Raw genomic sequence first — 45,887 nt, forward strand, 5'->3', positions numbered from 1 at the left:
GAATACCGGCCTGTCACGCCGGGGGTCGCGGGTTCGAGTCCCGTCCGCTCCGCCACTAAATAGAAGGCCTTCCCGATCGGGAAGGCCTTTTTGCTATGGGCGATTTGCACGTTGGCCACAGCGTTGCATGCAAGAATAAACACAAAAGCCCGGTCTGATGACCGAGCTTTTTCATTTTCAGCATCCAGACGCCACTGAACAGTGGCTCTTGCCTGAGGGAGGGGCACTGGCAGGCCCGTTATCCCCTCCTTTGGGTGTGTAATCGTGGTCATTTTTCGGTGATTAACAACCCTTGGTACTGGATTACTCGCGGCCACCCATCCCCATCCCCATCACCGGACACCAGTCCCACAGGGAAGGGCCATATTGACCACCCCCTCCTCCATCTGGACATCAATGGTAAAGCCGAGTCGCCTGGCGAGGGTTACCATGCCGCGATTGCTCGGCATGGTCATGCCGGAGAGCTGGCCAATCCCCTGCTCGCAGGCATAGCGGATGATCTTCTCCATCATCAGCTTGCCGAGCCCCAGTCCTTTCAGGTCGGAACGAACCAGAATGGCAAATTCGGCATCGCTGAGATCCGGCGTCGAGATGGCGCGCACCACCCCGAGAATCTGATCTTTGCGCTCCCCATCCTGCCCTACGGCGACAAAGGCCATTTCGCGGTCGTAATCGATCTGGGTCATGCGGGCCAACTCTTCGTGACCCAGCTCACCCACGTCGGCGAAGAAGCGTTTGTACCTGTCCTCATCGGAAACCTGCAGCACGAATTGTTTGTGAGCCGGTTCATCTTCCGGGCGAATGGGGCGCAGCAGAACATGACTCTGATCCTTGAGCCAGGCCCCTTCCTCCAGCTCGGTCGGGTAGGGGCGGATAGCCAGCTGACTGGCGGGTGGAAGTGCTGGGTCGGCCAGCGTGACGCTGGCATCCAGCACTACCATCTCGGTGCCACAGGCTTGCAGCGGATGAAGATCCAGCTCCTGTATTTGCGGGAAGGCGAGCAGCAGTTCGGATAGCTGGCAGAGCACCTGACCGAGGGCATCGATATCCAGCCGATCAGGAGTGGCATGTTCACGGATCTTGCGACTCTTGAGCGCACCGATGATCTGGTAACGGGCCAGAGCCTGATTGAGCGGCGGCAGCGCTGCAACCATCTCCTGTGGCTCCGCGCCCGATTCACCGAGCAGGATGACGGGGCCAAAGATGGCATCTTGCTGGATACGAACCCGCAGCTCCAGACCGCCACTGCGCCGCGCCATGCGCTGTACCAGCAACCCTTCAATGCGGGCGCCGGGATCGTGCTGTTTCACCCTGTCCAGAATGGCATCGGCAGCTTGCGCCACCTCGGCCGAGGTACGCAGATTGAGCACCACACCGTGCACGGCAGATTTGTGCAGGATATCGGGCGAACGGAGTTTGACTGCTACCGGGTAGCCGATTTGCTCGGCAGTCAGGGTTGCCTCGATGGCGTCGGTGACGATCCAGGTGGGCAGGGTCGCGAGCCCGGCTGCCTGCAAGATGGGGTGGGCGAGATGGGTATCCAGCCTCAGCTGTTTGCGCTCCTGCGCCTGGCGGATCAGCTGTTGGCAGAGCTCGATATTGAGCTGGTTGCCGTGCAGGGAGGCGGGGGTCTCCATCAGCTGCTTCTGGTTGCGGCGGTACTCCACCATATGCATGAAGGCGGCCATGGCGCTTTCCGGGGTTCGGTAGGTCGGGATGCCCGCTTCGGTAAAGAGTTTGCGCCCCTCCTGCGCCGAGTACTCGCCTGCCCAGTTGGTAAGAATATTGAAACGGCGAGCTTTGGGGTGCTGTTTCAGGTGGGCGATAAGATGGCTGGCCAGCGGTGCGCTGGGGGCTGTAAGCGAGGGGGCATGAATGATCAGGATGGCATCGATCCCCTCTTCCCCGAGCAGGTTGTCCAGCGCCTCCTGATAGGTGGCGATGGTGGCATCGCTACCGATATCGAGCGGTGGGCGCGCCAGTTTACCGCCTCGTTCCAGCAGCACATCCACCGCCATATTGGCCAACCCGCGGCCGTTGGAGATGATGGCGAGCCGCTCCCCCTTGAGGGTCATGGAGTGGCTGAGGGTTTCCACTGCGGCAAACAGTTCGTGGGTATCCCGCACCCGCAACATGCCGGCGCGGCGGATGGCGGCGTCATAGACGTTGTCGAGTCCGTGAGCCGGATCGTGGCGTCCGCTTTTCAGTACCAGGATCGGCTTGTTGCGCGAGGCGGCTCGCGCCGCCGAGAGAAAATGGCGGGCATCGTGCAGCTTGTCCATATAGAGCAGGATGGCGCGGGTCACGCTGTCGCGGGAGAGTTGATCCAGCAGCTGGCCAAAGTCGATGTCGCAGTGATCGCCAAGGGAGATGAAGGCAGAGAATCCCAGCTCATGCTGCTTGGCCCAGTCGAGAATGGTGGTGCTGACCGCGGCAGACTGGGAGAGAAAGGCGACCTGCCCAGGCTTGGCGGCAATCGGTGAAAAGCTGGCATTGAGCCCCTGACCGGGCAGCAGCATCCCCATGCTGTTGGGGCCGAGCAGGCGGATACCGTATTGTTTGCAGAGCCGTTTCAGCTCTTGCCGCTCATCTTGTGAAAAATCGGCGGCGAGGATGATGGCTGCGCCCGCTCCCTTCTGGCCAAGCGCCTCCAGCAGGGGGATGACCCGCTCCCGGCGAGTGCAGATGATGGCGAGATCAGGAGCCAGTGGCAGGCTGGCAATGTCGGGATAGGCCAGCACGCCGGCCACCGCCTTGCTGCGCGGGGTGACTGGCAGGATGGGCCCTTTGAAGTGACCCGCCAGCAGGTGGCGGACGATGACATGGCCCGCTTTGTGCGGATCGGTCGAGGCGCCGATGATGGCGATTGATTGGGGTTTGAACAGCCGATCCAGACCGCTTGCGTTCATGGGCACTCCCGTCGAAAGGGGGAAGATACCAGTCTAATACCTCTTTGTTGCAGGTTCTGTGACCGGCTCCCGATCACCGTTTGTTGAGGGCGTTGGCGCGCAGGTAAAAGCGCAGCTCCCCCTGTACCCGGCGGATGGCACCGAGGTGACGCTCCTGCAGATAGATCTCCTGCTCCCTGTCCAGCAAGGTGCTGGGCAGACCCATGCTCTGCAAATACTCCTCAAACAGGGTTGATCCCTTGATCTCGACCAGATGCTGTTTCATGGTGCTCCTCCCTGATGTGGCTCGATGATGGCGAATATTCAGTCTGCGATCCCTTGCCCGGTTTGCCTATTGTCACTTCTGACATGAGACGGGACCGGAGAAGGTTCACACATCTGGCAGCGAGCGCCGCATCAGGCCCTTGGCTGGCGTTATAGTATGACCAGAGCATGGCGCTTGGATGGTGCTGGGAATGAAGAGAGTCGGGTTGTGGTGCATAGTGTTGTGGCTGTGGGCGGCGGATACGTCGGCTGCCGTGCAGTCGATCCGCACCTGGAATCTGCTGCTGGAGCATCCCAACCCGGCAGTGGTGCAGTTGCTGCGGCTCTCCCTTGATCTGACGGTGCCTGAATATGGCCCCTACCAGCTGGTCTCCAGCCCGCCGATGGAACAGGGGCGGACGGTGAAAGAGCTGCACAGCGGCGAGCTGGTTCAGGTCGGAGTGTTTGCCCCCGATGAGGAGCGGGAAAGGGATCTGCTGGCGGTACACATTCCATTGGCCAAAGGGCTGCTCGGCTGGCGGGTTTGTCTGATCCGGCAGGGGGATGAGGGGCGCTTTGCAGCCATTCATTCGCTGGCCGACTGGCGCCGCTCCGGGCTCATCATCGGCCAGCACAGATCCTGGCCTGACACCCAGTTGCTGAGGGGCAACGGCCTCAATGTGATGGCGGGCAACCTCTACGAAGCGCTGTTCAACATGTTGCGCAAGCAGCGTTTCGACTGCTTTTTGCGCTCCGTCATCGAGGTCGAGGATGAGCTGAAACAGCACCCGGATCTGGCCATCGAGCCCCATCTGGTGTTTCGCTATCCGCTGGCGCTGCTCTTCTTTGTTTCGCCCAAATATCCGGAGCTGGCGCAGCGCATCGAGCTTGGCCTGCAGCGGGCGCGGCAAACCGGGGATTTTGACCGGATCTTCGAGGAGGGGTTTGGCAGCACCATCCGCCGTTTGCAGCTCGACCAGCGGCAGCGCCTCGAGCTGAACAATCCTGATCTGCCGTTGTCGAGTCGCAAGATGATGGTCGACCCGACGCTCATCTACCAGCCCGTCTCAACGCAGTGAGTTCTGGTTCTGCGCCGTATCCCAGAAGGCGCGGATCAGCGGCTCTTCCAGTCGCTTCTTGAGCACCCCGATCCCCACATCAAATGGCTTGAAGGCGGGCTTGAGGTCGATGATCCGCACCTTGTCGCCGAGCGGGCTGTGGTCGATCACCGCCGCCGGCACCAGCCCCACGCCACAACCGAGCGCCACCATTGCGACGATCCCCTCGTTACCCGCCACTTCGGCGTAGATGTTGGGGGCGATCCCCTTGTTGCGAAACCACTGATCGCTGCGTTTGCGGGCCAAGCCCTGCTCGGAGAGGATGACTGGCAGCTGCTCCCAGTCCGGTTCTCCCTGACGGAACCACTGGTTCAGTTGCGGGGCGTTGCGCGGCGCGATAAAAACCAGCGGCACCTGCTGCAGGCTGGCGAACTCCAGCTTGGCGGGCAGAGCATCGGGGCGGGCGGCGATGGCGAGATCGGCCTCATCGGCCAGGATCTTGTCCACCGCCAGCGCCGGGTCGCCGGTCTCCAGCTTGATCTCCAGCTGGGGGTAGCGGCGGCGAAAGCGCTCCAGTACCTCGGGCAGCAGAAAGTAACTGGCGGTGACCGAGCAGAAGACCCGCAGCCGCCCCTGCAGCGGTTCATCGCTGCGTTTGAGCTCCTGCTTGAGCTGACGCCACTCCTGCAACAGGCCGCCGCCAAACTCCCGCAGCTTCTCGCCGGCAGGGGTGAGCCGCACCGAGCGGTTGTCCCGCTCGAACAGGACGCAGCCGGTCTCCTGCTCCAGCCGCTGGATGGCGCGACTCAGGGTGGAGGGGCTGACCGCCATGGCATCGGCGCTCTTGCCGAAGTGGAGGGAGTCGGCGAGGTGGAGAAACAGCTCGAGATTGCGAAGGTCCATCTTTCAGCTCCTGGCGCGGCATGTGTGCCCGATATCCAGCGGTTGGCGGCTTGTTTCTGCCATCTCGCGGTACATTCAGCAGGCGATTATGAAGGGTTAACGTTTCAATTATTGCAATGTACTGTTTCGAATATATCAGTTCAGGCAATAAGTGTCCCGCGCTATAGTGGTTCAGACAACGCCGCCATCCGGCATGGAATCAATCGAACGGAGCAATCACCATGGCTAACTATTTCAACACCTTGAACCTGCGTCAGCAGTTGGCCCAACTGGGCAAGTGTCGTTTCATGCAGCGCGAAGAGTTCGCGGACGGCTGCAACGTGCTGAAGGGCAAGAAGGTGGTGATTGTGGGCTGTGGTGCCCAGGGTCTGAACCAGGGTCTGAACATGCGCGACTCCGGGCTGGATATCTCCTACGCCCTGCGCAAGGCCGCCATCACCGAGAAGCGCGCCTCATGGCAGAAAGCCACCGACAACGGCTTCGCGGTCGGCACCTATGAAGAGCTGATCCCGACCGCCGATCTGGTGCTCAACCTGACTCCGGACAAACAGCACTCCGATGTCGTGAAAACCGTGATGCCGCTGATGAAGCAGGGCGCCGCATTGGGCTACTCCCACGGCTTCAACGTGGTGGAAGAGGGTCAGCAGATCCGCTCCGACATCACCGTCGTGATGGTTGCGCCCAAGTGCCCGGGTACCGAAGTGCGTGAAGAGTACAAGCGCGGCTTCGGCGTACCGACCCTGATCGCCGTTCACCCGGAAAATGACCCGAAAGGCGAAGGCATGGCCATCGCCAAGGCATGGGCCTCTGCCACCGGTGGCGACCGTGCCGGCGTGCTGGAGTCCTCCTTCGTAGCGGAAGTGAAATCTGACCTGATGGGCGAGCAGACCATCCTCTGCGGCATGCTGCAGGCCGGTTCCCTGCTCTGCTACGACAAGCTGGTTGCCGAAGGCACAGACCCGGCCTACGCCGGCAAGCTGATCCAGTTCGGCTGGGAGACCATCACCGAAGCCCTGAAACAGGGTGGCATCAGCCTGATGATGGATCGCCTTTCCAACCCGGCCAAGCTGCGTGCCTTCGAGCTCTCCGAGCAGCTCAAGACCCTGATGCGCCCGCTGTTCGAGAAGCACATGGACGACATTATCGCCGGTGAGTTCTCTCGCGGCATGATGGCTGACTGGGCCGAGGATGACGTCAAACTGTTTACCTGGCGCGAAGAGACCGGCAAGTCTGCCTTCGAAAACGCCCCGGCGTTTGCAGGCAAGATTGCCGAACAGGAGTACTTCGACAATGGCGTGGTGATGGTGGCCATGGTCAAGGCGGGTGTCGAGCTGGCGTTCGAGACCATGGTAGCTTCCGGTATCTACGAGGAGTCTGCCTACTACGAATCCCTGCACGAGCTGCCGCTGATCGCCAACACAGTTGCTCGCAAGCGTCTGTACGAGATGAACGTGGTTATCTCCGATACTGCCGAGTACGGCAACTACCTGTTCGCCAACGCTGCCGTGCCGTTGCTGCGTGAGCACTTCATGCCGACCTTGAAAGCGGGTGACCTGGGTGCCAGCAAGGCAGAAGGGCAGAGCGTGGATAACCTGGCGCTGCTGGCGGCCAACGAAGCGACTCGCAACCACCCGATCGAGAAGATCGGTCAGGTACTGCGTGGCTACATGAAAGACATGAAGCGCATCGCCGTCGGCGGTTAAGCCTGCATCGGGCTGGATGATGAAGGGGCGGGGATGACGATCCCCGTCGCCGGTCGGACTGGACACCCGACCGGCCAGCCAGAAAAATCAGCCTGACAGTCATAAAAAAGCCCCGCTCATCGAGCGGGGCTTTTGCATTCAGAAAGGCTGGATAAATCAGGCTTTCCACGCTTTCCAGGTGTTGATCAGACCGTTGGTAGAGCAGTCGTGGCTGGTGACAGCCTCGTTGTTGCCCAGCTCCGGCAGGATCTTGTTGGCCAGCTGTTTGCCCAGCTCCACGCCCCACTGGTCGAAGGAGAAGATGTTCCAGATTGCGCCCTGTACGAAGATCTTGTGTTCATACATGGCGATCAGGGCACCCAGGGTTTTCGGGGTCAGGCTCTTGAACAGAATGGAGTTGGTCGGGCGGTTGCCTTCGAACACCTTGAACGGCACCAGATCCTTGACCTGCTCCAGGGTTTTGCCAGCAGCCAGGAACTCGGCTTCAACCTCTTCCTTGCTCTTGCCGAAGGCCAGCGCCTCGGTCTGGGCGAAGAAGTTGGCCAGCAGTTTCGGGTGGTGGTCACCGATCGGGTTGTGGCTGATGGCCGGCGCCAGGAAGTCACAGGGGATCAGCTTGGTGCCCTGATGGATCAGCTGGTAGAAAGCGTGCTGGCCGTTGGTGCCCGGCTCACCCCAGATGATGGGGCCAGTCTGGTAGTCAACCGGCTTGCCGTTGCGATCCACGTACTTGCCGTTGGACTCCATGTTGCCCTGCTGGAAGTAGGCAGGGAAGCGGTGCATGTACTGATCATACGGCAGAATGGCTTCGGATTCGGCACCGTAGAAGTTGTTGTACCACAGGCCAATCAGTGCCAGCAGCACCGGCACGTTCTGCTCGTAGGAGGCAGTGGCGAAGTGCATGTCCATCTCGAAAGCGCCTTGCAGCAGGGCTTCGAAGTTCTCGAAACCGACAGAGAGGGCGATGGGCATGCCGATGGCAGACCAGGAGGAGTAGCGGCCGCCAACCCAGTCCCAGAACTCGAACATGTTGTTGGTATCGATACCGAACTCGGCCACGGCCTTGCCGTTGGTGGAGAGGGCAGCGAAGTGCTTGGCAACGTGGGCCTTGTCACCGGCGATCTTGATGAACCAGTCGCGAGCGGTCAGGGCGTTGGTCATGGTCTCCTGAGTGGTGAAGGTCTTGGAGGCCACCAGGAACAGGGTGGTTTCCGGATCGATCTTCTTCAGGGTCTCGGCGATATGGGTGCCATCGACGTTGGAGACGAAGTGCATCTGCAGGTGGTTTTTGTAAGGGCGCAGTGCCTCGGTGATCATCACCGGGCCCAGATCGGAGCCACCGATACCGATGTTGACCACGTGCTGGATCGCCTTGCCGGTGTAGCCTTTCCACTCGCCGGAGATGATCTTCTCGCAGAAGCCCTTCATCTTGGCCAGTACGGCGTTCACTTCCGGCATCACGTCCTTGCCGTCGCACTCGATGGGGCGGTCGGAGCGGTTGCGCAGGGCCACGTGCAGTACGGAGCGCCCTTCGGTCATGTTGATCTTGTCGCCATTGAACATGGCATCGATCGCGCTGCGAAGATCGGTCTCTTTGGCCAGATCAACCAGCAACTTGAGGGTTTCTTCGGTGATCAGGTTCTTCGAGTAATCAACCAGGATGTCGCCGCCGAAGGTAAGGGAAAACTTGTCAAAGCGCTTCGGGTCCTGCGCGAACAGATCCTTGAGTCGGGTCTCTTTGTTTGCTGCAAAGTGGGCTTCCAGTGCCTGCCAGGCCTGGGTTTGGGTTGGATTGATGTTTTTCATAGGATTCCTGAAATGCCAAGTTGTGTTTGAACCTTGCAGGCAAGGTCCCGCCAAACCTTATTATCCGAGCATTATAGCGAGCCGGCCGGGCGGCCCGTGTAACAGAGTTTTACCGATTGTCTTTTACCGCAATGGGGCAACCGTCGGGAGTATACAACCAGAACATCGGGATTATGAGTCACGAAAGCAAGGGGGATCTTGCGCTCGCTCATGATTGGGGCTGGCCCGCAGCTCTGAAATTGTTTTCATTCCGCCGGCCTGATTATGCAGCGGATGGCGCGCCAGAAATGACAATGCCAGCCCGAAGGCTGGCATTGTGGGTTGCTGCTTTACCGCGATCACGCCTGCGGTTTTTGCATGTGCATCACCATCTGCGGGAAGGGAATTTCGATCCCTTCGGCATCAAAGGTGAGTTTCACCTTCTCGTGGAAGTCGAACCAGACACCCCAGTAGTCGCCGGTCTTGACCCACGGGCGCACCACGATATTGACCGAGGAGTCGGCCAGCGCGGCGACGGCGATGGTGGCAGCCGGATCTTTCAGGATGCGCGGCTCTTCGTTCACCAGACGCTCAAGGATCTGCTTGGCCTTGCGCAGGTCGGAGCCGTAGCCGATACCAAAGGTCATATCGACGCGGCGGGTATCCATGCGCGAGTAGTTGACGATGGTGCCGTTAAGGATGGCGGAGTTCGGTACTACCACCATCTTGTTGTCACCGGAGGTGAGGGTGGTGGTGAACAGCTGAACGGATTGCACCACGCCAGACGTGCCTGCCACTTCGATAAACTCGCCCGCCTTGATGGGGCGGAAGATGATCAGCAGGAAGCCGGCGGCAAAGTTGGAGAGCGAGCCTTGCAGCGCCAGACCGATGGCCAGACCGGCGGCACCGATGATGGCGACGAAGGAGGCGGTCTGCACCCCGACCCGGCCCAGCGCGGCGATCACCACGAACACCAGAATGGCGTATTTGAGGATGCTGCCAACGAAGTGGGTGACGGTGGTGTCGAGCTTGCGCGCCTGCATCACTTTTACCACGCCACCGCTGAGCAGATTGGCTGCGATATAGCCGACCAGCAGGGTGAGCAGGGCGGCCGCGATGTTGACGGCATACTCGATCAGCAGGCCCTGGTTATTGACCAGCCAGGTCTGCGCTTCGGTAATGATTTCGGGTTCCATAGGATGTCCTTTCGGGTGCTAAAGGTTTATGGCGCATGAATCTAACATCGCAGCGCGACAGTCCGGGTCGCATCTGGTGCTTATTTTACTGCCATAAAAAGCTGCCACAAAAAAGAAGGGAGGCCAAGGCCTCCCTTCTTCATGCTCGGTGAAAAGCGCTGCCGCTCAGCTCTGCAGCAGCTGGCTGCGGATAAACTGCCACTGATCCTCGAAGCCGGCGGTAGGCTTGAGTTTGAACTCGGAGCGGACAAACTGGCTGATGCGGCCCTCGGTATAGGCCAGCAGCAGATTGGCCAGCATGGTCTCATCGAGCTGGAAGCCCTGCCCCTCGCGCAGTCGTTTCTCGCGCAGTACCTGCTTGATCTGGGTCTCCAGCTTGTCAAACAGGATGCTGATGCGATCCCGCAGCCGGTCGTGCTCGCCCAGCAGGGCATCGCCGTTGAGGATGCGGGTGATGCCGGGATTGCGCTCGGCGAACACCAGCAGTAGCTGCAGGATGTGGTGGCAGCGCGCCATGGTGTCTTTCTCTTCCGCCATGATCAGATTGACCCGTGACAGCAGGGAATCCTCGATAAAGTCGATCAGCCCTTCGAACATCCGCGCCTTGCTTGGAAAGTGTCGATAGAGGGCTGCTTCAGAGACGCCGACCTCGGCCGCCAGACGGGCCGTGGTGATGCGCTGGCCGGGACTGGTTTCCAGCATATGGGCGAGCGCCTGCAGGATCTGATCGCGCCGACTCTGTTTCTGATTACTGCTTGCCATGGATTCCCCTAAAAAAAAACAATGGCTTGATTCTGTTATTAGGCACCGCCCATCAGGCTGGTGTGGTCTGTTATTGGCGACCAGAAGAACCAAAACCGCCTTCACCCCGTTCGCTCTGGTTGAACTCATCGACCAGTTGGAAGCTGGCCTGAACTACCGGCATGATCACCAGCTGGGCGATGCGCTCGCCGGGTTGCATGGTGAACTCATCCTTGCCGCGGTTCCAGACCGAGACCATCAGCTGACCCTGATAGTCGGAATCGATGAGACCGACCAGGTTGCCCAGCACGATACCGTGCTTATGGCCGAGACCGGAGCGGGGCAGAATGGTGGCACACAGACCCGGATCCTGGATGTGGATGGCCAGACCGGTCGGTACCAGAGTGGTATCGCCCGGAGCCAGAGTCAGCGGTGCATCCAGCAGAGCGCGCAGGTCCATGCCGGCAGAGCCGGGAGTAGCGTAGGCGGGCAGCGGGTACTCGGTACCGATACGGGCATCCAGAATCTTCAGTTCAATTTGTGTTGTCATGAATCGCTTTTTCAGTTGGATCTTGTGTTGGCGCCCCTCTTGGCAAGGCGGGGCGCCGTGAGTCTTGTTCTTTCGGGACGCTTAGCGCCGATAGTGACACGCAATCAGGGCAACCAGATGACGGGCCAGCGTCAGCTTGTCGGCCAGCGGCAGAGGCGCCTGGCCCCCTTGCCAGAACACGGTCAGGGCGTTGTCATCGGCGTTGAAGCCTTGCCCCTCGCGGGATACATCGTTGGCGGCGATCATGTCCAACCGCTTTCGCTGCAATTTATCGAGGGCGTATTGTTCCACATCCACGGTTTCGGCGGCAAATCCGACAGTGAAGGGTTTGTCTGAAAGGGCGCCGACGGCTGCGATGATGTCGGGGTTTTTCACCAGCTTCACCACCATCTGATCGTTGTCACTGCTCTTCTTGATCTTCTGGCTGGCGACCTGCTCGGGGCGGTAGTCGGCAACCGCGGCACAACCGATGAAGAGGTCGCATTCGCCCACCCGGCTCATCACCGCCTGATGCATTTGTTCCGCGCTCTCCACATCGACACGGGTAACCCCTGCCGGCGTAGCCAGCGTTACCGGGCCGCTCACCAGCGTCACCTCGGCGCCTGCTTCACGAGCGGCGCGGGCGATGGCGTAGCCCATCTTGCCGGAGCTGTGGTTGCTGATGTAGCGCACCGGATCGAGCGCCTCGCGGGTCGGGCCGGCGGTCAGCAGCAGCTTGACGCCCGCCAGCAACGGCTCGGCGGCCAGCTGCTGGCAGCAGCGCTCCACCAGTTCGAGGGGATCCAGCATCCGGCCCGGGCCCACATCGCCACAGGCCTGGCTGCCGGAGTCCGGCCCCCACAGCAGGACGCCGCGGCTGGCCAGGGTCTTGAGGTTGGCCTGGGTGGCTGCGTTGAGGTACATCTGCTGGTTCATGGCGGGCGCCAGGGCGACCGGTGCCGGGGTTGCCAGACAGAGGGTGGTGAGCAGTTCGTCGGCCATGCCGGCGGCCATACGGGCCATCAGGTTGGCGCTGGCGGGGGCGATCAGTACCAGATCGGCCCACTTGGCCAGCTCGATATGGCCCATGCCCGCTTCCGCTGCCGGATCCAGCAGGCTGTCCGCCACCGGATGGCCGGAGACCGCCTGCAGGGTCAGCGGCGTGATGAACTCCTTGGCGGAGCGGGTCATCACCACCCGCACCTCGGCACCCTGGTCTTTCAGACGGCGTACCAGCTCGGCACTCTTGTAGGCGGCGATCCCGCCGCTGACACCCAACAGGATGCGTTTATCGGCCAATCTCATCTGCTGTTTCTCTATCCGGCTCACTTTGACTGGTCGGCTAAGATACCACAGGCAGGGGATGACGACAGGGGTTGGCATCAAGGGGTTGTGGCGGGGAACACGCAAATATTTGCTATGTTTTTCCTCAACAGGGAGAGAGGAGAGACAAATGAGCATCAAGGAGTGGCCGGAAGATGAACGTCCCAGAGAGAAGCTGCTGCGACAGGGGCCGACGGTGCTCAGCGATGCCGAGCTGCTAGCCATCTTCCTGCGCACCGGCGTCAATGGCCTGAGTGCGGTCGATCTCTCCCGTAACCTGTTGAATCAGTTCGGATCGCTGCGCAATCTGCTGGGCGCGGATCAGCGCGCTTTCTGCGAGGCCCACGGCCTTGGCCCGGCCAAATATGCCCAGTTGCAGGCGGTGCTGGAGATGGCCAAACGCCATCTGGCGCAGCAGTTGCAACGGGGTGATGCCCTCACCTCGCCCCAGCTGACCCGCGACTATCTGCAAGCCCAGCTGCGGGATCGGCCGCGCGAGGTGTTTGCCCTGCTGCTGCTCGACAATCAGCACAGAGTCATTCAATTTGTTGAGCTTTTTTACGGCACTATCGACTCGGCGAGCGTCTGGCCAAGAGAAATCGTGCAGATCGCGCTCAAACATAATGCAGCCGCGGTGATTCTGGCGCATAATCACCCGTCCGGCGTCGCCGAGCCCAGTAGGGCCGACCGCCAGATCACGGATCGGATCACGGCCGCTTTGGCCCTGATCGATATCAGAGTGCTGGATCACTTGGTGATCGGTGATGGCATCACGGTTTCTTTTGCCGAGCGCGGTTGGCTATAACTGTGCTCTGGCACCGTATTAGTTGATCTTTGATCACGGATGCTGTATAAAATGCCGCCTTCTGTTTGCCCCGCAATCGAAGGCCAGCGGGGCAGATATTTGCTCGAGCAATGAAGTAAGATTTGGAGAGACTGACATGTCTAGAGTATGCCAAGTAACCGGCAAGCGCCCGGCAGTTGGTAACAACCGTTCGCACGCTAACAACGCTACCAAGCGTCGTTTCCTGCCGAACCTGCACACTCACCGTTTCTGGGTTGAGAGTGAAAAACGCTTCGTAAGCCTGCGCGTATCCGCAAAAGGCATGCGTATCATCGACAAGCGTGGCGTTGAAGTGGTTCTGGCTGAACTGCGCGCCAGCGGTGTTAAGGTATAAGGAATTAGATCATGGCTAAAGGTATTCGCGAGAAAATTCGCCTGAACTCCAGCGCCGGTACTGGTCACTTCTATACCACTACCAAAAACAAGCGCACCATGCCCGAAAAAATGGAAATCAAGAAGTTTGATCCCGTTGTTCGTCAGCATGTGATCTACAAGGAAGGCAAAATCAAGTAATTACTTGATGCTGCATTCCCAAAAACCCGGCCTTGTGCCGGGTTTTTTTATGCGCCGAATTCAGTACACTGCCGGTTCAAAGGGAGGCTTGCCATGTTCAAACTGAGCCGCAAAGGCTGGAACAACGTGATCATCGTGGTGGTACTGATCGTGATCACCCTGCTGCACCGGCTGGAGCTGGCCCAGCAGGAGAACAGCGCCAAACGCGCGCGTCCGCTGCTGCCGGAGGATGCGGTAGTGCTCACCTGGCAGGGGCCAAGCTGGCAGATTGAGCGGATCGGCCATGGCTGGCGCAGCGGGCCGGATCTGGGGCTCGACAGCAATCAGCTGGCGGCCCATATCGAGCGCTGGCAGGGCTGGCTGCTGCCACCCGGCGAAGCGGTACGCGGTGCCCCCGTTACCCTCAGGGTGTGGATTGCCGGGCAAAATGACCCGCAGACGATCGCCCTCTATCAGAACAGTGGCCAGTATGGTGCCCAGCTCCCCTCCGGCCTCTGGCTCTCCCTCACTGCCGAGCAGTATCGCGATCTGATGCGTCCTGCCCCCTGATTGTTCACCAGTCGACTCTGTGTGCGAGGTACCAATGCCTGAATTGCCAGAAGTAGAAGTCAGCCGGCAGGGGATCTCTCCCTGGCTTACCGGCACCAAGGTCACCCGAGTGGTGGTGCGCGATGGCCGCCTGCGCTGGCCGGTGCCGGGCGAAATTCAGGAGCTGGTGGATCTGGTGATCCATCGGGTGCGCCGCCGCGCCAAGTATCTGCTGCTGGAGACCGATTTCGGCACTGCCATCCTCCATCTGGGGATGTCCGGCAGCCTGCGGGTACTGGATATCGGCACCCCGGCCGAGAAGCACGACCACGTGGATATCGAGCTGGAGAATGGCAAGCTGCTGCGGCTCAACGATCCGCGCCGCTTTGGCGCCCTGCTCTGGACCCGCGATCCGGCCGAGGCGCATACCCTGCTGGCCAAGCTGGGGCCGGAGCCGCTCACCGATGCCTTCAATGGCGAGTACCTGCGTGAGCGCGCCAAGGGGCGCAGCACGGCCATCAAGCAGTTCCTGATGGACAATCAGGTGGTGGTCGGGGTGGGCAACATCTACGCCAACGAGGCGCTCTTTGCGGCGGGGATCCACCCCAAACGGGCGGCGGGCAATATCAGTGGCGAGCGGCTGGAGAAGCTGGTGGCCGAGATCAAACGGGTGCTGGCCGAAGCCATCAGACAGGGCGGTACCACCCTCAAGGATTTCACCAGTGCCGACGGCAAGCCGGGCTATTTTGTGCAGCAGCTGCAGGTTTACGGTCGTGGCGGCCAGCCCTGTTTCCACTGCCAGACTCTGTTGAGTGAAGTGAAAATAGGCCAGAGAACCACGGTATTTTGCTCCCATTGCCAGCGTTAAGGGCACTTTTTCACCGAATTTGCGGAAAGTTGTAACAGCGTATTTCCCGGCTGTTGAAGATTTGCACAGTTGTCTCTAGTATCTCGATCGTTCAGGCGGTTTGAGAAATAAAAATGACTGTTAAATCAATAGACTGGGAATATTTATCCCGGCTGGAGCGCTATTGCGCAAAATCCATGGCCTGTTACCTCTATCCGGAGGGAAGCGATCGCCAGACCTTCAATCGCGGCAAGTTCGTGCTGCGCAGCCTGCTTTACCGCGAGCAGCTGACCCGTGTTTTTACCCTGTTTCAGGCCGAGCCGCTCAAGGCGTTGCCGGCCCGCTATCCCGAGCTGCTCGACAAGCCGATGCGTCCCTATCGCTTCGCCAGTGCCAGTGCCCGTCAACGGGCCGAGATGCTGGAAAACCACTATCAGCTGCAGCTGAGTTGCTATCCGGAGCTGGTCGAGCCGCTCTATCTGGCGGGCGGTATCGAGCTGGGGCGTTATCCACAGAGCGGCTGTCGTATCGTGCTGCGCCATGACGGCACCTTCCGCCGCGAGGCCGAGCTGGCCCTCTCCATCATCGATAGCGAGGGGTTGCGTCTCTACAGCTGCGCCTTCTCGCTGGCTGGCAGCGCCGAGCAGCTGCATCTGGTGATCGGCTCCATGCAGGGGCCGGAACCCGGAGTGGCCAACGGGCAGGATAAGGTGCGCGAGCTGACCAAGGAGGGCCAGGGGCTACGGCCCAAATCCCTGCTGGTGCAACTGGTGCAGCAGCTGGCGCTGGCGATGGGCAGCGGCGAGGTGCTGGCGGTGCGCAAACGGGCTCACGTGTTTCAGGCCAAGCGTTACAGCAGCAAGCAGAAGGCCAATCTACAGGCCGATTACGACGAGTTGTGGCAGGAGTTTGGCGCGCAGGATGTGGATGCCAACTTTGTCGCCCTGCAGCTGCAGCCGCGCAAGCCGCTGGAGGAGATCGCCTCCAAGAAGCGGGCTATGTACCGGCGCCGTTACGAGTGGCTCGATCAGCTGGAGCTGGCGATCCGCGAGCAGTTTGCCCGCCGCTAGGCGTGCAGTGCATTGATGCAACAAGGGCTACCCGCAGGTAGCCCTTGTTTGTTTCTGCCAATCAGGAGGGGATTAGCGCTGCTGCTGTTTGGCGGCGATGGCCTGGGCCACCACGGGGTCGACAAACTGGCGGATGTCGCCACCGTGCAGCGCCACCTCTTTCACCAGAGTGGAGGAGATAAAGGAGTTCTCCTCGGCCGGGGTGAGGAAGACGCTCTCCAGCTCCGGCATCAGGCGGCGGTTCATGTTGGCCAGCTGGAACTCGTACTCGAAGTCGGAGACGGCGCGCAGGCCGCGGATCAGCACGTTGGCCTGATGCTCTTTGGCAAAATCGACCAGCAGCCCGGAGAAGCCGACCACCTTGACGTTGGGAAGCTGGCTGGTCACTTGCTGGACAAGCTGGACACGTTCCGCCAGATCGAACAGCGGGCGCTTGCTCGGGCTGTTGGCGACACCGACGATCACCTCGTCAAACAGCTTGGCGGCGCGGCCGATCAGGTCGGCGTGGCCATTGGTAACGGGATCAAATGTCCCGGGATAGATCACCCTGGTAGTCATCTTTGCGGTCCTGCAACCTGGAAATTTGGTCGCATTATAAGGTCGTCGCTTGAGAATAGCAGTGCATCAGGCAAGAATACGCCATCGCGCATCAAGCCTCCCTGCATTGGTGACAGGGAGCAAAGGGATTTTTTATGAAACGTATTCTGGTCGTTCGCAATGACAAGATTGGTGACTTCATGCTGGCGTGGCCGAGCTTCGCCATGCTCAAAGGCTCCATGGAGTGTCATGTGACTGCCCTGGTTCCGGCCTACACGGCCCCGCTGGCCCGGCTCTGCCCCTGGATTGACGAGGTGATCATCGATCCGGGCGTGCGTGCCGACAAGGAGCAACAGCGGGCACTGCTGGCCCGGATCAAGGCGGCGGCGTTCGACGCGTCCATCTGCCTCTTCTCCAACTCCCGCAACGCCATGCTGGTGTGGAAGGCACACATCCCTTACCGGTTGGCGCCGGCGACCAAGCTGGCGCAGGTGCTCTACAACCAGCGTCTGGTGCAGCGCCGCTCCCGCTCCCAGAAGCCGGAGTCCGAATACAATCTGGAGCTGATCCGTCGCTTCCTGACCGATCATCAGGTTGCCGTGGTGGAGCCCAAGACTCCCTTCCTCAGTTTCGATGAGGCGAGCCTGCAGCAGGTGCGCGAGCAGTTGGCGGCCAAGCTCAAGCTCGATGCCAGCCGCCCCTGGCTGATGGTACACGCCGGCAGCGGTGGCTCGGCCAACAACCTCTCCATCGAGCAGTACGCCCGCATCATCATCAAGCTGAACCAGGCCTGCCCCGAGCTGCAGTGCGTGCTGACCGCAGGCCCGGGCGAGGAGAAGATGGCCGAACAGCTGGCGGCCGAGCTGCTGGCCCACGGCGGCAACGGCTGGATCTACCGCTCCAGCGACGGTCTGCCGATGTTCTGTCAGGTGCTGGCCAACGCCGCTTTGTTTATCGCCGGCAGTACCGGCCCGCTCCATATCGCCGGGGCGCTCGACGTGCCGACCATTGGCTTCTTCCCGATGCGCCGCTCCGCCACCCCGCTGCGCTGGAAGCCCCTCAACAGCGAAGGACGCCACCTCGCCTTCAGCCCGCCCGAGGACAGCGACCACCCGGAGGATATGAGCCAGCTCGATCCCAAGGCCATGGTGCCGGAGATGGCCCGCTGGGCGGCGCCCTTCTGGCGCAAGTAACCCATGCAGCAATGCAGACAGGGCCCCGCGGGGCCCTGTTCTGTATGGTGATGATCGCCGCAGACAGGCCTGCAGATCGGACATTGCCCCCGACAGCCCTTTTACGCCCCTCTTAGCACCCCGCTGACACGGTTCCTGCCGGTATAAGCTGGAGTTGGGTCATTTAAGCAAAACCCATAAATTCAGCTTATAGCGATCGAGTTAACCTCTGTCGCCTCCGTCATGGCCATTGCGCGCCCTGCAAGGGCTCCGCCCGATCTGCCACCATGCAATTCGCCCCTTGTTCCGCTGGAACAAGGGGCGAATTGACGAACTTGCGGTGGGGTAGGCGTTATTCCGGCTGCTGCGGTTGCTGGCGCACCCAGAGGTCGGCGTATTTGACGAAGGTGGAGTGGGCGGAGAGGATCGCCAGCAGCAACCCCTGCTTGCCATCGAGGAAGCCCGCCTTGAGCAGGTACATCTTGATGAAGCAGCCGACGGCATGCATCAGCCCCTGACTGAGGGAGCCCTTCTTGCCGCGAGCGGTGCGCTGATCGGCCCAGGCGCGGGCATAACCGGCGGATTTGACCAGATAGTGCTCCAGATCCCGATAGGTAAAGTGGTGCAGGTCGCCGTAGAGGTTGACGATCTTCATGTTGGCGCGCACTTCCACCTTCTCGTGCACCAGCGCCTCGTTGTAGCTGGTGAGTGCCTTGGGATAGAGGCGCAGCACCCGATCCGGATACCAGCCGCTGTGGCGGATAAAGCGGCCAAAGACCCAGGAGAGGCGCGGCAGCGAGTAGATGGTGTCGCTGGCCGGATTGGCCATCACGTTGGCGATGGCGGTTTTCAGCTCGGGGGTGAGCCGCTCGTCGGCATCCAGCCACAGCACCCAGTCGGACTGCACATGAGACTGGGCCAGTCGGCGCTGTTTGCCAAAGCCGGGCCACTTGGCGTTGACGAAGAAACGGGCCCCAAATTCGGCGGCGATGGCCGGGGTCTCGTCCTGACTGCCTGAGTCCAGAATGACGATCTCGTCCACCAGTCCGTCGAGGGAGGCGAGGCACTTGCGCAGGTTGTCGGCTTCATTCTTGACGATCAGAACGGCAGCCAGAGTCGGTTTTTTCACGAAATGGGGCTCTCGGTTGTTGCCCGTCTGGCGGGACATGCTCGAATTGGCGCCCATTCTAGCCTAAAAGCGTGGCCGGGGCATGACCCGGGTGGCGGCTGGTCTCCCCTGTCAGAGCGGGTAGGTAAGGATCTTCTGTTATTTATCCGACCATTCTTGGGGCATAATCTCGCCCAGTGATGATTAACCGCCGGGCCAGACCCGAGAGAAGACGCGTAATGAAAATATTGGTGATCGGCCCCTCCTGGGTCGGCGACATGGTGATGTCCCAGAGTCTCTACAAGGCGATCAAGGCCAACCATCCCGAGAGCGAGCTGCACGTGATGGCCCCCGCCTGGTGCTGCGCCCTGCTGGAGCGGATGCCGGAGGTGGACAAGGCGATCACCATGCCCCTTGGCCACGGTGACTTCAAGCTGGTGGCGCGCCGCCGCCTCGGCAAGCAGCTGGCGGCCGAGAAGTACGATCAGGCCATCGTCCAGCCCAACTCCATGAAGTCGGCGCTGATCCCCTGGTTTGCCCGCATTCCGGTGCGTACCGGCTGGAAAGGGGAGCACCGCTTCGGCCTGCTCAACGATATGCGCAGCAACAAGTCCGCCTTCCCGCTGATGGTGGAGGGCTATCTGGCGCTCGCCTATCCCAAGGAGCAGATGAAGAGCCGGGCCGATATTCCGACCATTCCCCACCCTTCTCTGCACGTCGATCTGGTCAACCAGAGCAAGGGGCTGGAGCGACTGGGACTGGATCGCGCCCGCCCGGTGCTGGTGCTCTGCCCCGGTGCCGAGTTTGGCCCGGCCAAGCGCTGGCCTGAAGGGCACTATGCCGTGGTGGCCCAGCAGCATCTGGACGAAGGGTGGCAGGTGTGGATCTTCGGCTCCAACAAGGATGTGCCGGTAGCCAATACCATCCGGGATCGGGTCAACCTGCTGACCCGCCCCAACTGCCACGTGCTGGCGGGCAAGACCAGCCTGCACGAGGCGATCGATCTGATGGCGCTGGCCAGCCGGGTCATCTCCAACGACTCCGGCCTGATGCACATCGCCGCCGCCCTCAACCGGCCGCTGGTGGGCGTCTATGGCTCCACCTCACCGCTCTACACCCCGCCGCTGGCGGATCGGGTCGAGATCGTTCACACCGACATCGAGTGTCGCCCCTGCTTCAAGCGCACCTGCAAGTTCGGCCATCTCAAGTGCCTGATCGACCTGGCGCCGGAGCAGGTGGTCGATGCCTGCAAGAAGCTGGAGCAGAGTCAGTAAGATGCCCTACCGTCTGCTCTACAACCTGCTGATCCATCTGGGATTGCCGCTGGCGCTGCTGGCCCTCTACAAGCCGAAGAAAGGCAAGCCCGGCTTTGGCAAGCGCTGGGCCGAGCATCTCGGGCGGCTGCCCGCCACCGGACAGGAGGCGCCGCTCTGGATCCATGCGGTGAGCGTGGGGGAGACGCTGGCCATCACGCCGTTCATTCGCGCCCTCAAGGCGGAGCGGCCCGATCTGCCGATCCTGCTCACCACCACCACCCGCACCGGTGCCGATCAGGCTGCCAAGCTGGGGGATCTGGTGATCCATCGCTACGCGCCGCTCGACTACCCCTGGGCCATTGCCGCCTTTCTCGACACCTTCAAGCCGCGCGCGCTCTGGGTGATGGAGACCGAGCTGTGGCCGAACTGGCTGGCCGCCTGCGAGGCGCGCCACCTGCCGGTGACCATCATCAACGCCCGCCTCTCCGAGCGATCCTGCCAGCGTTATGCCCGCTTCCACGGCGCTTTCGACGCCCTGAGCCGGCCGTTGACCCATCTGCTCTGTCAGCATCAGGATGACGCCGACCGCTTCGCCCGCCTCGGCATCGAGCGTTCGCGGCTGGCGGTGACCGGCTCCATCAAGTTCGATATCCAGTTTGGTGACGAGGTGCAGGCCAAAGGTCGCGCCCTGCGCCAGCAGCTGGGGACGGATCGGCCGGTCTGGATCGCCGCCAGCACCCATCTGGGTGAGGACGAGCAGGTGCTGGCCGCCTTCGATCTGCTGCTCAAACGCCATCCCGACGCGCTGCTCATTCTGGTGCCGCGCCACCCCGAGCGGTTCGACCGGGTGGCCGAGCTGTGTGCCCCTTACGGCTGTGTGCGGCGCACGGATGGTGCTGCGGTGAGTGCGGAGGATAAGGTCTATCTTGGCGATACCATGGGCGAGCTGCCGCTGATGCTGGCTGCGGCCGATGTGGCCTTCGTCGGCGGCAGTCTGGTGAAGATTGGCGGTCACAACCTGCTGGAGCCGGCGGCCCTCGGCAAGCCCTGCCTGACGGGTCCCGCCTATTTCAACTTCAGCGATATCACCCGCCAGCTGGTGGCTCAGGGTGGCGCCGCCATCGTGGCCGATGCCGCTGAGCTGGGCGAGCGGGTGAGCCAGCTGTTTGCCGACGGCAACGCCCGCCGCGAGATGGGCGAGCAGGCCCGCGCCGTGGTGTTGCGCAATCAGGGTGCGCTGGCGCGCACTCTCTCGCACTGCCTCACTGCGCTGGAGAACGACTGAGTTTCAGCCTTCTCATACATCTCAGCCATAAAAAAAACGGAGCGCGATGCGCTCCGTTTTGTTTTTGGCGGTTGCCGGAATTAGCGAACGATCAGCCCCAGCAGGATGCCGACCACACCGAAGTCGGAGTCGCTGAAGGTGGTGTTGGCGAAGCCGAGGTCGCCCAGTACCGGCAGCAGGAACACCGGTAGAATGGTGAGCAGCAGCAGGCCGTTGGCGAAGGAGCCCAGAATGGCGCCACGACGACCACCGGTGGCGTTGCCGAAGACCCCGGCAGCGGCGCCGACGAAGAAGTGCGGTACCACGCCCGGGATGATGACGGTCAGACCCATGGCGTAGAGCAGCGCCATCCCCACCAGACCGGCGGCAAAGCTCGACAGGAAGCCGATCAGCACGGCGTTGGGGGCGTAGGGGAAGACGATCGGGCAGTCGAGTGCCGGCTTGGCGTTCGGTACCAGCTTGTCGGAGATCCCCTTGAAGGCCGGTACGATCTCGGCGATGACCATCCGCACACCCTGCAGGATGACGTAGACACCGGCGGCGAAGGTGATGGACTGCATCAGGGAGAACATGAACCAGTGCTTGCCCTTGGCGACGCTGGAGACAAACTCGGGGCCGGCGAAGGCGGAGGTCACCAGGAAGATGATGCCCATGGTGAAGGAAATGGCCACCGGGGTATCGCGCAGGAACAGCAGGCTCTTGGGCACCTGCACATCTTCGCAGCTGTGGGCCTTGTTGCCGAACTTGGCGCCGATCAGGGCGGAGAGCACGTAGGAGCAGGTGGAGAAGTGGCCCAGCGCCACGTCATCGGAGCCGGTGATCTGCTTCATGAAGGGGTGGGCGATGGCTGGGAAGAAGACCATGGCGACGCCGACCACCAGACTGCCGACCGCGATCAGCGGCACGCCGCTCATACCGCCGGCAGAGAGGATCACCGCCACCATCATCGACATGAACAGGGTGTGGTGACCGGTCAGGAAGATGAATTTCCACGGAGTCAGCCGGGCGATCAGGATGTTCACCAGCATGGCGAAGAACATGATCATCGCCATCTCCTTGCCAAACGAGGTCTGGGCGATGGAGACGATGGCTTCGTTGTTGGGGACGACCCCCTTGATGCCGAAGGCGTGCTGGAAGATAACGGCGAAGTCACCCAGCGAGTTGATCACCAGGGTGGCACCGGCCCCCAGAATGACGAAACCCATGATGGTCTTGACCGTGCCCTTGATGCACTCGGTCACCGGTTTCTTCTGGGCAATCAGGCCGATAAGCGCGATCAGGCCGACCAGCACGGCGGGCTCGGACAGCACGTCAAACATCAGAAAGTTGAAAAATTCCATGGTCAGCTCCTGGCAATGGAAGATGCGGCCCGCAGGCCGCATGGAGGATCCTTAGAGGGCGCCCAGTTCGCGCAGGGCGGTGGCGAGCTTCTCTTTCATCGCGGCCTTGTCGACCATGTTGTCGAGGGCCACCAGACGGCCGTTGACCCCCATGGATTGCAGCTGCTCGGCGATGTCGCGGGTGGCGACAAAGATCTCGGCGGTTTCACTGCCGGCGGAGGCCAGATCGCGGTGATCCACCTCGGCGGTGACCGCCAGCTCTTTCAGGATGCTCTTGATGCTCATCTCCATCATCAGGCTGGTGCCCAGACCGTGACCGCATACAACCAGAATTTTCATTGTCTCTTCCTCTGTCAGGTGCGCCGTGGCGCAGATCAGTAGCGCGCCAGAATGCGCAGGATGTCGTCTTTGGTATCGGCCGCAATGATGGCCGCCACGTCCTCTTCATTCATAAACAGCTCGGCCAGCTGGGCGATGGTCTCCACGTGGGAGTTGCTGTCGCTGGCGGCCAGGGTGATCAGCAGCCGGATCGGGTCGTTGCCCTCGGAGTCGAAGTTGACCCCCTGCTTGATGACGGTCAGCCCCAGACCCAGCCGGTTGACTCCGTCCTCGGGGCGAGCGTGGGGCATCGCCAGACCGGGGCCCAGTACGTAGTAGGGGCCGAGCTCCTCATGAGAGCGAAACAGCGCCGCCACGTAGGAGGGTTCGATGATGCCATTGGCCAGCAGGGGCGCCGTGGCCAGCTCGATGGCATGGCGCCAGTCGCGGGCTGCGGGTTCGATGCGGATGACATCCTCGGTCAGCAGTTGAGTCAGCATGGTGGTGATCCGGCTAGTTAAGATGGCGCCAATCTATCGATCTTGCGGTGGTGAAACTGTGAGGGTGATCGCGAAAGTTAGCGCTATCAGATAGCGCTAACATGAAACTGTGATAGCGCTATCACTTCACCCATTAACGGGAGCCATCCTGCCCCTGCGGTAGGGGAAAGAGAGTAGAATCGGCCCTGAGCAAATAGTCAGTGGCGCTCTTTTGCCTTAAAGTGAGCAGCCGCAAGCCGAGGAAGGGATGGATGTCAGAAGCGAAAAAGCGCCGTAGCACGGGTCGGGTGACCCTCAACGATGTGGCCCAGCTGGCCGGAGTGGGGGCCATGACGGTCTCCCGTGCCCTGCGCACTCCCGAACTGGTCTCCGACAAGATGCGCGAGCGTATCGAAGCTGCGGTGGAAGAGCTCGGCTATATCCCCAATCGTGCCGCCGGTGCGCTGGCGTCGGGTACTTCCCATGTGATTCTGGTGATAGTGCCGAGCCTGCTTGATCGCGCCAGTGCCGAATTGATGGCCGGGTTGCAACCCATCTTGATGAAGGCCGGTTATCAGCTGGTACTGGGTGACGCCCAGCATCTGCGCCAGCAGAGCGAACATCTGGAGCAGTTGTTGCAATACAACCCCGCCGCCGTGATCGTGCTGGGTTGCCTTGAGTCGCCAGATGACAAGGCGCTATTGCGTAACAGTCGTCTGCCTGTGGTTGAGGTGGGGGCTTTGGTGCCCCATCCCATGGATCTCTGTGTCGGCGGCTCCAATCAGGAGGCCGGTTATCGCCTGACCCGTCACCTCATCGAGCGGGGTTACCGCAATATCGGTTTTCTCTGTGCCCGTCAGGAGCAGTGGATGCTGCAGCAGCGCATGCGTGGCTGGCAGCAGGCGATGCTGGAGCACTATCTCTCGCCCGATATGGTGATCAATACCTCGGAGGCGCCCAGTTTCAGCACCGGTGCTGCTATGTTGGGGGAGTTTCTGCTGCGTTGGCCAGAGCTCGATGCACTTATCTGCGTCAACGATGAGCTGGCCGCCGGCGTGCTGTTCGAGTGCCAACGACGGCACCTGAGCGTGCCCGGTAAGCTGGCTATCGCCGGTTTTGATGATTCCGATGTGGCGAAGAGTTGTTATCCTGCCCTCACATCGGTTCAGGTTCCCTATCGCAAAATGGGCAGCATGGCTGCCGAGATGATCCTGCACAAGCTGGCTGGCGACGAGGTGCAAGAGGCGACCCGGATCCTCGAGTTCGAATTGCAAAAGCGCCAAAGCAGCTAACCGTTCCGTTTCAATCCCCATCAAAGAGGCAACCATGTTCAAGGCTCTGTTACTGGAAAACCAAGACGGCAAGACCATTCCGACCCTGACCCGACTGACCGAAAGCCAGTTGCCGGAGGGTGAGGTGCGGGTAGCGGTGAGCTACAGCTCCATCAACTACAAGGACGGGCTGGCCATCACCGGCAAGGGCAAGATAGTGCGTCAGTGGCCGCTGGTGCCCGGCATCGACTTCGCCGGTACCGTGCTCGAATCCGCCGACAGCCGCTATCAGCCGGGAGACAAGGTGGTGCTGACCGGTTGGGGCGTGGGCGAAGGGCACTGGGGCGGCATGGCCGAACAGGCGCGGGTCAAGGGCGACTGGCTGGTGCCGCTGCCCGCCGGGCTCGATGAGCGGCAGGCCATGTGCATCGGCACCGCCGGCCTCACCGCCATGCTCTGCGTGCTGGCGCTGGAAGAGGCGGGCATTACCCCGGCAAGCGGTGAGGTGCTGGTCACCGGCGCTGCGGGTGGCGTGGGCTCCGCCTCGGTCGCCCTGCTGGCGGCCCTTGGCTATCAGGTAGCGGCGCTGACCGGCCGTCCCGAAGAGCAGGGGGCCATGTTGACTGCGCTCGGTGCCAGCCGCATCGTGCCGCGCAGTGAACTGCTGGTGCCTGCCAAACCGCTGGAGAAACAGTTGTGGGCCGGTGCCATCGATACCGTCGGCAGTCAGGTACTGGCCAAACTGCTGGCCCAGATGAACTACGGCGGCGCCGTGGCAGCCTGCGGGCTGGCGGGGGGCTTCGATCTGCCGACCAGCGTGATGCCCTTTATTCTGCGCAATGTGCGGCTGCAGGGGGTCGATTCGGTGATGTGCCCGCTGGCACGTCGTCAACTGGCTTGGCAGCGACTGGCACGGGATCTGCCTACCAGCTTCTTTGCTCAGGCGGTTACCGAGATCGGGCTGGAGCAGGTGGTCGAGGCTGCCGAGGCCATCACGCTGGGTCAAATCGCGGGGCGCACTCTGGTCAAACTTTGAACTCTGACGACTGGCGAGCCCGACATTTCCGGATAGAATTGGATTGCGGGTGAACTATCCAAGGAGAGTGAAGATGGGTGGACACAAGCCGGATTACGACTCGTCAGACGATGATTGGGAGCCGGAATCCTGGGAAGAGGAGCTGGATCAGTGGGAAGATGAAAGCTGGCAGGATGATGACCCTTTCGATGACCAGTGAACCACAGCATTGAATGAACAGGCGGGCATTGTGCCCGCCTGATTTTTTTGCGGCGCTCACAGGGCTGGCTTGTGCCTCTTGTGGTCACCGGATGGCTGGATAAGAATGAACTGCTCAAACGACACTCAAGGATGACTATGCGACTCACCATCATACTGCTGGCAGCTCTGCTGGGTGGCTGCGCCTCCAACAACGATCCCTGCGAGAAGGTGTGGAGCGATGTCGGGGAGGCCGATGGCAAGCTGGGGTTCACCGCCGAGCGGGTCGAGTTCCATCAGGCCCAGTGCGGCAATAAGGTGGATAGCGAACTGTGGGAGCAGGGACGCCAGAAAGGGCTGGCCTGGTATTGCCGCCCGGAGCACCTCTATCTGGCCGGTCGCTCCGGTGGCGAGTATCGCGGCGTCTGCCCGAACGACATGCAGGCCCGCCGGCTGTTCGAACAGGGACGGCAGGGGTGGACGGATCAATAACGTCCTGACGGGGGAGGCGTTACTCCTCTTTCAGCCGCAGCGGCTGGCAGAGGTAGCCTTTCTCGTTGGCGCTGCGGGCACATTTGCCGCAGACGAATTTGGGTTTGCGGATTATCTTGCGCAGCGCTTTGAGATCAGTGGGGATTTCGTGGCGGCGCCACTCACACAGGGTCTTGCTGCCCATAACGATTACCTCTACGACTCGACGGACGTATTGTAATCAATTTTCATTTCGAATAAACGACAAACCCGCCAGCCGGGGAGAATCCCTGCTGGCGGGTTTGCGAATGAAACGTTACTGGTAGAGGAATTTGGTGAAGATGAGCTCGCGCACCGCTTTCTTGCCGGTCTCTTTCACCAGCAGCTCGTTTGCCTTGGCTTCGCACTCCTTGCGCAGCTCTTCGCGGCTGACCAGAGACTTGATCTGGTCAGCACTCTTGCTGCCCATCAAGCGAATGATGGCGTCTCGGATCAGCGGATCATGCTGCTCCAGCAGTTTGAGGTCGCCCTCGTTGGCCGCCATCAACTCTACCGTCACCCGGACGTAGCCGAGGGTTTTGCCATCGCTCAGGTAGTTGGTGATGATGTCCGGATCGAGCAGGTGGTAGTAGAAGCCGGGTTTGGGAGCGGCGGCCGCCTCTCCCTCTGCGGGTGGCTCCTCTCCTCCGGAGGCATAGACCTGAAGTGCACCGCAGCTCAGCAACAACACCAGCAGAAATTTGAATAGCTTCATATGGATGGCTCATCAGCAAGAGATACCCCATTTTTGATGCTGCCATCGGGGCCGTCAAGCACGGATGTTCTTACATTTCGCGATTGATTTACGGATAATAAACCGGATTTTAACCTGAACACGGAAATCTCTGGATGGTGATGCTGTGAAGTCCGAGTTGACTGTTCCCCTCACGCTCTCGGGTAGCTGGCTGGCTCCGGAAAGTTGTGAATTGCCAGCCTCGCTGCGCCCCTGGTTGCTGGAGCCGGGCTCAATGACCCGGCGGCTGCGCCAGCACAATAGCCACTTTTCGGTGGAGTGGCTTGGCAATCATCAGGTCTCTCTCACTGCCGATGAGCAGTGGCTGGTGGATGCGCCCACTCCGGCCGGGATCTGCCGCGAGGTGATCCTGCACGGCGATCGGGGGCCGGCGGTTCTGGGCTGGACCCTGTTTGCCGATGTGGCGCTGGAGGGAAGCGGGCTGGCCGATCTTGGCGAGCAGCCGCTCGGCGAGCGGATATTCGGCCACGAGCCGGCGCGGCGCGATCATCTGCAAGTGGCGCGCTTCGAGATCGCCACCAATCCCCGCTGTCCGGCAGCCGTGGTCTGGGGGCGCCGCTCCCGCCTGTTTCTGGGGCCGTGGCCACTGCTGGTGCACGAGCTGTTTCTGCCTTCTCTCGTTTGTAACAAGGAGCTGGAGTGAATCTGTTGACCAAGGAGCGAGGGCTGGCCTATATGCAGTTGGCTCGCATCGACAAACCCATCGGTACCCTGCTGCTGCTGTGGCCCACCCTCTGGGCGCTCTGGCTGGCGGCAGGTGGTGTCCCCAATCTCTGGAACCTCATCGTTTTTGCCGTGGGCGTTTTTCTGATGCGCTCGGCAGGTTGCGTCATCAACGACTATGCGGATCGCGACTTCGATGGCCATGTCAAACGCACCTCCGGGCGCCCGCTGCCGACCGGCAGGGTTGATCCGCGCGAGGCGCTGGCGCTCTTCTTCGTGCTGGCGCTCATCTCGTTTGCCCTGGTGCTGACCATGAACCCGCTCACCATCAGCCTGTCGTTTATCGGCCTGTTGCTGGCGGTCTGCTACCCCTTCATGAAGCGGCTCATCTCCAACCCGCAGTTTGTGCTCGGGCTGGCCTTCTCCTGGTCGATCCCCATGGCTTATGCGGCGCAGGCCAATGCTCTGCCCCTCGTTGCCTGGCTGCTCTTCCTGGCCAACCTGCTCTGGACCATCGCCTATGACACCCAGTACGCCATGGTGGATCGGGACGATGACCTCAAGCTCGGTCTCAAATCGAGCGCCATCCTGTTTGGCCGCAACGACAAGCGGATCATCGGGGCGCTGCAACTGGGCACCCTGCTGATCATGCTGGTGGTTGGCCAGCTGATGGCGCTGGGGGGCTGGTATTACTGGGGATTGCTGGGGGCTGGCGTGCTCTTCGTCTACCAGCAGCGGTTGATCCGCGAGCGCGAACGCGAAGCCTGCTTCAAGGCGTTTCTCAACAACAACTATGTGGGGGCGCTGATCTTCATCGGCGTGGTGCTCGATTACCTGCTGGCGTGACCTGTTCCCGCGCAAACTCCGATAAAAAAAGGCCGCATCATGCGGCCTTCTTTGTTTGCGTTGCAGATCAGAGCTGGTTGCCCGCCTGAATGGTGCGGCGGATCTTGTTGCTCAGCAGCGGCACTATGTTGTCGGCCAGTGCCTGGAAGCGGCCGAGATCCGGCTTGCAGTCGGAGGAGAAGTAACCCTCCTTGCGCAGGGTGTGGATCAGGGTGCTGAACAGCTTCTGGTCGAAGAACTCGGGGGCGTTGATGCCGTGCAAAGTGCCGAGGCGCTCTGCCATCATCAGGCCGTCCGCTTCCAGCTGCTCCGCCTCGATATGGGGCTGGGCCAGCACCCGGGTCAGCACGATGGCGTAGCGCTGCAGGGTCTCCTGAATGCTCTCCGCCAGCAGCAGCAGGCGCATCTGGTTGGCCGGGTTGACCCAGTAGCCGCCATCGCGCGCTTCGATCAGTTGCTGGCGCTGCAGTTCGGCCAGCAGGGCATCGACCAGCTCCGGCAGCTCATCCTCTTCGTAGCGCAGGAACAGCTCGGTCTTGAGCAGCGGATAGATGTCGATGCAGCGGGCCAGCAGCTCGCTGTGGGAGATCCCTTCGCAGCGCTCGATCAGGGCTGCTACCAGCGAGGGCATGGCGAACAGGTGGAGGATGTTGTTGCGGTAGTAGGTCAGCAGGATCGCCTGATAGCGGTCGAGACTGATGATCTGGCCCAGCTTGTCCTCGCTCACCTCGAACTTGTTGAGCTCCATCGCCTGATCCAGCAGGGTGGCGGCATCTTCGGCCGGCATGGTGCTGTGCGGGCTATAGGGCACCTGCTTGAGCAGATCCAGATAGGTGTTGAGCTGGGCCTGCAGTTCGTCGCGGGTCAGGGCGTGACGCTCGGCGGCCAGCAGTGCCAGCGCGCTCAGGGTCAGGCCATTGACCGCGGCAGCGCCGTTGATGCGAGTCATCAGCAGCTCGGCCAGCTCGTTGACGGTGCCCGCCATCCACTCCGGACGCTCCTCTTCCCCGATGTGCTGTTTCCAGTCGGGAATATGCTCGCTCAGGTAGCTGTTGAGGGTCAGCGGTTCGCCGAAGTTGACGAAGCCACGGCCGTAGTTGCGCAGCTTGCGCAGGATGCCGAGCACCTGCAGGAAGCTCTCTTTCTCCTTGCGGCTGCCCTTGAGCTCGTTGTGGTAGGTGTTCACCTCCATCACGTGCTCGTAACCGAGATAGACGGGCACCAGAGTGACCGGTCTGTCCAGCCCGCGCATCATCGCCTGCAGGGTCATCGCCAGCATGCCGGTCTTGGGCGGCAGCAGGCGACCGGTACGAGAGCGGCCACCCTCGGTGAAGAACTCCACCGAGTAACCCTTGGCAAACAGCAGGTTGAGGTATTCACGAAATACCGTGCTGTAGAGCGGATTGCCCTTGAAGGTGCGACGAATGAAGAAGGCGCCGCCGTGGCGGAAAATCGGGCCCGCCGGCCAGAAGTTGAGGTTGATGCCCGCCGCGATATGGGGCGGCACCATCCCCTGGTGATAGATGACGTAGGAGAGCAGCAGGTAATCCATGTGGCTGCGGTGGCAGGGGACATAGACGATCTCGTGCCCCTCCTGTGCCAGCTGGCGTACCTTCTCTGCGCCGTTGACGGAGAGCCCGCGGTAGAGCTTGTTCCACAGCCAGCCGAGGAAACTCTCCCCAAGGCGGATCAGCCGGTAGGAGAAGTCGGAGGCGATCTCGTCCATATAGCCGTGAGCCCGCTTCTTGGCTTTCTCGAGGCTGATCCCCTCGCGCTGGGCCTCCTCTTCAATCGCCTGCTGGATCACTTCGGAGTCGAGCAGCTGTTTGAACAGCAGGTGGCGGTTCGGCAGTTTCGGGCCGGTGGCAGCGAGCTGCTGGCGGCTGAAGTGGGTGCGAGCCACCCGCGCCAGTTTGTGGGCGATCCCTTCGTCGGTGCCATGTTTGTCCGCCATATAGCGCAGGGAGAGCGGCGGCGAGAAGCGCACCAGATTCTCGCGACCCTTGAGGATCACGATGAGCGCCTTCTTCAGCCGGTTCGGCGCCAGACTGCTGATGATGTTCCAGCCGGAAGCCTCTTCGCCTTCCCGACCCGGGGCGCGGCCCCAGAACAGGGTGACGGGCACCACCTGGATATCGAGTTCGGGATCCTGCTTGTGCAGATCCAGCAGCTGGTGGAACTCCTGCAGGAAGGGGAGCGGTTTGCTGCGTTTACCAAACAGGGGAGGCGGACGATCCAGACAGACATAGCGCGGCAGCAGCTGGCCGTTAAGTTCCAGCGGGGTGAAGGGGCCGGGCAGACCGAGATCCTCGCAGCACTGCTGCAGGGTCATCAGGTCAGTGATCGAACTGGTCTTCAGGGCGTAGACGATGGGTCTGGCCGGATCCAGATTGAGTTCTGTGATGGGATTTTCCGGCAGGCTCTTGTGATTGACCAAGCCGCTGACCGGCCATTGCAAGATGGCTCTGGAAATCTTCTGTCCTAGGGACATGTGCGTCTGCTCTCCAAAAAAATGCGGCGTGAGCATAGCAAATCGGCGGCCCCTTGTCGCCGAGAGGTACGATGAGTCAGCTGCGCAGGATCAAAACAGCGATAAATGAGCGGTTTGTCGCGACAAATGTCAGCTCTGCCTTGCCTTGGTCACTGCACTGTATATACTGCCAGTGTGCTGTATAAAAAGACAGGTGCCCATTCTATGAAACCCCTTACTCCCCGCCAGGCCGAAGTGCTGGAGTTGATCAAGGCGAATATGAGCGAAACCGGCATGCCGCCGACTCGCGCCGAGATTGCCCAGAAGCTTGGTTTCAAGTCGGCCAATGCGGCCGAAGAACATCTGAAGGCCCTGGCCAAAAAAGGGGTCATCGAGATCATGCCGGGCACGTCCCGCGGCATCCGCCTGCTGCTTGAAGAGGAGGAAGAGGTGCTGGAAGAGAGCGGCCTGCCTCTGATTGGCAAGGTCGCTGCCGGTGAACCTATCCTGGCGCAGGAGCATATCGAGAGCCACTACCAGGTGGATCCCGCCCTGTTCCATCCGCGGGCAGATTTTCTGCTACGGGTGCAGGGGATGAGCATGAAGAACATCGGCATCCTGGATGGCGACCTGCTGGCTGTGCACAAGACTCAGGAGGTGCGCAACGGTCAGGTGGTGGTGGCTCGTCTCGATGAGGATGTCACCGTCAAGCGCTTCCAGCGCAAGGGTAGCCAGGTGTGGCTGCTGCCGGAAAACGAAGAGCTCTCCCCCATCGAGGTGGATCTCTCCAGCCAGCACCTTACCATCGAAGGTCTGGCCGTCGGCGTGATCCGCAACGCCGACTGGATGTAATTTCCCCTTTGCCATGAGACGGCCTCCTGCGGGAGGCCGTTTTGTTTTTTGCGCCTTTCCTGTTGGCCTGGCCGCTAGCCCATTGCTGCGAGACTCAACAGGCGTTCGACGAAGGGAGTGGCTGCCAATCATTCATTTCGGATATATGCTCAAATCAGGGTCTCGCCAATAAAGAGACTTCTTGCCATGCGTTGCCGGCTTGTGGCGGGTAATCGGGGCAAAGTCAGAACAAGCGTGGACAATGCACCTTCACGGGATATGAAGGGAGAGGGGGCGCCCCTGCCATGGGGCGTCACTCGTGGTATGGCAAGTCGCCGTGCTGCCGGCAGAGTCGGGCAGGCGAAACAGCATAACTTGTCGGTCAGGGAGGACTGGTTATGGCATCGAGATCTCCATGGGATACAGAGGTGAGGGAACTGGCACCGGTATCCTCCATCACCCGTTTTTTCAGAGGCAGCCGGTTGACCTGGTTCTATGGGCTCTGGCTGCACCACAAGGGCTCGCACTGGACGCTCTGGCTGGGTTGCCCGAAAGAGAAGGTGGTACAGCTGGTGCTGCTGTTCAAGCGGAGCCATGGTGTTGCCAAGTCGCAGGAAAACTGGTTGGCACCAGTGATCCCCATCAGTGCCAGAGCGCTCGGCAAAATGCTGCAGCAGAGGCGCATTCACCGCCCGTGAAGGGGATGGATGGCGCCAGAGACCCACAAAACCGGCTCGCACACGAGCCGGTTTTTGTTTTTGCGGTTGCTGCTTAATTGAACCAAACGGTCTGTTCCTGACAGAGCCGTGTACAAGGAGTCTCCAGTTCATGCCCTGCTGAGGTACAATCCCCCACCTGTCTGGCTATCGATGCTGTGTGTACTGAACCGAAAGGGTCTCTTGTTATGATGAAGCTTCGCTATCCCCTGCTGTTTCTGCTGCTGACAGGCTGCCTGATCCTTGCCTTCTACCTCACCCAGCCAAAACGGCCTGAGCATGCTGACTACTATCCGGTCGGGCGGGACATCAACAACTTCCAGCTGATCGATGCCGACAACAAACCATTCACCCCAGCCAACTTGCTGGGCCACTGGACCTTTCTCTTCGTCGGTTACACCTTCTGCCCCGATATTTGCCCCACTACGCTGGCGGATATACGCTCCGTCTACGATCAGCTGAAGAAGCTGGCACCGACCACTCAGGTGGTCTTTGTATCGGCGGATCCCCAGCGCGATGATCCTGCCCGTCTCAAAACCTATACCGCCTTCTTCAACCCCGAGTTCAAGGCGGCGACGGCACCACACGACAAGCTGTTCCCGTTCGTGCGCAATCTGGGGCTGGTCTACTCCATCGCCAAGGAGGGGGAGAAGGATTACCTGATCGATCATTCCGCCTCCATCGTCCTCATCAACCCCAAGGGCAAGTTGCAGGGGGTATTTCGGCCCAAGGTGGAGCGCGGCCAGGTACCGCTGGTGCAGATGGATAGCATGCTCTCCGACTTCTCCCGCATCCTGAAGCTGACAGGTCACTGAGAGTGACGCACCCAGTTGCGCCTTGGTGGCGAGATCCCTCTCGCCACCGCGCCGTCTTTGCCCTCGCCCTGCCGATGGTCTTCTCCAATATCACCACCCCCCTGCTGGGGCTGGTGGATACCTGGGTGATCGGTCATCTCGGGCAGGCCTGGTTTCTCGGGGGCGTCTCGGTCGGGGCGACCCTCATCAACCTCATCTTCTGGCTGCTCGGTTTTCTGCGAATGTCCACCACCGGACTGACGGCGCAGGCACACGGTGCTGCTGACGGGCGGGCCCAGCTCGATACCCTGCTGCGCGGGTTGGGGCTGGCCGTTGCCCTCGGGCTGGCTCTGCTTCTGCTGCTGTTTCCCCTGCTGCCACGGCTGATTGCCCTGAGCGGTGGCTCGCCCGAGGTGCAGCTCTATGCTGGCCAGTACGTGGCGGTGCGGATCTGGAGCGCTCCGGCGGCGCTCTGCAATCTGGTGATCATGGGTTGGCTGCTGGGGATGCAGGATGCCCGCAGTCCCATGGCGATGCTGATCCTCACCAATCTGGTCAACATGGCGCTCGATGCCCTGTTTGTGCTGGGGCTCGGCTGGCAGGTGCGCGGCGTGGCGGCGGCCTCGGTGCTGGCCGATTACTGCGCGCTGGGGGTCGGCATCTGGCTGGTATCTCGTCAGCTGCGGCAATTGGCGCCAACGGTGTGGCAGGATGGCTGGCAGCGCTGGCGCCAGCTTGCTCCCATGGTGCGGCTGCTCGGTCTCAACCGCGATATCTTCCTGCGCTCCTTATCCCTGCAGCTCTGCTTTGCCTTTATGACTCTGCAAGGTGCGCGGCTGGGCGACGTGGCGGTGGCGGCCAATGCGGTACTGCTCAACTTCCTGATGCTTATCTCCTACGGGCTCGATGGCTTCGCCTATGCCGTCGAGGCCATGGTCGGGCGAGCCATCGGCTTGCGGGATCGGCACCGGCTGCGGGAGGCTATCCTGCTCAATCTGGGCTGGGCGGCACTCATCGCCAGCGGTTTTACCCTGATATTTGCCCTCTTCGGTAGCCACCTTATCGGCTATATCACCGATATTCCGGCTGTCGTGGTAGAGGCAACCCGCCACCTGCCCTGGCTGGTGGTGATGCCCTTGCTGGCGGTCTGGTGTTTCCTGCTGGATGGTGTCTTTATCGGGGCGACCCGGGCGAAGGAGATGCGCAACAGCATGCTGCTGGCGGCGTTTGGCGGTTTCTTCCCGATCTGGTGGCTCTGTCAGTCGTGGGGTGTTGCGGCACTGTGGGCCGCGATGGCGACGTTGATGATGGGGCGTGGCCTGTCACTGGGGGTCACCTGTTGGCGACTGGAGCGAAGCGGGCGCCTGCTGGACGCCCGCCACTGATGATCCGAGGTGCTTACATGGCGCCGGGATAACCGAGCTGGCGCCAGCTCTCGTAGACAAAGACCGAGACTGCATTGGAGAGATTCATGCTGCGGCTCTGGGGCAGCATGGGGATGCGTACCCGCTGCTCGAATGGCAGGCTCTCGATGATCTCGATGGGCAGACCGCGGCTCTCAGGCCCGAACAGCAGGGCGTCGCCAAGGGCAAACTGCACGGCCGAGTGCGCAGTGCGTCCCTTGGTGGTGCAGGCAAATACCCGCTTGGGCGCCACTTCTGCCAGAAAGGCTTCATAACTCGGCCAGCGCTTCACCTCGGCAAACTCGTGATAGTCGAGTCCTGCCCGCTTCACCCGCTTGTCATCCCACTCAAATCCCAGCGGCTCGATCAGATGGAGCCGGTATCCGGTGTTGGCGCAAAGCCGGATGATATTGCCGGTATTGGGCGGAATTTCCGGCTGGTAGAGGACGATATCGAGCATGACGAGCTCCTGCAAAGAGATGTAAAGGCAAGAAGGGGCGCCAGCATACCCAGCGCCCGTGCCGATGAAAAGGGTCAGGCGACCGGTAGTTTGATGGTGACGGTGAGGCCGGTCGGGTGGTTGTTGCTGGCGGCAATGGTGCCGCCATGGCGCTGGATCGCCTCCGCCGCGATGGCCAGCCCCAGCCCGGTTCCGCCGGTCTTGGCATTGCGGGCATCATCGACCCGGAAGAAGGGCTGGAACAGCAGCGGCTGCTGCTCGTCAGGTACACCGGGCCCGTCATCCCGAATGGTCATCACCCACTCCTTGCCATCCCGATACCACTCCACCTTGATGAACTCGCGGGCATATTTGAGGGCGTTGCGCAGCGGGTTCTCGATGGCCCGCGAGAGCAGCTCCGGCCACATCTGGATCGACTCGGTCGGCAGTTGCGGCAGTCTGAGCTGTTTGCCGCTCTGGTTTGCCTCGAACATGGCATCTTCGAGCATGGGTTCCAGCAGATCGGCCAGCGGCTGCACGACGGGGGCCTCCACATGTTGCTGTACCCGCGACAGGTCGAGCAGGTCACCGATCAGCTTGTCCAGCCGGCCAATTTCCGATTCGATCCGGGCCAGCTCGGCGCTATCGCCCTGCTTGCGGCGGATCAGCGCCTGCGCCAGTTGCATCCGGGTTAAGGGGCTGCGCAGCTCGTGAGAGATGTCTGAGAGCAGCTGTTTCTGCTTCTGGATCATGCTCTTGAGCGTATCCACCATGCGGCTGACATGGTCGGCCAGCTGGCCGATCTCGTCACGGCGCCCAAGGTTGGGGATCTGCACTTCAAGGTTGCCAGCTGCCAGCTGGGAGACTGATTTCTGCAACTGCAGGATCGGGCGGGTCAACCGCCAGGCGAGCAGCAGACAGAGCGGCGTGCTGATCAGCATGGCTACCCCGAGAATGCGGATCGGGTGATCCAGCACCTGAATGAACAGGAACAGGTAGGGGTTTTCGGCATTGAGCCCGAAATAGACGTGGTAGCTGTGGCCGTGGTGCTGCATCAGAAAGGGGCCGGCGATCGCTTTGCGGTGCTCGTTGCGCAGCATGGGCTTGCCCGGGTCATCGGCATCCACCATGAAGCGCACCACGAACTTGCGGGGATGGGTGGTGGACTGGATCTGCCCCTTCTCGTCGCGGATATAGACGTTGTCCACCGGCAGCATGGCGATGTTGTCCATCGCCTTGGCCAGATCGAAATCCTGATCCGGGTCGGCGGCATTGAGCAGCGCCTGCACATTGTTCTGCATCCGTGCCACCTCGTGGGTGGGCAGCGGGATCTGGTTGCGGGGATCGAGCGTCGGCAGGCTGATCACTGCCGCGAGGATCACCAGCAACATAAACCAGAACCAGAGGAAGATGTGGGTCGAGATCCCGTTGAGAGAGGTGCCCCCCTTTATTCTTGCTCGAGCCACAGATAGCCGCGCCCCCGTACGGTTTTGAAGCGGGGCTGACCATCGGCGCGCTCCGGCAGTTTCTTGCGCAGGTTGCTCAGGTGCATGTCGATGGCGCGATCGAAGGGTTCCAGCTTCTTGCCGAGCACCTGCTCGGAGAGGTGACTCTTGCTGACGATCTGGCCGGGGTTGCGCAGCAGGCACTCCAGCAGGCCGAACTCTGTAGCAGTCAGCTCCAGTAGCTGCTCGCCGCAGCGGGCCTGCTGCAGGCCGGGTTGCAGCACTATGTCCATAAAGCTGACTTCGTCGGAGGAGTTGCCGCGCTGGGGCGGGGCGCTCTGGGTACGGCGCAGGATGGCACGCACCCGGGCCAGCAGCTCCCGATCATCGAACGGCTTGGCCAGATAGTCGTCGGCCCCCGCCTCAAGACCGTTGACCCGATCCTGGCTGTCGCCACGGGCGGTCAGCATCAGTACCGGTGTTTCATGGGTCTTGCGCAGCTTGGCCAGCATGGCGAAGCCGTTGAGCTTGGGCATCATCACATCGAGCAGCACCAGATTGAAGCTCTGCTCTGCCAGTCGTTGCAGCCCCTCTTCACCATCCTCGGCGACCGTGACCTGAAATCCCTCCAGGGTCAGAATTTCTGTGAGCAACTGGGTCAATTCAAGATCGTCGTCGACCAGGAGTATTCTGTTCATCGGGTGTTATTCCGCAGATTTTCGCGCCAAACTGACGCCGGGGTCAGGGTATAATAAGTTTTTCATCGCCAGAGGAAAGCCGGTTTTGAGCCATCAACAATATTCCCGTTGGGTTACCTTTGCCAGCATGGCGGCCGTCACGACCGCCACCCTGCTCATCATCGGCAAACTGATCGCCTGGCTGATGACAGATTCATCAACCTTGCTGGCATCCCTGACTGACTCCTTTATGGATGTGAGCGCCTCCATCATCAACCTGCTGGCCATCCGTTATGCGCTGGCCCCTGCCGATGACGAGCACCGCTTCGGTCACGGCAAGGCGGAGTCGCTGGCCGGACTCATCCAGTCGGCCTTTATCTCCGGTTCCGCTTTGTTGCTGGTGATGCACGGCATCTCGTCGCTGCTCAAGCAGGCACCCATCGAGCGGCTGGAGGCGGGCCTCTGGGTCAGTGGTGGCTCCATCGTGCTGACCCTGCTGCTGGTCAGCTTCCAGAGCTTTGTCATTCGCAAGACCAACAGCGTCGCCATCAAGGCCGACATGCTGCACTACCGCTCCGATCTGTTGCTCAACGCCGGGGTGCTGCTGGCGCTGGTGCTGGCGGGGCAGGGGTGGTACTGGGCTGACGGCCTGTTTGCCATCCTGATCGGTCTGTTCCTGCTGTGGGGAGCGTTGCATATTGGTTACGAATCGGTGCAGGCGCTGCTCGATCGTCAGTTGCCAGCCGAAGAACAAGCGAGAATAATGGCCCTCTGCTGCGCCGTCGAAGGGGTTCACGGCGTCCACGATCTGCGCACCCGCCAGTCGGGGCCGACCCGCTTTGTGCAGCTGCACCTTGAGCTGGATGACCAGATCCCTCTGGTCAAGGCCCATCAAATCGCCGATGAAGCCGAGCTGGCCGTGCGCCAGGCTTTCGAGCGAATGGACGTAATTATCCACATGGACCCCATCTCGGTGCTGACAAAAGAACAACAGAGCCCTCACCCTGAACAACAGTAGGCTGCAACATGGATGATCTGGTTGCCAAAACCTGGCAGAAAATTCAGCAAGAAGCACAGTGCATGGCGGCCCAGGAGCCGATGCTGGCCAGCTTCTTCCACTCCACCATTCTCAATCACAAAAATTTGCGCTCGGCTCTCAGCTTCCAGCTGGCCAACAAGCTCGACAGCGCCACCATGCCTGCCATCGCCCTGCGCGAGGTGATCGAGCTGGCGCTGCGCAGCGAGCCTGAGCTGCTGACCGTGGTTGCCGCCGACATCTGTGCCGTACAGGATCGCGATCCGGCGGTTGACCTTTTCTCCACTCCGCTGCTCTACCTCAAGGGGTTCCATGCTCTGCAGGGCTATCGGGTCGCCAACTGGCTGTGGCGTCAGGGGCGCCGCTCGCTGGCGCTCTACCTGCAGAACCAGATCTCGGTGGTATTCGGGGTCGATGTGCATCCGGCCGCCCGCATCGGCAAGGGGATCATGTTTGACCACGCCACCGGCATAGTGGTGGGCGAGACGGCGGTGATTGAAGATGACGTCTCGATCCTGCAGAGCGTGACCCTCGGTGGTACCGGCAAGGAGAGTGGCGATCGTCATCCCAAGATCCGCGAAGGGGTGATGATAGGGGCGGGCGCCAAGGTGCTCGGCAATATCGAAGTGGGCATGGGCGCCAAGATTGGTGCCGGCAGTGTGGTGATCAATCCGGTGCCACCCCATACCACAGTCGCGGGCGTACCAGCCAAGATCGTCGGCCGTCCGGAGTGCGACAAGCCTTCACTGGATATGGATCAGTGCCTCTGATCTCCCGGCCGGAGTAGTCGATGGCCAAACGCTGGTCGGGTTATCTGATCCTGGGGATGTGGCTGCTCAACCTGCTGCATCTCTATCTGGGGTTCTCTCCCTGGCCGGCGGCCATCGCGGCTTGGGCTGCTTCTCTGCTCACCTGGCCATGGCTGGCCGGCGCCGCCAGACGGCAGGCGCTGGCACTTTACGGTGCTGCGTTTGTGCTGTTGCTCTTCTCCTGGTGGCGGGGGGCCAGCTTCAGTGCCGATGCCTGGCTGCTGCCCAATATCAATATGCTCACCATGTTTGCTGCGGTGAGCACCCTCAATCTCGCTACCTCGGGTCTCTTGACCGGCACTAGCTCATGGCAAGGGCGCAAGGGGCTGTGGAGCACCATGGCCAGCCTCAATCTGCTGGGGGCCGTCATCAACCTCTCGGTGCTTTTTATCATCGGCGATCGGCTGGAACGTAACGGTACCCTTGAGCGACGTCAGGTGCTGGTGCTGAGCCGCATCTTCTGCGTTGCCGCCTTCTGGTCCCCCTTCTTTGTCGCCATGGCGGTGGCACTCACTTACGCACCAGGCCTCAAGCTGTCGAACATCTTGCCGTTTGGCGTGGTGGCGACCCTGCTGGCTATGACGATAACGGCCTGGCAGGTAGAGCGGATCGGGGTGGCGGATTTTGCCGGCTATCCGCTGCGGCTGCAGACCCTGGGACTGCCGATCACCCTGGCCGGGCTGGTGCTGCTCATCAAGCAGATCTGGCCAGATCTCGGCATCATGGCGGTTATCGCGCTGGTGGCACCCTTGCTGGCGCTGCTGTTTATGCCGCATACCGGCCGCAAGGCCGCGCTCAAACGGCAGGTGGTGGAGCGCTTTCCCGCCATCGGCGGTCAGCTGGTGCTGTTTCTGGGGGCTGGCCTGCTGGCTGCCGGCATCAACAGCGCCGTGTCGGTCATCGATCTCGGCGGCGGGCACAGTTTGCCGCTGTTCAACCACTTCGGCTGGCTGGAGGCATCTCTCGCGCTCTTGCTGATCCTGCTGGTCGCCATCGTCGGGGTACACCCGCTCATCAGTATCTCCGGACTGGCGCCGTTGCTCTGGCCTCTGTCACCGGATCCCAGCCTGCTCGGCATGTGTTTTCTGCTGGGGTGGGGGATTGCCACGGGCACCAGCCCGCTCTCCGGATCCAATCTGGCGCTGGCCTCCCGTTACAACCTGAGTGCTGCCGCCATCTTGCGTGGCAACCTGCTCTATGGCCTGCTGATGTACGGGGTTGGCTGCCTGCTGATGGGGGGCTATATCGCTCTTCACCGGTGAGCTGCGCAGGATGCGAGAAAAATAGACGCATATTTAGACAATACCTCTGTGGAAGAGGCATTTTGCAGCGCACTGGCTTGTTTGTGCCGATAGGCTCGGGGTATGCTGGCTCCACGCGCTTGAATCGCCCTCTGTGGGGCATCGCAATTGAACAAACAGGTATGCATATGTCACTAGAAGTCCTTGAGCAACTCGAATCCAAAGTACAATCCGCCGTCGACAACATCTCCCTGCTGAAGATGGAGCTGGACGATCTGAAAGAGCAGAACACCAAGCTGCAAGACGAGAACCATCAGCTGCGCAATGAGCACGCTGCATGGCAGGAGCGTCTGCGTGCCCTGCTGGGCAAGATGGATCAGATGGGCGAAAGCATCTGATCGGTCGCTATCCGCGAGAATTGAAAACGGGCCGCTCCATGAGTGGCCCGTTTGTTTTGGTTGGCCGGGCAATCAGAGTGTCAGCAGCTGTTTGACGGTTTTCTCGATACCGTCTGCCGCTTCTACGATATTGCTGGCCAGCATGTAGGCAGGAGTGGAGATCACCTTGCGCTCCTGATCCACTACGAACTCGTTGACCGGACAGTTGAGGTGGCTGCCGCCCATCGCTTCGATGGCGTTGGCGGTGCCTTCGTCATGGCCTATGGTGGCCAGGGTGCCGGCGCCGTAGATGAGCGGGATCATGGCCGGAGCGATGCAGATGTAGGCGGCCGGTTTGTTGGCATTGGCAAAGCTCTGGCACGCCTTTAGCACATCAGGCTGGATTTGGCACTCCGCCCCCTTGATGGCGAAGTCGCACAGGTTCTTGGCTGCGCCAAAGCCACCGGGTACCAGCAGGGCGTCATAATCGACCGCATCCAGCTCGGCCACATCCTTTATCTGGCCACGGCAGATACGCGCCGCTTCGACCAGCACGTTGCGACTCTCCCCCTCGCTCACTTCACCGGTCAGGTGGTTGATAACATGGAGCTGCGTGACGTTCGGAGCGAAGCACTGCACGGCAGCACCCTGACGTGCCAGCGCCAGCAAGCTGATGACGGCCTCGTGGATTTCTGCTCCGTCAAAGACGCCGCAGCCACTCAAAATCACGGCCACTTTTTTCATGGCAAACTCCTTGTTGTTGAAAATGTGAGCCAAGATGGATTGTTGTACTTTTGTATGGTTATCGCTCGCCATCCGCTGGTCAAGTCATCTTGCTGTGCTAGGATTGTTTCGTTTCGGATCCTGCCGTACCTACTCCCTTAAATTTTTTCCACATTGATCGAGATCATTCTCATGGTCTGGCGATCAGTTTTTGTGATCCCAATATATTGTTATATATGTGTTTTTTGTTTTTTATCCACAAGGTTGTCACTGTGGTTTTTCCGCGACTCCATTTTTGAGCACAGAGTTATCCACAGAACTGAGGTTTGTGTGGCTCTTTCTGCCGGGTCTCTGCCCCCCTTGGTGTGAGGGGGCCCCTGTGGCATCCTAGCGGCTGTTTATCTCTGGCAGGACGATTTCATGGCCCCTAGCAATCCCCTTATTCTGGTCGACGGCTCCTCTTATCTTTACCGCGCCTTCTTTGCCTCCCAGCAGGCCGATCTGCGCACCTCGACCGGTTTGCCGAGCGGCGCCGTCCGTGTCATGGCCAACATGATGCGCAGCCTGCGCAAGCAGTATCCCGACTGCCATGTGGCCGTGGTGTTCGATGCCAAAGGCAAGACCTTCCGCGACGACATCTATCCCGAATACAAGGCCAACCGGGCCAGTATGCCGGACGATCTGCGCAGCCAGGTTGCCCCCATCCATCAGATGATCAAGGCGATGGGTTTCCCCTTCCTGATGGTGGAAGGGGTTGAAGCCGACGATGTGATCGGCACTCTGGCCCGTCAGGCGACCGAGAAGCAGCTGCCGGTGCTGATCAGTACCGGTGACAAGGACATGGCGCAGCTGGTCTCCGACCATGTCACTCTGATCGATACCATGAAGGACGTGAAGACCGATCGGGAAGGGGTGATCGAGAAGTTCGGCGTACCGCCCGAGCTCATCATCGACTACCTGGCCCTGATGGGGGATAAGGTGGACAACATCCCCGGCATGACCGGCGTTGGCGAGAAGACCGCACTGGCCCTGCTGCAGGGGATCGGTAGTATCGACGAGATCGCCGCCAACCTCGACAAGGTGGCTGCACTCGGTTTCCGTGGCTCCAAGGTGTTCGCCGACAAGTTCCGCGAACAGGAGGAGCAGGTGCGCCTCTCCTATGTGCTGGCCACCATCAAGACCGATGTGGCGCTGGATCAGAGTCTGGAAGAGCTGCAGCTCGGCCCCATCGACAAGGAGGCTCTGCTGGCGGTCTATCGCGAGTACGAGCTGCGCAACCTGATCAAAGAGCTGGAATCCGGCGGCGCTGATGAGATCGAAGCCGAAGGTGATGATGACGGTGCCGCCCCGGTAGCCGCCATCGAGACCGACTATCGCTGCATTCTGGACGAGGCCGAATTCGACGACTGGCTGGCCCGTCTGCAGGCGGCTCCGCTGTTTGCCTTCGACACCGAGACCACCAGTCTCGACTATATGGAAGCGCGGGTCGTTGGCGTCTCCTTTGCCATCGAGCCGGGCAAGGCAGCCTACGTGCCCTTCGGCCACGACTATCTGGGGGCACCGGTGCAGCTGACCGAGGCCGTGGTACTCGGCAAGCTCAAGCCGCTGCTGGAAGATCCGGCCCGCCTCAAGGTTGGGCAGAACCTCAAGTACGACCGCAACGTGCTGCTCAATCACGGCATCGAGTTGCAGGGTATCGCCTACGACACCATGCTCGAGTCCTATGTGCTCAACTCCACCGCCAGCCGCCACGACATGGACTCGCTGGCCCGCAGGTATCTGAACGCTGAGACTATCTCGTTCGAGGATATCGCCGGCAAGGGGGTCAAGCAGCTCACCTTCAACCAGATCGAGCTGGAGCAGGCGGCTCCTTACGCAGCGGAAGATGCCGACATCACCCTGCGTCTGCATCAGGCGCTGTGGGGCAAGCTCTCTACCGAGCCGGGCCTCGCCAAAGTATTCAGCGAGATCGAACTGCCACTGCTGCCGGTATTGGCGCGGATGGAGCGACTCGGTACCACTATCGAACCCAAGCTGCTGCATCAGCAGAGCCAGGAGATCGAAGTGCGTCTGGCGGAACTGGAGAAGCAGGCCCACGAGCTGGCCGGGCAGGAGTTCAACCTCTCCTCGCCCAAGCAGCTGGGGGAGATCCTCTTCACCAAGCTGGGGCTGCCGATCATCAAAAAGACTCCCAAGGGGGCGCCATCTACTGCGGAAGAGGTGCTGGCCGAGCTGGCTGAGACCTATGAGCTGCCGCGCCTCCTGATGGAGCACCGTGGGTTGGCCAAACTGAAGTCCACCTACACCGACAAGCTGCCGCTGATGATCAAGCCCCAGACTGGGCGGGTGCACACCTCCTATCATCAGGCAGTGGCGGCGACCGGTCGGCTCTCCTCCACCGATCCCAACCTGCAGAACATCCCGGTACGCAACGAACAGGGGCGCCGCATTCGGCAGGCCTTCATCCCGTGCGCCGGTTACAAGCTGGTGGCGGCGGACTACTCCCAGATCGAGCTGCGCATTATGGCGCATCTCTCTGGCGACAAGGGTCTGCTGACTGCCTTCGCCGAGGGCAAGGACATCCACAAGGCGACCGCCGCCGAGGTGTTTGGTGTAGCGCTTGATGCGGTGACCAGTGACATGCGCCGCAGCGCCAAGGCGATCAACTTTGGCCTCATCTACGGTATGAGCGCCTTCGGTCTGGCCAAGCAGCTGGGTATCGGCCGTGCCGAGGCGCAGAAGTACATGGATCTCTACTTCGAACGCTACCCGGGCGTGCTGGAGTACATGGAGCGCACCCGCCAGCAGGCGGATGCTCAGGGTTATGTCGAGACCCTGTTTGGCCGTCGTTTATATCTGCCGGATATCAAGTCGCGCAACGCCGGTCTGCGCAAGGCAGCCGAACGGGCCGCCATCAACGCGCCCATGCAGGGTACGGCTGCCGACATTATCAAGCGCGCCATGATCAACGTGGATGGTTGGATCCGCGGGATTGAAGATGAGTCGATCCGCATGCTGATGCAGGTACACGATGAACTGGTGTTCGAGATCCGCGAAGAGAAGCTGCAGGAGTACATCGCCATCATCAAGGAGAAGATGTCTGCCGCGGCCGAACTGGATGTGCCGCTGGTGGTGGAGGCGGGCACCGGCGACAACTGGGATCAGGCCCACTGATCTCCGGTCAGCCGTTCTGCACGGCTATATAGCTATATAAGAAGCGAAGCCCGGCATCATGCCGGGCTTCCTGTTTCTGCCAGCCCTATAAGGTCTCTTGCAGATACTCATCCTTGAGCAGCACATAATTGTCGGCTGAGGTTTTGAGGAAGGCGACCTCGGCAGGCTTGAGCGGGCGAGCCTGTTTGACGGGATTACCTATATACAGAAAGCCCGACTCGAGTCGCTTGCCCGGTGGTACCAGCGAACCTGCGCCGATCATCACATCATCTTCAACCACGACGCCATCAAGCAGAATGGCACCCATGCCGACCAGAACCCGGTTGCCGATGGTGCAGCCGTGCAGCATCGCTTTATGGCCGACCGTGACATCTTCACCGATCAGCAGTGGATAGCCGGTCGGATTGCTGGCGCTCTTGCGGGTCAGGTGCAGTACCGTGCCGTCCTGAATATTGCTGCGGGCGCCGATACGGATATGATTTACATCCCCCCGTGCCGCTACCATGGGCCAGATGCTGGCATCGTCAGCCAGCTCGATATCGCCCACCAATGTCGCGCAGGGGTCTACATATACCCGCTTGCCCAATTGCGGGCGTTTTCCCTTGTAAGGTCTCAGTCGCAAGTCCATCTTTGCCTCCATGTTTTCGGTCATTCTAACAACCGGAAGGCTATTTCTGTGGATAAGTTTGTATAAAAGCTGTGGTTGGAGATGAATAACTAAAAAAGTACGTTTTTTTGCAATTTTATTGCAGGAGAGGGGTTGCCAGAACGAATTCACTCCCTATAATGCGCCTCCATCGACACGGCA

At 60.9% G+C, this 45,887-nt stretch carries 48 protein-coding genes; 26 read left to right on the forward strand and 22 right to left on the reverse strand.

Going from position 1 to position 45,887, the window contains the following annotated elements; all coding sequences use genetic code 11:
• The 3 genes from NOM67_RS21265 to NOM67_RS21275 all read right to left on the reverse strand — a co-directional run.
• Positions 1-272, reverse strand: a 272-nt coding sequence (locus NOM67_RS21265; protein ID WP_255940037.1) for a hypothetical protein, incomplete at its 3' end; no start/stop codon positions are given.
• A gap of 60 nt (positions 273-332) precedes the next feature.
• Entirely contained in the window at positions 333-2,909 is a 2,577-nt protein-coding gene (locus NOM67_RS21270) for a bifunctional acetate--CoA ligase family protein/GNAT family N-acetyltransferase (protein WP_255940039.1), read from the reverse strand.
• Positions 2,910-2,982: 73 nt separating this feature from the next.
• Positions 2,983-3,174, reverse strand: coding sequence for a hypothetical protein (locus NOM67_RS21275; protein WP_019446537.1), 192 nt, complete (start codon positions 3,172-3,174; stop codon positions 2,983-2,985).
• Positions 3,175-3,364: 190 nt separating this feature from the next.
• Here NOM67_RS21275 and NOM67_RS21280 point away from each other — a divergent pair, with 190 nt between their 5' ends.
• The gene (locus NOM67_RS21280; RefSeq protein WP_255940042.1) at positions 3,365-4,231 is read left to right on the forward strand and encodes a transporter substrate-binding domain-containing protein; all 867 of its coding nucleotides are present in this window, start codon (positions 3,365-3,367) and stop codon (positions 4,229-4,231) included.
• On the opposite strand, the gene ilvY is transcribed toward NOM67_RS21280, so the two are convergent.
• Positions 4,220-5,113, reverse strand: a complete 894-nt coding sequence (gene ilvY, locus NOM67_RS21285; RefSeq protein ID WP_043851854.1) for an HTH-type transcriptional activator IlvY — start codon at positions 5,111-5,113, stop codon at positions 4,220-4,222. The two genes, NOM67_RS21280 and ilvY, sit on opposite strands and share 12 nt — an antisense overlap.
• Positions 5,114-5,334: 221 nt before the next feature.
• Between ilvY and ilvC the strand changes: the two genes are divergently transcribed.
• Positions 5,335-6,816 (forward strand): ketol-acid reductoisomerase, encoded by a 1,482-nt coding sequence (gene ilvC, locus NOM67_RS21290; protein ID WP_005355979.1) that lies wholly within the window; start codon positions 5,335-5,337, stop codon positions 6,814-6,816.
• A 156-nt stretch (positions 6,817-6,972) separates the two neighbouring features.
• On the opposite strand, the gene pgi is transcribed toward ilvC, so the two are convergent.
• The 5 genes from pgi to coaBC form a co-directional block, all read right to left on the reverse strand.
• On the reverse strand, positions 6,973-8,622 hold the full coding sequence (gene pgi / locus NOM67_RS21295) for a glucose-6-phosphate isomerase (protein ID WP_005355982.1): 1,650 nt from the start codon (positions 8,620-8,622) through the stop codon (positions 6,973-6,975).
• Between the two features lie 338 nt (positions 8,623-8,960).
• A complete protein-coding gene (locus tag NOM67_RS21300) occupies positions 8,961-9,797 on the reverse strand; it encodes a mechanosensitive ion channel domain-containing protein (RefSeq protein ID WP_041210774.1) in 837 nt (278 codons plus the stop codon).
• Positions 9,798-9,962: 165 nt separating this feature from the next.
• Positions 9,963-10,559: a nucleoid occlusion factor SlmA gene (gene slmA / locus NOM67_RS21305; protein ID WP_005339495.1), complete on the reverse strand. Its 597-nt coding sequence runs from the start codon at positions 10,557-10,559 to the stop codon at positions 9,963-9,965.
• A 70-nt stretch (positions 10,560-10,629) separates the two neighbouring features.
• The gene (gene dut / locus NOM67_RS21310; RefSeq protein ID WP_005339498.1) at positions 10,630-11,088 is read right to left on the reverse strand and encodes a dUTP diphosphatase; all 459 of its coding nucleotides are present in this window, start codon (positions 11,086-11,088) and stop codon (positions 10,630-10,632) included.
• An 81-nt stretch (positions 11,089-11,169) separates the two neighbouring features.
• Positions 11,170-12,372, reverse strand: a complete 1,203-nt coding sequence (coaBC, locus tag NOM67_RS21315) for a bifunctional phosphopantothenoylcysteine decarboxylase/phosphopantothenate--cysteine ligase CoaBC (RefSeq protein WP_255940054.1) — start codon at positions 12,370-12,372, stop codon at positions 11,170-11,172.
• A gap of 148 nt (positions 12,373-12,520) precedes the next feature.
• On the opposite strand from coaBC, the gene radC reads away from it, so the two are divergent.
• The 6 genes from radC (at position 12,521) to NOM67_RS21345 (ending at position 16,192) form a co-directional block, all read left to right on the forward strand.
• On the forward strand, positions 12,521-13,195 hold the full coding sequence (gene radC / locus NOM67_RS21320; protein WP_033113596.1) for a DNA repair protein RadC: 675 nt from the start codon (positions 12,521-12,523) through the stop codon (positions 13,193-13,195).
• A 136-nt stretch (positions 13,196-13,331) separates the two neighbouring features.
• Positions 13,332-13,568, forward strand: coding sequence for a 50S ribosomal protein L28 (gene rpmB / locus NOM67_RS21325; RefSeq protein ID WP_005307492.1), 237 nt, complete (start codon positions 13,332-13,334; stop codon positions 13,566-13,568).
• An 11-nt stretch (positions 13,569-13,579) separates the two neighbouring features.
• Positions 13,580-13,747: a 50S ribosomal protein L33 gene (gene rpmG / locus NOM67_RS21330; protein WP_005307500.1), complete on the forward strand. Its 168-nt coding sequence runs from the start codon at positions 13,580-13,582 to the stop codon at positions 13,745-13,747.
• A 93-nt stretch (positions 13,748-13,840) separates the two neighbouring features.
• Positions 13,841-14,296 (forward strand): hypothetical protein, encoded by a 456-nt coding sequence (locus tag NOM67_RS21335; protein WP_041210776.1) that lies wholly within the window; start codon positions 13,841-13,843, stop codon positions 14,294-14,296.
• A gap of 34 nt (positions 14,297-14,330) precedes the next feature.
• Positions 14,331-15,143 (forward strand): bifunctional DNA-formamidopyrimidine glycosylase/DNA-(apurinic or apyrimidinic site) lyase, encoded by an 813-nt coding sequence (gene mutM / locus NOM67_RS21340; protein ID WP_255940067.1) that lies wholly within the window; start codon positions 14,331-14,333, stop codon positions 15,141-15,143.
• Positions 15,144-15,319: 176 nt separating this feature from the next.
• On the forward strand, positions 15,320-16,192 hold the full coding sequence (locus tag NOM67_RS21345; protein WP_255940069.1) for a VirK/YbjX family protein: 873 nt from the start codon (positions 15,320-15,322) through the stop codon (positions 16,190-16,192).
• 72 nt (positions 16,193-16,264) lie between these two features.
• Here the strand turns inward: NOM67_RS21345 and coaD are convergent, their stop codons facing one another.
• Entirely contained in the window at positions 16,265-16,750 is a 486-nt protein-coding gene (gene coaD, locus NOM67_RS21350; protein WP_041210779.1) for a pantetheine-phosphate adenylyltransferase, read from the reverse strand.
• Between the two features lie 134 nt (positions 16,751-16,884).
• Here coaD and NOM67_RS21355 point away from each other — a divergent pair, with 134 nt between their 5' ends.
• Complete coding sequence (locus NOM67_RS21355) at positions 16,885-17,922, forward strand: glycosyltransferase family 9 protein (protein ID WP_041210780.1); 1,038 nt, start codon at positions 16,885-16,887, stop codon at positions 17,920-17,922.
• Positions 17,923-18,253: 331 nt separating this feature from the next.
• On the opposite strand, the gene NOM67_RS21360 is transcribed toward NOM67_RS21355, so the two are convergent.
• The gene (locus NOM67_RS21360) at positions 18,254-19,030 is read right to left on the reverse strand and encodes a glycosyltransferase family 2 protein (protein ID WP_031227896.1); all 777 of its coding nucleotides are present in this window, start codon (positions 19,028-19,030) and stop codon (positions 18,254-18,256) included.
• Between the two features lie 218 nt (positions 19,031-19,248).
• On the opposite strand from NOM67_RS21360, the gene waaF reads away from it, so the two are divergent.
• On the forward strand, positions 19,249-20,283 hold the full coding sequence (gene waaF, locus NOM67_RS21365) for a lipopolysaccharide heptosyltransferase II (RefSeq protein WP_255940072.1): 1,035 nt from the start codon (positions 19,249-19,251) through the stop codon (positions 20,281-20,283).
• A gap of 1 nt (position 20,284) precedes the next feature.
• Entirely contained in the window at positions 20,285-21,550 is a 1,266-nt protein-coding gene (gene waaA / locus NOM67_RS21370) for a lipid IV(A) 3-deoxy-D-manno-octulosonic acid transferase (protein ID WP_255940074.1), read from the forward strand.
• 80 nt (positions 21,551-21,630) lie between these two features.
• On the opposite strand, the gene NOM67_RS21375 is transcribed toward waaA, so the two are convergent.
• From NOM67_RS21375 to NOM67_RS21385, 3 genes are read right to left on the reverse strand one after another with little or no spacing between them, the layout of a single operon-like run.
• On the reverse strand, positions 21,631-22,890 hold the full coding sequence (locus NOM67_RS21375) for a PTS ascorbate transporter subunit IIC (protein WP_005357405.1): 1,260 nt from the start codon (positions 22,888-22,890) through the stop codon (positions 21,631-21,633).
• 51 nt (positions 22,891-22,941) lie between these two features.
• Positions 22,942-23,229 (reverse strand): PTS sugar transporter subunit IIB, encoded by a 288-nt coding sequence (locus tag NOM67_RS21380; protein ID WP_005356014.1) that lies wholly within the window; start codon positions 23,227-23,229, stop codon positions 22,942-22,944.
• A 35-nt stretch (positions 23,230-23,264) separates the two neighbouring features.
• On the reverse strand, positions 23,265-23,708 hold the full coding sequence (locus NOM67_RS21385) for a PTS sugar transporter subunit IIA (protein ID WP_255940087.1): 444 nt from the start codon (positions 23,706-23,708) through the stop codon (positions 23,265-23,267).
• Positions 23,709-23,959: 251 nt separating this feature from the next.
• Here NOM67_RS21385 and NOM67_RS21390 point away from each other — a divergent pair, with 251 nt between their 5' ends.
• From NOM67_RS21390 to NOM67_RS21405, 4 genes are all read left to right on the forward strand, one after another.
• Positions 23,960-24,979 carry a LacI family DNA-binding transcriptional regulator gene (locus NOM67_RS21390; RefSeq protein ID WP_255940089.1) on the forward strand — a complete coding sequence of 340 codons (1,020 nt, stop codon included), beginning with the start codon at positions 23,960-23,962 and terminating at the stop codon, positions 24,977-24,979.
• 34 nt (positions 24,980-25,013) lie between these two features.
• Complete coding sequence (locus NOM67_RS21395; RefSeq protein ID WP_255940092.1) at positions 25,014-25,994, forward strand: MDR family oxidoreductase; 981 nt, start codon at positions 25,014-25,016, stop codon at positions 25,992-25,994.
• Between the two features lie 73 nt (positions 25,995-26,067).
• Positions 26,068-26,193, forward strand: a complete 126-nt coding sequence (locus NOM67_RS21400) for a hypothetical protein (protein ID WP_255940094.1) — start codon at positions 26,068-26,070, stop codon at positions 26,191-26,193.
• Between the two features lie 137 nt (positions 26,194-26,330).
• Positions 26,331-26,663, forward strand: a complete 333-nt coding sequence (locus tag NOM67_RS21405) for a DUF2799 domain-containing protein (protein WP_255940096.1) — start codon at positions 26,331-26,333, stop codon at positions 26,661-26,663.
• Between the two features lie 19 nt (positions 26,664-26,682).
• On the opposite strand, the gene NOM67_RS21410 is transcribed toward NOM67_RS21405, so the two are convergent.
• Positions 26,683-26,847, reverse strand: a complete 165-nt coding sequence (locus NOM67_RS21410) for a hypothetical protein (protein ID WP_104016832.1) — start codon at positions 26,845-26,847, stop codon at positions 26,683-26,685.
• A 111-nt stretch (positions 26,848-26,958) separates the two neighbouring features.
• Positions 26,959-27,396 (reverse strand): flagellar basal body-associated FliL family protein, encoded by a 438-nt coding sequence (locus NOM67_RS21415; protein WP_033113609.1) that lies wholly within the window; start codon positions 27,394-27,396, stop codon positions 26,959-26,961.
• 145 nt (positions 27,397-27,541) lie between these two features.
• On the opposite strand from NOM67_RS21415, the gene NOM67_RS21420 reads away from it, so the two are divergent.
• Complete coding sequence (locus NOM67_RS21420) at positions 27,542-28,078, forward strand: chorismate lyase (RefSeq protein ID WP_042030394.1); 537 nt, start codon at positions 27,542-27,544, stop codon at positions 28,076-28,078.
• Positions 28,075-28,944 carry a 4-hydroxybenzoate octaprenyltransferase gene (ubiA, locus tag NOM67_RS21425; protein WP_041210786.1) on the forward strand — a complete coding sequence of 290 codons (870 nt, stop codon included), beginning with the start codon at positions 28,075-28,077 and terminating at the stop codon, positions 28,942-28,944. Before NOM67_RS21420 ends, ubiA begins: the two co-directional genes overlap by 4 nt.
• Before the next feature lie 67 nt (positions 28,945-29,011).
• Here the strand turns inward: ubiA and plsB are convergent, their stop codons facing one another.
• Positions 29,012-31,435 carry a glycerol-3-phosphate 1-O-acyltransferase PlsB gene (gene plsB, locus NOM67_RS21430; RefSeq protein ID WP_041210787.1) on the reverse strand — a complete coding sequence of 808 codons (2,424 nt, stop codon included), beginning with the start codon at positions 31,433-31,435 and terminating at the stop codon, positions 29,012-29,014.
• Positions 31,436-31,639: 204 nt separating this feature from the next.
• On the opposite strand from plsB, the gene lexA reads away from it, so the two are divergent.
• The 4 genes from lexA (at position 31,640) to dinF (ending at position 35,140) form a co-directional block, all read left to right on the forward strand.
• Positions 31,640-32,266: a transcriptional repressor LexA gene (gene lexA / locus NOM67_RS21435; protein ID WP_033113613.1), complete on the forward strand. Its 627-nt coding sequence runs from the start codon at positions 31,640-31,642 to the stop codon at positions 32,264-32,266.
• 377 nt (positions 32,267-32,643) lie between these two features.
• Positions 32,644-32,943: a hypothetical protein gene (locus NOM67_RS21440; protein WP_198038045.1), complete on the forward strand. Its 300-nt coding sequence runs from the start codon at positions 32,644-32,646 to the stop codon at positions 32,941-32,943.
• Between the two features lie 206 nt (positions 32,944-33,149).
• On the forward strand, positions 33,150-33,776 hold the full coding sequence (locus NOM67_RS21445) for an SCO family protein (RefSeq protein ID WP_043851866.1): 627 nt from the start codon (positions 33,150-33,152) through the stop codon (positions 33,774-33,776).
• A gap of 2 nt (positions 33,777-33,778) precedes the next feature.
• Entirely contained in the window at positions 33,779-35,140 is a 1,362-nt protein-coding gene (gene dinF, locus NOM67_RS21450) for an MATE family efflux transporter DinF (RefSeq protein ID WP_255940104.1), read from the forward strand.
• Between the two features lie 13 nt (positions 35,141-35,153).
• On the opposite strand, the gene trmL is transcribed toward dinF, so the two are convergent.
• The 3 genes from trmL to NOM67_RS21465 all read right to left on the reverse strand — a co-directional run bounded on the left by trmL (position 35,154) and on the right by NOM67_RS21465 (position 37,740).
• The gene (gene trmL / locus NOM67_RS21455; RefSeq protein ID WP_042030399.1) at positions 35,154-35,618 is read right to left on the reverse strand and encodes a tRNA (uridine(34)/cytosine(34)/5-carboxymethylaminomethyluridine(34)-2'-O)-methyltransferase TrmL; all 465 of its coding nucleotides are present in this window, start codon (positions 35,616-35,618) and stop codon (positions 35,154-35,156) included.
• A 74-nt stretch (positions 35,619-35,692) separates the two neighbouring features.
• Complete coding sequence (locus NOM67_RS21460) at positions 35,693-37,063, reverse strand: ATP-binding protein (RefSeq protein WP_255940116.1); 1,371 nt, start codon at positions 37,061-37,063, stop codon at positions 35,693-35,695.
• Complete coding sequence (locus NOM67_RS21465) at positions 37,045-37,740, reverse strand: response regulator (RefSeq protein ID WP_041210792.1); 696 nt, start codon at positions 37,738-37,740, stop codon at positions 37,045-37,047. The genes NOM67_RS21460 and NOM67_RS21465 overlap by 19 nt, the downstream gene beginning before the upstream one ends.
• 85 nt (positions 37,741-37,825) lie before the next feature.
• Here NOM67_RS21465 and NOM67_RS21470 point away from each other — a divergent pair, with 85 nt between their 5' ends.
• The 4 genes from NOM67_RS21470 to NOM67_RS21485 all read left to right on the forward strand — a co-directional run bounded on the left by NOM67_RS21470 (position 37,826) and on the right by NOM67_RS21485 (position 41,203).
• Positions 37,826-38,737, forward strand: a complete 912-nt coding sequence (locus NOM67_RS21470) for a cation diffusion facilitator family transporter (protein ID WP_041210793.1) — start codon at positions 37,826-37,828, stop codon at positions 38,735-38,737.
• An 8-nt stretch (positions 38,738-38,745) separates the two neighbouring features.
• Complete coding sequence (gene cysE, locus NOM67_RS21475; RefSeq protein WP_033113620.1) at positions 38,746-39,525, forward strand: serine O-acetyltransferase; 780 nt, start codon at positions 38,746-38,748, stop codon at positions 39,523-39,525.
• 20 nt (positions 39,526-39,545) lie between these two features.
• A complete protein-coding gene (locus NOM67_RS21480) occupies positions 39,546-40,826 on the forward strand; it encodes a hypothetical protein (protein ID WP_255940119.1) in 1,281 nt (426 codons plus the stop codon).
• Between the two features lie 167 nt (positions 40,827-40,993).
• On the forward strand, positions 40,994-41,203 hold the full coding sequence (locus tag NOM67_RS21485; RefSeq protein WP_033113622.1) for a cell division protein ZapB: 210 nt from the start codon (positions 40,994-40,996) through the stop codon (positions 41,201-41,203).
• A gap of 72 nt (positions 41,204-41,275) precedes the next feature.
• Here the strand turns inward: NOM67_RS21485 and elbB are convergent, their stop codons facing one another.
• Positions 41,276-41,926, reverse strand: coding sequence for an isoprenoid biosynthesis glyoxalase ElbB (gene elbB / locus NOM67_RS21490; protein WP_156854893.1), 651 nt, complete (start codon positions 41,924-41,926; stop codon positions 41,276-41,278).
• A 399-nt stretch (positions 41,927-42,325) separates the two neighbouring features.
• Between elbB and polA the strand changes: the two genes are divergently transcribed.
• Positions 42,326-45,079, forward strand: coding sequence for a DNA polymerase I (gene polA / locus NOM67_RS21495; RefSeq protein WP_255940122.1), 2,754 nt, complete (start codon positions 42,326-42,328; stop codon positions 45,077-45,079).
• Positions 45,080-45,164: 85 nt separating this feature from the next.
• On the opposite strand, the gene NOM67_RS21500 is transcribed toward polA, so the two are convergent.
• Entirely contained in the window at positions 45,165-45,707 is a 543-nt protein-coding gene (locus NOM67_RS21500) for a gamma carbonic anhydrase family protein (RefSeq protein WP_156854889.1), read from the reverse strand.
• Positions 45,708-45,887 lie beyond the last annotated feature (180 nt).

The sequence above is a fragment of the Aeromonas sp. SG16 genome (genome assembly GCF_024436135.1).
Lineage (GTDB): Bacteria > Pseudomonadota > Gammaproteobacteria > Enterobacterales > Aeromonadaceae > Aeromonas > Aeromonas jandaei.

Coding starts and splice junctions, on each gene's coding strand:
- NOM67_RS21270 (WP_255940039.1), bottom strand. CDS start 2,909: ATGAACGCAAGCGGTCTGGATCGGCTGTTCAAACCCCAATCAATCGCC.
- NOM67_RS21275 (WP_019446537.1), bottom strand. CDS start 3,174: ATGAAACAGCATCTGGTCGAGATCAAGGGATCAACCCTGTTTGAGGAG.
- NOM67_RS21280 (WP_255940042.1), top strand. CDS start 3,365: ATGAAGAGAGTCGGGTTGTGGTGCATAGTGTTGTGGCTGTGGGCGGCG.
- ilvY (WP_043851854.1), bottom strand. CDS start 5,113: ATGGACCTTCGCAATCTCGAGCTGTTTCTCCACCTCGCCGACTCCCTC.
- ilvC (WP_005355979.1), top strand. CDS start 5,335: ATGGCTAACTATTTCAACACCTTGAACCTGCGTCAGCAGTTGGCCCAA.
- pgi (WP_005355982.1), bottom strand. CDS start 8,622: ATGAAAAACATCAATCCAACCCAAACCCAGGCCTGGCAGGCACTGGAA.
- NOM67_RS21300 (WP_041210774.1), bottom strand. CDS start 9,797: ATGGAACCCGAAATCATTACCGAAGCGCAGACCTGGCTGGTCAATAAC.
- slmA (WP_005339495.1), bottom strand. CDS start 10,559: ATGGCAAGCAGTAATCAGAAACAGAGTCGGCGCGATCAGATCCTGCAG.
- dut (WP_005339498.1), bottom strand. CDS start 11,088: ATGACAACACAAATTGAACTGAAGATTCTGGATGCCCGTATCGGTACC.
- coaBC (WP_255940054.1), bottom strand. CDS start 12,372: ATGAGATTGGCCGATAAACGCATCCTGTTGGGTGTCAGCGGCGGGATC.
- radC (WP_033113596.1), top strand. CDS start 12,521: ATGAGCATCAAGGAGTGGCCGGAAGATGAACGTCCCAGAGAGAAGCTG.
- rpmB (WP_005307492.1), top strand. CDS start 13,332: ATGTCTAGAGTATGCCAAGTAACCGGCAAGCGCCCGGCAGTTGGTAAC.
- rpmG (WP_005307500.1), top strand. CDS start 13,580: ATGGCTAAAGGTATTCGCGAGAAAATTCGCCTGAACTCCAGCGCCGGT.
- NOM67_RS21335 (WP_041210776.1), top strand. CDS start 13,841: ATGTTCAAACTGAGCCGCAAAGGCTGGAACAACGTGATCATCGTGGTG.
- mutM (WP_255940067.1), top strand. CDS start 14,331: ATGCCTGAATTGCCAGAAGTAGAAGTCAGCCGGCAGGGGATCTCTCCC.
- NOM67_RS21345 (WP_255940069.1), top strand. CDS start 15,320: ATGGCCTGTTACCTCTATCCGGAGGGAAGCGATCGCCAGACCTTCAAT.
- coaD (WP_041210779.1), bottom strand. CDS start 16,750: ATGACTACCAGGGTGATCTATCCCGGGACATTTGATCCCGTTACCAAT.
- NOM67_RS21355 (WP_041210780.1), top strand. CDS start 16,885: ATGAAACGTATTCTGGTCGTTCGCAATGACAAGATTGGTGACTTCATG.
- waaF (WP_255940072.1), top strand. CDS start 19,249: ATGAAAATATTGGTGATCGGCCCCTCCTGGGTCGGCGACATGGTGATG.
- waaA (WP_255940074.1), top strand. CDS start 20,285: ATGCCCTACCGTCTGCTCTACAACCTGCTGATCCATCTGGGATTGCCG.
- NOM67_RS21375 (WP_005357405.1), bottom strand. CDS start 22,890: ATGGAATTTTTCAACTTTCTGATGTTTGACGTGCTGTCCGAGCCCGCC.
- NOM67_RS21380 (WP_005356014.1), bottom strand. CDS start 23,229: ATGAAAATTCTGGTTGTATGCGGTCACGGTCTGGGCACCAGCCTGATG.
- NOM67_RS21385 (WP_255940087.1), bottom strand. CDS start 23,708: ATGCTGACTCAACTGCTGACCGAGGATGTCATCCGCATCGAACCCGCA.
- NOM67_RS21390 (WP_255940089.1), top strand. CDS start 23,960: ATGTCAGAAGCGAAAAAGCGCCGTAGCACGGGTCGGGTGACCCTCAAC.
- NOM67_RS21395 (WP_255940092.1), top strand. CDS start 25,014: ATGTTCAAGGCTCTGTTACTGGAAAACCAAGACGGCAAGACCATTCCG.
- NOM67_RS21400 (WP_255940094.1), top strand. CDS start 26,068: ATGGGTGGACACAAGCCGGATTACGACTCGTCAGACGATGATTGGGAG.
- NOM67_RS21405 (WP_255940096.1), top strand. CDS start 26,331: ATGCGACTCACCATCATACTGCTGGCAGCTCTGCTGGGTGGCTGCGCC.
- NOM67_RS21410 (WP_104016832.1), bottom strand. CDS start 26,847: ATGGGCAGCAAGACCCTGTGTGAGTGGCGCCGCCACGAAATCCCCACT.
- NOM67_RS21415 (WP_033113609.1), bottom strand. CDS start 27,396: ATGAAGCTATTCAAATTTCTGCTGGTGTTGTTGCTGAGCTGCGGTGCA.
- plsB (WP_041210787.1), bottom strand. CDS start 31,435: ATGTCCCTAGGACAGAAGATTTCCAGAGCCATCTTGCAATGGCCGGTC.
- lexA (WP_033113613.1), top strand. CDS start 31,640: ATGAAACCCCTTACTCCCCGCCAGGCCGAAGTGCTGGAGTTGATCAAG.
- NOM67_RS21440 (WP_198038045.1), top strand. CDS start 32,644: ATGGCATCGAGATCTCCATGGGATACAGAGGTGAGGGAACTGGCACCG.
- NOM67_RS21445 (WP_043851866.1), top strand. CDS start 33,150: ATGATGAAGCTTCGCTATCCCCTGCTGTTTCTGCTGCTGACAGGCTGC.
- trmL (WP_042030399.1), bottom strand. CDS start 35,618: ATGCTCGATATCGTCCTCTACCAGCCGGAAATTCCGCCCAATACCGGC.
- NOM67_RS21465 (WP_041210792.1), bottom strand. CDS start 37,740: ATGAACAGAATACTCCTGGTCGACGACGATCTTGAATTGACCCAGTTG.
- cysE (WP_033113620.1), top strand. CDS start 38,746: ATGGATGATCTGGTTGCCAAAACCTGGCAGAAAATTCAGCAAGAAGCA.
- NOM67_RS21480 (WP_255940119.1), top strand. CDS start 39,546: ATGGCCAAACGCTGGTCGGGTTATCTGATCCTGGGGATGTGGCTGCTC.
- NOM67_RS21485 (WP_033113622.1), top strand. CDS start 40,994: ATGTCACTAGAAGTCCTTGAGCAACTCGAATCCAAAGTACAATCCGCC.
- elbB (WP_156854893.1), bottom strand. CDS start 41,926: ATGAAAAAAGTGGCCGTGATTTTGAGTGGCTGCGGCGTCTTTGACGGA.
- polA (WP_255940122.1), top strand. CDS start 42,326: ATGGCCCCTAGCAATCCCCTTATTCTGGTCGACGGCTCCTCTTATCTT.
- NOM67_RS21500 (WP_156854889.1), bottom strand. CDS start 45,707: ATGGACTTGCGACTGAGACCTTACAAGGGAAAACGCCCGCAATTGGGC.